The sequence below is a fragment of the Eggerthella timonensis genome (assembly GCF_900184265.1).
Classification (GTDB): Bacteria; Actinomycetota; Coriobacteriia; order Coriobacteriales; family Eggerthellaceae; genus Eggerthella; species Eggerthella timonensis.
This window is the reverse complement of sequence record NZ_FXXA01000002.1, coordinates 1-56,695: the sequence shown is the minus strand read 5'-3', so window position 1 is coordinate 56,695 and position 56,695 is coordinate 1. Positions and strand designations below refer to the sequence as shown.

Genomic DNA, 56,695 nt, shown 5'->3' with positions numbered 1-56,695 from the left:
CTCCTCGATGTCGCCGAACTCAAGCGCGCGCAGCGGGCACGCGTCCACGCAGATGGGGTTCTTGCCCTCGGCCACGCGCTCGGCGCAGCCGTCGCACTTCACGCCCTTGCCCAGCTCCTTGTCGACGACGGGCACGTTGTAGGGGCACGTTTCCACGCATACGCCCGCGCCCGTGCACTTCTCCTGGTTGATGGCCACGAGGCCCATCTCGGTGTCCTTCTCGATGGCGCCCTGGGGGCACTTGGCCATGCACGCCGGCATGGCGCAATGCTGGCAGCCCAGCGACACGTGGTAGGCGAACGCGTCGGACGTGTAGGCCCCGTCGCCCGCGTCGGTCCAGGCGCCGCCTTCGTAGTCGTACACCTTGCGGAACGCGATGGTGGCGGACAGGTCCTTGTAATCCTTGCACGCCATCTCGCAGGTGCGGCAACCCGTGCAGCGCGTGCTGTCGAAATAGAATCCGTACTGAGTCATGTCGTCTTTCCCCCTTTACGCCTTGGTCACTTGAGCGATGATGGAGTGCGCCGGGCCGTTGCCCTTGGCGTACGGCGTCGGCCGGTACGTGGTCAGCGTGTTGACGCACGCGCCCTCGTCCACGCGATCGCCGCTCATGTCGGCCTTGTGCCACGCACCCTGCGGAATGCCGATGGTGCCCGGAATGATGCGGGGCGTCACCTTGGCCTCGATGCGGATCTCGCCGGCCGGGCTCTTCACGGCCACCGTGTCGCCGTTGGCGATGCCGCGCGGTTCGGCGTCTGCGGGGTTGATCCACAGCTGCTGGCGCGCCACCTGCTCGAGCTCGGGGATGAAGCCGAATGAGGAGTGGGTGCGGCTCTTGTGGTGGAAGCCGGCGCAGTACAGGGGATACTCCTCGGTGACGGCGCCGTAGCCTTGGAACCCGGGGGTGAACACGGGGATGGGGTTGATCACGTCGCCCTCTTCAAGCTCCCAGGTCGAGGCGATCTCGGCAAGCTGCTCGGAGTAGATCTCGATCTTGCCGGACGGGGTGCCCAGCGGGTTCTTCGCGGGATCGGCGCGGAACGCTTCGAGGCCGATGCAAGGCTTGAGCGCACGCTTGTACACGCCCTGCTCCTTGATCTCGTCCCAGCTGGGCATGTTGCCGTCGGCTTCCGCGCCAGCTTCGTAGAGCTCCTTGATCCAGTCTTCCTGCGTCTTGCCCTCGGTGAAGGCGTCCTTCATGCCGAACTTGTCGGCTATGTCGGCGCACACGTCGTAGCTCGTGCGGCACTCGCCCGGCGCATCCTGTGCGGGCCCGCCCACAACGACGGCCGTGTAGTACTCGGAGTAGCCCTGGGTCTGCATGTTCAGCTGCTCGGAGCGCATGGCGTCGGGCAGCAGGATGTCGGCGTACTTGGCGGAGTCGGTCATCACCGTATCCCACACCAGGATGAACTCGCACTTGCTCTCGTCGGCCAGAACGTCGTGCGTGTAGTTGATGTCGCCGTGCTGGTTCGTCAGGCAGTTGCCGGCGTAGTTCCAGATGAACTTGATATCGCTCTTCAGCTTGTCGGCGCCGATGATGCCGGCGTTGGTGGCCGTCATGTCCTTGCCGTGGTCGACGGCGTTCACCCACTGGTACACGGGGATGGCCGTGGTCACGGGGTTCTTGAACGGCAGGCTGCCGACCAGGTAGGTGGGCGGCTCGGCCTCGCGCTGGCCGGTGTTCGTGCCGGGCAGGCCGATCTTGCCGATGAGGATGGGCAGCATGCAGATGGCGCGCGTGGCGTCCTCGCCGTTCGTGTGGCGCTGCGGGCCCCAGCCCTGCACGATGAAGGGCGCCTCGGCGGCGGCGATGTCGGCGGCCAGCTCGCGGATCTTGTCGGCCGAGATCTGCGTGATGGGAGCGGCCCACTCGGGAGTCTTCTCCACCATGTCGTAGCCGGTGCCCATGATGTAGTCCTTGTAGGACTTGTTCTGCCCCTTGGCGGACTCGGGCATGGTGTCCTCGTCGTAGCCGACGCAGTACGCGTCCAGGAACTCCTTGTCCACCAGGTCGTTCGCGATCCATTCATGCGCGATGGCGGAGCACAGCGCGGCGTCGGTTCCGGTGCGGATGGGCAGCCATTCGTCCGGATGGCCCGAGGCGCTCTCGTTCAGGCGGTAGTCGATGTTGACGATCTTGCCGCCGCGCCCGACGACTGCCTCGCGCACCTTCGCGAAGTCCCACACCGCGTTCGCGCCGCCCATGCGGGTTTCCGCCGGGCTGTTGCCGAACATCACGACGAGGTCGGACGCGCGCTCGGCCTCGGAGAACGAGGACGCGTTCACGGCGTCGTACGGGCTGAAGACGCTGCCCTTCTCCTTGTCGCTGCCGTACATGAACGGCATGATGGCCTGCAGCATGTGCGTGGAGTAGTCGTACGCCTGGTTGACGTAGCCACCGAGAAGGCTGAGCAGGCGCAGGCCCGGCTGCTTGCCCGTGCACGAGTACATGCCGGTGGCGTAGTTCACGTACACGGCCTCGTTGCCGTAGGTGTCGATGACGCGCTTGAGCTCGCTGGCGATGGTGTCGATGGCTTCGTCCCAGGAAATCTCCTCGAACGTGCCCTCGCCGCGCTTGCCGACGCGCTTCATGGGCTTCGTCAGGCGGTCGGGGCTGTTGATCCAGCGGCGCATGGAGCGGCCGCGCAGGCAAGCGCGTGCTTGCAGGTCGGCGTCTCCGGTGTTGTCGGTCTCCATGTAGACGATCTTGCCGTCTTGGGAGTGCCACTGGAAGATGCAGTTGCCGCCGCAGTTGACGTTGCACTGGCTCCATGCGATCTGGTCGGCCGGGGTTGCGGCGCCCTCGCCGCCGGCATCCTCTTCGGCCTTCGGCGCGCAGCCGTAGAGCGCGGTCGATCCGGCAGCGCCGGCAAACGCCAGGCCCGCCAGCGATCCCTTGACGAACGTGCGGCGCGATACGCTCGATTCGTTCATGGTCATGGTTCCCTCCTCTAAATCCGATTGTTCCTCTCGCCTTTTCAAACGTACCCGAAACAACCGATCCGCGAATCACACCCGTCATGTGATTTAAGAACAAAACCCCAGGTGGGGATAATCATATCATCACGAGGTGGCTCGGTTTCCTCCCGACGGCAGCTTCGCCTATGCTACCATGCTAAAGCATCATGAGACGGGGAGGGGGTTGCAGGGCCATGGCGCGAACGATGCCGCGCATGCACGTGTCCAGTTGGGGCTACGCATGCTTCCTCACGGTGAACGCCACGTCCATTTGGGGCGGCGTCTTCCCGTTTTTGCCGCTGGAGTTCCAGACCGCCGAGATCACCCTCACGTTCTTCCTGGCGCAGGCGCTCGCGTTCGGCGGGGCGTTCGTGGCGAGTACGTTCGGGTCGTACTACTTCCCGCGCGGGGCACGCGTGATGCTCGTGTCGCTGAGCGCTTTCCTCGTGTTCGCCGGCTCGGCCTGCCTCATCGCCGCTATGTACGTGGGGCCGGCGACGCTCGCGCTCGTGGCCGGCGGCGGCGTGCTGCTGGGCATCGGGTGCGCGGGCATGTTCATGCTGTGGCAGCGCTATTTCGCGTCGCTTTCGGCGACCGAGGGCAACCTGCGGCTCATCGTGGGCACGGCCATCGCGCCGCTCATCTACTTCGCGCTGTACCTCGTGCCCATCGCGCTGACGGCGTTTCTCATCCCGCTCGTGTTCGTGCCCTTGTGCGGCCTGTGCATCGCGCTGTCGGTGCGCGAGATGCAGGTGGACCAGCCCATGTTCGAGGACGTTCCGCGGCAGCACCCGCGCGTGTACCGGCAGGTGGTGGCCGATTACTGGCGCAGCGCGCTGTGCGTGGGATCGCTCGCGTTCGCCAGCGGCGTCATCCGCGGCATCGCGCTTCTGCACGAGGAGATCGGGGCGGTGGTGAACAGCGCGTCCATGCTGGGCTCGCTCGTATCGGCGGGCGTGCTGCTGGTGCTGTGGTACCGCATGAGCTTCCGCTTCGGGCTGACCTCGGTGTTCCGCGTGGTGTACCCGCTCATCATCACGGGGTTCTTGCTGCTGCCGTTTTTGGGCGCGACCTACCTCAACCTGTTCGCTGCGCTCACGTACATGGCGTTCTCGCTCGTGCAGATGCTGATGATGATGCAGTGCGCGCAGATTTCGCGCGACCGCGGCATCAACCCCGTGTTCATCTACGGGTTCTTCGGGGGCGTGGCCTACATCATGCAGAGCGCGGGGTTCCTGCTGGGGTGGGTGAGCGATTTCGTGTCGGTGGACGGCCGGGAGTGGCTGTTCGTCGTGGCCATGGTGTCGAGCTACGTGCTGGGCCTCACGCTGCTCGCAGCCACCGGCACGCTGTTCAAGCCGCTCGTGGCGAAGGGCACGGTGACGGCCGACCCCATCGAGTTTTTGGCGGCCGGCGTGTCGGAGGAGCCGCGGCAGCAGAAGGCGGCCAAGCCCGCAGCCAAACGCCGCCGCAACCGCCCCTCGGCTTCCGAGGACGCCGGCGTCATCCGGGACCGCACGTCGAAGCAGTGCCTCATGCTGCAGGAGGCACACGGGCTGTCGACGCGCGAGACCGAGGTCATGGAGCTCATCGCGCGCGGCAACAGCATGGCATCGATCGCCGAGCGCCTGGTCATCAGCGAGAACACCGTGCGCACGCACGCGAAGCACATCTACACGAAGCTCGACATCCACCGCCGCCAAGAGCTGCTGGACATGCTGGAAGGGTGAGACGTGTCGAGGGGATCCTTGGCTGTGCTCTGATCTGCGCCAGAGAGGCCCTGTCGCAATGTTAGCGGCGGTTCGGCATGGAGGGGTGTTTTCGGGGAGTTGTCGGAGGGCCGAAGGGCGACCTGTTCATTGGCATACGGTAATAAAATCGGAGAAAATTATCGATATTTTACCGTATCGGGCGATCAGGGCTCCGAAATCCTCTCCGAAGGCGAGAAAACCACCCGAAAACCGCCCGATGCAGTGCGAAAAGCCGGGTGGCGAGCGGTCGGATGCGGGTTTTGAGGACGAGATCCCAATGTTCGGTAATATATCGAGAAAAAACTGCGAATCCGTTACCGTAGCAATCCTGCAGTCGGGCATCCGTCGTCTGCCGTTCCTGCTTTGACCGGGTATATGTCAACGGCAACTTAACATAGGGCCGCGTTCGCCGTTCGATGGCTTGACGTGGCCCTGGTACTCCCGAGTGTTATACTGTCCCTCGATCGACTGAAAGGCGTAGAGCATGGCACAGGATCTCCCCAACGGGTTCACCGGTTTCTCGCAGCGCAGGCCTAACGGCTTCGTGTCGGCGAGCGCGGCAATGGGCACGCCGCGATACGTGGGCGCGCAGCCTCCCGCGAGCGGCGCGGCCGGCGGCAAGGGCGCCTACGAGGCTGCCCAGGCTGCGTTCAGCAGCGGCGCGGAGGGCGCGTTCCAGTACGCCCGCGACCATGCGCGGCCCGACGGCGAGCCGGCCCAGTTCGATCCCGACAAGCTGCGCCTCATCCCCGACGTCGACCGCCGCTGGGCGTGGACGGAGATCGACCTCAACGCCATCCGCCACAACACGAGCGCCGTCAAGCAGCGCATCGACAACGGCGTGCGGCTCATGGCCGTGGTGAAGGCCGACGGATACGGCCACGGCGCGGTGCGCTGCGCCAAGACCGCGCTCAACTCCGGCGCCGACTACCTGGGCGTGGCAACGGTGAACGAGGCCATCGAACTGCGCGAAGCGCTGGTGAACGCCCCTATCCTCATTCTGTCGCAGCCGCCCGAGTCGGCTATCCCGCTGCTGCTGGCCTACAAGGTTATGCCGAGCGTCTACACCTCCGAGTTCGCCATCCAGTACGCCGAGGCCGCCGACGCGTTCGGCGTGCGCGCGCCGTACCACCTGGCCGTGAACACGGGTATGAACCGCATCGGCGTGCGCCATGACGAGGTTGTGGAGTTCATGGGTCAGGTGAGCTTCCATCGCGCGCTCGACCTCGTGGGCACGTTCACGCACTTCGCCACCGCCGACTCGGCGGAAACGCTCGACTTTCAGATCCAGGTCAAGCGCTTCATCGAGGCCATCACGGCGCTGCGCACGGCGGGCGTCAACCCCGGCATCGTGCACGCGGCGAACTCGGCGGCGGCCATCCGCTACCCGGACGTGCAGTTCGACATGGTGCGCCTCGGCATCGGCATGTACGGGCTGCATCCCTCGGGCGTCACGCGCCCGATGATCGACCTACATCCTGCCATGAGCGTGCACGCGCGCATCACTGACGTGCGCACCGTGCCCATGAGCGAAGGCGTGAGCTACGGCATGAACTATCGCAGCCCCGGCAGCGTGAAGATCTGCACGGTTCCCGTAGGCTACGCCGACGGGTTGCGCCGCGGCTTGTCGGGTCGAACCGACGTCATCCTCAAAGGGCAGCGCTGCCACCAGGTGGGCAACATCTGCATGGACCAGTGCATGTTCGAGGTCGATCTGCGCGTGTACGGCAGCCGTCGCCGGCTCGATCCCCTGATCGGCGACGAGGTGCTGCTCGTGGGGCGCGAGGGCGATTCCGTGATCACCCTCGACGACATGGCGAACACGCTGGGCACCATCAACTACGAGTTGGCCGTCGGCTTCGCGCTGCGCATGCCGCGCGTGTACGTGTAACAAGGGAGGACCCGCATGACCAAGCCGCATATCCCGCTCGACGAACTTCGCTCGCAGGTGGAAGGGTGCCGCAAGTGCCCGCTTGCCGACGGGCGCACGCAAACCGTGTTCGGCGTGGGCAACCCCGAGGCGCGCGTCATGATCATCGGCGAGGCGCCCGGCAAGAACGAGGACCTGCAAGGCGAGCCCTTCGTCGGTGCGGCGGGGAAGTACCTCAACGAGCTCTTGGCGGTGGCGGGCCTCACGCGCGAGGACGTGTTCATCGCGAACGTGCTGAAGTGCCGGCCGCCGGGAAACCGCGATCCGCGCCCCGAGGAGATCGAGCTGTGCACGCCCTACCTGCGCGAGCAGACGCGCACCATCGACCCCGAGTTCCTCGTGACGCTGGGCAACTTCTCCACGAAGTTCATCCTGAAAACCGACATCGGCATCACGCGCCTGCACGGCTCGGTGCAGCGCGCCGGGAAGTTCAAGGTGTTTCCCATCTTCCACCCGGCGGCGGCGCTGTACGACGGCTCGAAGCGCGAGGCGCTCGAGAACGACTTCGCTACGCTGGGCGAGCTGCTGCGCGCGAGCGATGCGCAGCGCGCGCAGGAGGCGGCCGCGACCGCGGCAGCCGAAGCCGCCAAAGAGCCCGAGCAGCCCACGCTGCTGTAACGACGCTCTGCGCACGCGAGGCCCCGCTAACGAAAGGTTTCTTTCGTTAGCGGGGCCTTTTTGCGCCGTAACGAAAGAAATGAGCCTATTTCTTTCGATAGGATAGTATAATGAAAGAAATTGATATGATTCTTTATTATGAGCAAGGAGGTGCAGCATGGCTTTGTCGAGCAGGTCGGGCCACTACGAGATGCAAACGAGCGGGTATCGCGCGTTCGTTCCCAATCCTCTTCCCCCCGATCCTCCGATCGAGTTTTCATCCGAGCTGATGCGGCTTCTTTCCGACGCCGATCGAAAGCTTGGAAGGTTGGATGGCGTCACCCAGGTGCTTCCCGATCCTGATCTGTTCGTGTCGATGTACGTGAAAAAGGAGGCGCTCCTCAGCTCTCAAATCGAAGGAACGCAGGCGTCTTTGCAGGATGTGCTCGCAATTGAGGAGAGCAGGCTGAACGACGACACGCAAGAAGTGGCCAATTACGTCGACGCGATGAACTATGGTTTGAAGCGGTTGAACAATTTCCCCTTGAGCCTTCGCTTGATTCGGGAAATCCACGCCCATCTGCTCGCAACCGGTCGCGGCAGCGAACGGACGCCGGGCGAGTTTCGCCATTCGCAGAACTGGATCGGCGCGCAAGGGTGCTCGCTCGGGGATGCGGCGTACGTGCCGCCCGCTATCGAGGATATGCACAGGGCTTTGGGAGATTTGGAAACGTTCTTTTACGATTACGACGATATTCCTACGCTGGTCAAGATAGGACTTATTCACGCTCAGTTTGAAACTATTCATCCGTTCCTTGACGGAAACGGCCGCATGGGCCGCTTGCTCATCACGTTTTGGCTGTGCAACGAGGGCATTTTGTCGCAGCCGGTGCTGTACTTGAGCTATTACTTCAAACGCAATCGCCAAGAGTACTACGATCGTCTTACGGACGTGCGTTTCAAGGGGGCGTGGGAGGAATGGCTGGCCTTCTTCTTGCGCGGCATTGCACAAACGTCAGAGGAGGGTGTCGCTTCCGCGAAGCGGATCATAGCTTTGCAGAGCGACTGTCTCCAGCGAATCGGCAATGCGCGTTTGAACGCCAATCACACAATGCTGCTGGACAGGCTTTTCGAGTCGCCTTCGATCACCAAACGCAAAGCCTCGGAAGTGCTCGGCGTGTCGGAGCCTACGGCAAAAACGGTGATCGAAAACTTATGCGACATAGGGGTTTTGAGAGATGCTGCACCGCGGGTGCAACGGAACAAGCGATATGTGTTTCAACGATATCTCGATATTCTCGAGCCGGGTACGGATCCCCTTTAGCGCGTTGTGGGTCATGCTGTAGGCCCCGCTAACGAAAGGTTTCTTTCGTTAGCGGGGCCTTTTTGCGCCGTAACGAAAGAAATCGGCCAATTTCTTTCGTTAGAGCGCGTCTTACAGCCACTTCTTACGTTTGAACAGGATGATCTCGATGATGACGACCACGACGGACACCACGATGATGGTCTGGTAGCCCCAAGGCCAATCTATGCCGGGCATGTTCGCGAAGTTCATGCCGAACCAGCTGGTCAGCAGCGTGAGCGGCGCGAACAGCGTGGTGATCACCGTGAAGAACTGCATCGTGTTGTTCTGTTGCAGATCGATTTGCGTCTGGTACAGCTCGCGCAGCTGCAGACTGTACTCCTTGAGAGTGAGCGAGCGTTTCAGCAGGCGTTCGGCTTGGCGCTCCAACACGAGGAACAGGTGACTTTCCTCGTGGCTGAGCAGCTTGTTTTCGTTCTCGGCGATGCCGCTTGCCATGTCGACGAGCTGCTGGTAGTAGGTATCGATGCGAAGCAGCTTGCGGCGGAACGTCAGCATCGTGCGGCTGTTGGCGTCCATGCCCCGGTCGATGATGGCTTCCTCCACGTCTTCCATGCGGTCCTCGAGGTCGGCCAGGAAGGAGAGGTCGTTCTTCACGAGCAGCTTCATGAACTCGAACAGGCAGTGGGCCACCGTGGGCTGCTTCAGCACGCCTTGGGACGCCACTTCGTCGAGAAGGGCCGCGCAGGTGCCGTCGTCGTCGAGAAAGACGAGGTGGGTTACGTCGAGGTAGAATGCGAAGCAGCGCGGGTTGAACAGCACGTGGCTTTTGTCGGGCACGGCGAACGAGCCGATGAGGCAGTGGGGGAACACGTCGAGGTAGGTGTTCTCGACCGTGTATATCGAGCGCAGCGACTCCCGCGTGTCGGAGCTGAGGAAGCACGCCTCGCCGATTTCCAGGGAGTTGAGCACCTCGACTACCGGCTGGTCGGCGTCGATAGGCGTGTCGGCGGGTGCCGGTTCGAGGTGATTGTGCAGAAAGTAAAGGTGAGCCATCATGTACTCCCAAACGAAAACCCGGGTATCCTGGCCGCGCATCGGACGATTCCTCAGCTTACCACGCACCATTGCCCCATCCTGTTTCCGACCCAGCCCGTAAGAGGATTGTTGACGCGTACGACGGGGATGCGAGAACCCTTCCGGTGGGATTTCCTCCACTGGCCGGGTGGAAACACGCTTGAAACAAAGCGGGTGGGTTGCCTTTGCTATACTGGCGATCACATCTACGAGACGGCACCGCTTTCGGTGCTGCTTTTGTATCTGAGACGAGAAGGGCGAAGCCGTGTATCCCATCGAACAGGTAGAGGCGCTCAATCCCGAGGTGACGCGCATGGTGGTGCGTGCCCCCGAGATCGCGAAAAAGATCAAGCCCGGTCAGTTCATCATGCTGCGCATCGACGAGCAGGGCGAACGCATCCCGCTGACCATGAACGACTGCGACGCGCAGGCGGGCACCGTCACGATCATCTTCCAGGCGGTGGGCGCCACCACCATGCGTCTCGCTCAGATGAAAGCGGGCGACGCGTTGCTCGATTTCGCCGGCCCGCTGGGAAACCCCACCGAGCTCGAGGGCGCGAAGCGCGCGTGCGTCATCGGGGGCGGTCTGGGCACGGCCATCGCGTTTCCGCAGGCGAAGTGGCTGTACGACAACGGCTGCGAGGTGGACGTGATCACCGGCTTCCGCACGAAGGACCTCGTGCTGCTGGAAGACGAGATAGACCGGCATTCCACGCGCCAGATCATCATGACCGACGATGGTTCGAACGGAAACAAGGGCCTGGTGACGCAGGCGCTGCAGCAGCGCATCGACGAGGGCGCGGACTACGACCTCGTGCTGGCTGTGGGGCCCGTCATCATGATGAAGTTCGTGGCCGCCACCACGAAGCCCTACGGCATCAAAACGTATGTCAGCATGAACCCGCTCATGATCGACGGCACGGGCATGTGCGGCGGCTGCCGCGTGAAGGTGGGCGACGAGTACCTGCACGCATGCGTGGACGGGCCCGACTTCGACGGCCATCTGGTGGATTTCGACGACGCCATGCGCCGCGGCGTCATGTACCGCAGCTTCGAAAGCGCGGCGCGCGAAGGCCGCGATTGCAACGAGCGGAAGGGGGCCTAGCATGGCGCGGATGAACTACGAAGCCAACAAGCAGAAGACGCGCGTCCCCATGCCGGAGCTCGATCCCGTCGAGCGTGCGCAGACGTTCGAGGAGGTGGCGCTGGGCTACTCCGAAGAGGAGGCGATGGCCGAGGCGCGCCGCTGCATCCAGTGCCCGAACACGCCGTGCGTGAGCGGATGCCCCGTGGGAGTTCCCATCCCGCAGTTCATCGCGCAGGTGGCCGAGGGCAACTTCGCCCGCGCGTACGCCATCGTGAAAAGCGCGAACTCGCTGCCCGCCATCTGCGGCCGCGTGTGCCCGCAGGAGACGCAGTGCGAGGGCGTGTGCACGCGCGGCAGGAACGGCGAGCCTGTGGCCATCGGGCGCTTGGAGCGCTTCACGTCCGACTGGGCGTTCGAGCATCCCGAAGAGGCGGCTGCGGCCATGGACGAGCTTCGCGACGAATGCGCCGCGGGCGACGAGGTTGCCTGCAGCATTTGGCGCAGCGCGGAAGGCGCCGTGTCGAAGGACTTGGCCGGCAAGCGCGTCGCGGTCATCGGCTCGGGCCCGGCATCGCTGACCTGCGCGGGCGAGCTGGCGAAGCGCGGGTGCGACATCACCGTATTCGAGGCGCTGCACAAGGTGGGCGGCGTGCTGACCTACGGCATCCCCGAGTTCCGCCTGCCGAAGGACCTCGTGCAGCGCGAGGTGTCGAAGCTGGGCGACAAGGGCGTGTCGTTCGAGGTGAACGCGCTGGTGGGCAAGCTTTACGACATCGACGAGCTCATGGAGGACCGCGGCTTCGACGCCGTGTTCGTGGGCACAGGCGCGGGCCTGCCCAGCTACCTGGGCATCGAGGGCGAGGGCCTCAACGGGGTGTCGGTGGCAAGCGAGCTGCTGACCCGCGTGAACCTCATGAAGGCGTACCTGTTCCCCGAGTACGAGACGCCGGTGTACGCCGGCAAGAAGTGCGTGGTGGTGGGCGGCGGCAACGTGGCCATGGACGCCGCGCGCACGGCGAAGCGCCTGGGCGCCGACGTGACCGTGGTGTACCGCCGCGGACGCGACGAGATGCCGGCGCGCGCCGAGGAAGTGCACCATGCCGAGCAGGAGGGCATCCACTTTCAGCTGCTGACGAACCCGACGCGCATCCTGGGCGACGAGAATGGCTGGGCGTCGGGCGTCGAGTGTGTGCGCATGGAGCTGGGCGAGCCCGACGCGAGCGGGCGGCGCCGTCCGACGGCGGTCGAAGGCAGCGAGTTCGTCATCGACATCGACATGCTGGTGGTTGCGGCGGGGTCGAAGACCAACCCGCTGATCGCGAAGACCACCCCGGGCCTCGAGGTGACGCCGCGCAGCCTGATCGTGGCCGACGAGCGCACGGGAGCCACGTCGAAGCCGGGCGTGTTCGCCGGCGGCGACGCCGTCATCGGCGCGGCCACCGTCATCCTCGCCATGGGCGCCGGCAAGCGCGCGGCGGCGGGCATCGCGGAGTACTTGGCTTCGAAGGCCTGACGGCCTTCGGAACCCGCCGACGCGGCGCCGCGAAGCAAGTCCCCGAAGGGGGCGGGGCGCTGCGGCACTCGATCTCGCGGCGGGGCCGAGGGCTGGCGTACCGAAGTACCGAAGTACGCTTCGCCCTCGCCCTCCCCACGATCGCGGGCACCACAGCGGCCCTCGCTGACGCACTGCGCCAACCCGCGCGGTGTTCTCGCGCTGCGCGCGAGGCACGGGTCGCTTCGCTCCCCCGCGTTTCGCGCTTGCGCGCGAACGAATGTTTCACGTGAAACACTCGCCTCGATCCCCATCTCGTCAGGAGGTCCCTATGTCGTTCGATCCCGTCGCTTACATCAACGAGCCGCGCTGGTTGGAGTCGCGGCTGGGCCTCGATCGCACCGCCGAGCTGCTCGATCGGCTGGGGCGCCCGCAGGACCAGCTCAAGTTCGTGCACGTGGCGGGCACGAACGGGAAGGGCTCGACCTGCGCATATCTGGCCTCCATCTTGCAGGCGGCCGGCCTGCGCACGGGGCTGTTCACCAGCCCGTACCTCATCACGTTCGAAGAGCGCATCCGCGTGGACGGCGCCAACATCGCGTATGACGAGCTGGTCGAGGCGACGCTGCTCGTGAAGGAGCAGGCCGAGGCCATGGCCGATCACCCCACCGAGTTCGAGCTGATGACGGCGGTGGCGCTCGTGCACTTCGCGCGGCGCGGCTGCGATATCGTGGTGCTCGAGGTGGGCCTCGGCGGGCGGCTCGACTCGACGAACGTCATCGACGCGCCCGAAGCGGCCGTCATCGCGCGCATCGGCCTGGACCACACGAAGCTGCTCGGCACCACGCTGGCCGCCATCGCGGGCGAGAAGGCCGGCATCGTGAAGCCGGGGTCGGCCGTGGTGTCGTGGCCGCAGGAGCCCGAGGCGATGGCCGTGGTCGAGCGCGCGGCTGCGGACGTGGGCGATGCGCTCGCGGTGGTCGACCTCTCGCGCTTGAGCGCGGGTCCGGTGGGCTGGAGCGCGCCCGGCGCGCCTGCGCGCCCGTTCTCGTACGGGCGCTTCGCCGACTTGCGCACGCGACTGCTTGGCAGCTATCAGCCCGCGAACGCGGCGCTCGCCATCGAGACGGCCGACGCGCTGCGCGGTCGCGGATGGCCCGTCGACGACGACGCGGTGCGCCAGGGCATCGCCGAGGCCGTGTGGCCCGGGCGCTTCGAGATCGTGCGCGCAGGGGAGGGGGAGCCCACCGTCGTCGTGGACGGCGGTCACAATCCGCAGGGCGCTCGGGCGCTCGTCGATTCCCTGAACGACGTGTTCTCCGGCCGCAAGCCCGTGTTTGTCATCGGCGTGCTGGAAGACAAGGACTACCCGGCCATGCTGGAGACGGTGCTGCCGCTCGGCGCGGCGTTCGTCACCGTAACGCCCGACAACCCGCGCGCGCTTCCTGCCGACAAGCTGGCGCGCGCCATCCGCTGGACCGGGCAGGATCTGTTGGGTTGCTCCGCTTGCGTGAACCCCTATGTCGCGCGCGACATGGCCGATGCGCTGGCGAAGGCGCGCGAGCTGGCAGGCCCCGAAGGGCTTGTCTGCGCATTCGGCAGCCTGTACTCGGTGGGCGCTTTGAAAGAGCAGCTGGAGGGCTGATGCGTCGCCGCTGGCGTCCGGCTACGCCTCGCGGTTTTGCAGCAGGTCGATCAATTCCTGCTTCGAGTGCACGTCGAGCTTCGTGTAGACGTTCTTCGCGTGCGTGCGCACGGTGTTCTCCGATAGGCACAGCGCTTCGGCGATGTAGGACTTGCTGCGTCCTTGCGCGATGAGCAGCGCCACTTCCGTCTCGCGCTCCGACAGGTCGAACGTTGCTCGCAGCCAGCTGTCCCCTGCGGGCTGCCCAGTCGACGCGGGTTGCACGGGAGGTGCGGCTTGTGCCGCCGTCGGCGGGCGCCGCGCCGCGTTCGAGCCGTTGCCGCGTCCGACTGACGCGGCGTCCTCGGTGAACAGCGGCCGCAGCCGCAGAATGCCATCCGATAGCAGCAGCGCCATGCTGGCGGCCAGCGCGAACACCACGATGCCGATGACGGCGGTCACCGCGTACGACGAGGCGCCCACTGCTCCCAGCACCATGACCAGCACGCGACCCGCATCGCGCGACAGCACGCGCGCGGCCCAGGCGAATCCGTACACGGCGTACACGTCGGTGGTGGTGTGGCGCGCAACGTCTTGCAGCGTGATCCACAGCACGCCCAGCATGAGCGTATCGGCGATGTTGACGGTGGCGATGGCCAGCCCCGTGAAGTGCCCGGGGAACACCGACAGGATCAGCATGCCCGCCGCCACCAGCATGATCTCGATGCGCCAGAGGAACGAGAAGCTCAGCCGCTTGCGCTTCACGATGAACCACCAGATTATGAACAGGCTGATCACCACGACGCCCATCTGGTGGACGACGCGTTGCAGCGCATCCATGGGAACGGGCTCGCCGGCTGGAAAGCCGCGCGAGATGCCCAGCGCCAGCCCGAACACCGCCAGGCCGCCGAAGATGAACAGCATGGTGGTGCGCGGTTCCTTGTCGTAGATCGGCTCGGGCGCGGGCAACGGCCCTACGTCGGTCTTCATCGCGCGCTGGTAGCACAAAAGGGCGATGGCCGGCATGAACATGCTCACCGTGTAGCTGGGGGCCTCGGGCAGGAAGCTGAGCGCCAAGCCTCCGAGCGATCCGAGAGCCAGCGACAGGAACCCGTACAGCACCGACTGGCGCAACCCCAGCCGCACGTACGCCGCCGTCCACATGCCTCCGCCCAATGCGCCGCCGATGCCGGCGAACACGCTGGCCACCGCGAGGATCTCCACGGCGTTCGTCTCCTTGCCCGCCAGGATGAGCACGGTGGAAAACGTCATGACGGCGAAGCCGAGCCACGCCACCGCGGTGCGTCCTCCCTTCGAGAACGGCTTGCGCAGCGCGATGGCCGCGCCGACGAGCATCACCAGGCCGTACGCGAGGTTGTTGACCACCGTGAACAGCCCGTCGTCGCTTTGCGTGTACGAGGCGAACAGGTTCACCTGCAGCCAGACGCGCGTGGCAGCCAGTCCCAGAAACGACGGCAGGAAGGTCCCGCCCAGGAGGGCGCGTATCTGATTCGTTCGAGCGATTGCGCTCGCGTGCGGCATCGGTCCTCGATTCATGCAGGGGATGAAGTACGGCAACCAGTATATACGAGCACGCCCGCCTGCGCGGACGGGGCATGGCTCGCACCTCACACCTTCCGGGTGAAAGCGGAAGGCATGGGGCATGTTTCACCCGGAAGGTGGCTTCTGAAGTGCGCGCATCGTGCGTAGAGTGCAGGGCATGAAGCAACACCCCAGGGAGGAAAGGATCTATCATGAAGGAATTGAAAACGGGACGCGCCGCTGCGGGCGCGACGAGGGCGTCCATGCCGCTGACGCGTCGCCAGTTCGCCCAGGCGCTGACGGGCGGCCTGGCTACCATGGCGCTCGGCGGCCTGTTCGGCTGCGCGCCGCAGCAGGCTGCGGCGGCCGAGGCGCACGAGACGGTGGACTTCGACGTGGTGGTTCTGGGCGGCGGCGGTGCCGGCGTGACGGCGGCGGGTCAGGCCGCGGCGAACGGCGCGAAGACCGTGCTGCTGGAGAAGATGGCGTGGCTGGCCGGTTCGAGCTCGCTTGCCATCGGCACGTTCTACGGAGCGGGCACGCAGCTGCAGAAGGCTGCGGGCATCGAGGACGAGCCGTCCGGACTGCTCGACTACTTCTTGTCGCGCGGCGGCGACAAGCTGGACTACGACGTGCAGAAGTTCTGCGCCGAGCACTTCGGCGAAACCATCGACTGGCTGACGGGCGAGCTGGGCGTCCCCTTCAAGGAAACCGTGTCGAAGAAGGGCAAGGACCCGGTGCCGCGCGGCCACAACTGCGCCAACAACGCCATGGATGCGCTGCGCGCCGTCACGGCGTACGCTCAGGAACGCGGCGCCGAATTCCACTTCGGCACCACGGTGGAATCGCTTGTGGTCGATGACGCCGGCGCGGTGACAGGCGTGCTCGCGAAGCGCGGGAACGGCTCGACGGTGCTCTACAACGCCAAGAACGTGATCGTGGCCACGGGCGGGTTCTGCCGCAACGTCGAGATGATCGACGAGTACTGCCCCGACTACTCGGGCGTGTACACCGAAGTGGGCGTCGGCTGCACGGGCGGGGGCCTACAGATGGGCCTCGACATCGGCGCGGACTACGTGGGCCACGGCGGCACGAACGGCATCCTCGCCTGCCCGGTGGAGCCGGGCCAGTCGAAGCTCATCAGCAACAAGGCGCTGTGGATCAACTCCAAGGGCGAGCGCTTCGCCAACGAGGCCGGCCAGACGCACGACATCTACTACGACGTGGCGCACTTCGACGATCAGAAGTTCTTCGCGGTGTACGACCAGGCCATGGTGGACGCGCTTGACGAGGGCCTGCGCTCGAAGTTCGACTTCGGCCTTGAGCAGGGCATGTTCGCGCAGGGCCAGACCGTGGCCGAGGCGGCTGCAGCGCTCGGGATCGACGGCGTCGCGGCGCAGGCCGCGCTCGATGCGTACAACGAGCTGGCAGCGTCCGGCGAGGACACGCAGTTCAAGAAGAAGGCCGAGGCGCTCGTCCCGCTCACCGAGGCCCCCTACTACGTGCTGACGATGGGCGTGTGCACGCACGGCAGCTTCGGCGGCTATCGCGTGAACACCGAGTTCCAGGTGCTCGACACCGACGGGCAGCCCATCCCTCACCTGTACGCCGCCGGCGAAGTGTGCTGCGGCACGTTCATCTACGACGACTACCCGGCGGGCGGTTGCGGGCTGAACTGGTCCTACACGTCAGGTCGTTTCTCGGGCGCGAACGCGGCCAAGGCGGCCCTCGCATAAGGCTCGATACGGTGGCCGGGGCCGGAAGTTGCCGGCCCCGGCCGCGCTTGCTGCGCCAAGATCTCGAGCCCGCGCCGACGATGCGTTCGGGCTTGAACTCGCAACGCGTGCCAAGAGGTTGGGCGAGGGTGCCGAGCGTGCCCTTTTCGGAATACGGTAATGGAATCGAGAAAACTTACTGATAGTTTACCGTAAGGCGAAACGAGGGCCCTGAAATCCTCTCTGAAGGCGGAAATATCGTCCGATGCAGCCGGATGAGCCGGGTATTGTGCGGTCAAAGGCAAACTTCGGGTGCAGAAAACCGAGGTTCGGTACTATATCAACATAAAAATCAGAATCCATTACCGTAGTCGGGCATTCGCTGCGTTGTGCTCATGTGCGATGGGTGAAATCGCACAGCGCATCGCCCGAACTCAGATCACGAGGCGGCATGAGAAGACCCCGCACGGATAACCGTGCGGGGTCCCTTTGATTCGTGCGTATGCGAGCTTTACAGCGAGTCGATGTACTCCACGAGGCTGCCCACGGTATCGAGGCCTTCGGGCTCGCCGAAGTCCACGTCGCAGGCTTCTTCGAGGTCGCAGATCAGCTCGACCATGTCGAGCGAGTCGATGCCCAGCGAGTCGAACGTCGAGCTCTCCTCGACGGTGCTCGGATCGATGTCGAGGTTCGACTCGAGGATGGTCTTGATGGTGTCGATGGTTGCCATGCGCTTATTCCTCCGTCTGCTTCAGCAGGCCGTAGCCGCCGTCGTCGCGGCGGTACAGCACGTTCACGAGGCCGCTGTCGCGGTCGGTGTAGGCGAAGAAATCGTGGCCCAAAAGGTCGATCTTCACGAGCGCCTCTTCTTCGGTCAGCGGCTCGAACTCGATCGTCTTCACGCGCACCACCTCGTCATCGGCGAGTTCCTGCATGAGCCCGTCCACGTCCAGCTCGCCGGCGGCCGTCGGCTCGGCCATGCGGATGGTCTCGTCGGCGGCGCGCAGCTTGCGGTCGACGACCTTGGTCTTGTACTTGCGCAGCTGGCGAACCACTTTAGCGGCCGCCACGTCGATGGCCGCGTACATGTCCTCTTCGTGTTCTTCGACGCGAATGATGTGGCCCTTCGTGCGCAGCGTGACTTCGCAGACGGCAGGGCGAGGATTGGCAGGGTTCTTCTCAACGAACAGCACAACTTCGGCTACGAGCGGGTCGATGTCCATGACCTTCATGGAATTGCCGATCTTCTCCTCGGCATACTCGCGCAGTGCGTCGGTTACAGGCATTTTGCGTCCGGTGACGGTAATGCTCATAGCGATCACCTCTTACCTCGTGGCGAATAAAAAAACAGCTCGGTCGCCGTTGTCGCACCTGGTCATACGAGCGAACGGGTGATATGCCCTCCACGCGAATCCCAAGCCGACTCCTAACGCCTAAGCTGATGAGTACAGAATAGCGCAATTCATGATATTTTGGCCGGGCATTTTGCTTTGTTGTGAAATCGATCTAAAAACGGGTAACAATCGAGCGGACGCACCAGGTTATTGGGGGATAATACGGCAAACGACAAGGCCGAAAGGGCGACATGACCGAACAGAACCAAGACGGAACCCAGCGCATTTTCATCAACGAAGTGCAGCGCCACCAGGCGCGATACAAGAAGCTCATCCAATTCACCCACTCATCGACGAAGGCGGCGGGCGTCATGCTGCTGGCGGCCGTCGTGGCGCTCATCGTGGCGAACACGGGCGCGTACGAGGCGTTCTTGGAGTTTTGGCACACCGAAGCGGGCTTCTTCTTCGGCGACGCCTTCGCGGGCATGTCGCTGGCGCACGTGATCAACGACATCTTCATGGCCGTGTTCTTCCTGCTCGTTGGCTTGGAAGTGAAGTACGAGCTGACGGTGGGCGAACTGACGAACATCCGCCAGGCGCTACTGCCCATCATGGCGGCCATCGGCGGCGTCATCGCGCCCATCGGCATCTACCTCGTGTTCAACGCGACGAATCCTGAAACCGCTCAGGGTTGGGGCGTTCCCACCGCCACCGACATCGCGTTCGCGCTGGGCATCCTCGCCTTGCTGGGCAACCGCGTTCCGAGCGGCGTGCGCGTGTTCCTCAGCACGCTGGCCGTTGCCGACGACATCATCGCCATCCTGGTCATCGCCATCTTCTACGGCCACAGCCCATCGATGTTCTGGCTGGGCATGGCCGCCGTCGTGCTTGTCGTGCTCGTGCTGATGAACCGCAGCCACATCTATTCGCTCGTACCGTATCTGCTGGTGGGTGCCGTGCTGTGGTACTGCGTGTTCATGTCCGGCGTGCATTCGACCATTGCGGGCGTGCTGCTGGCGTTCGTCATCCCGTCCGGATCGCGCGTGAACCTGAAGAGCTTCATCACCTGGTCGGGCGACAAGGTGCGCCAAGCGCGCGACGCGTTCCAGCCTGAGACGCCCGTCATCGCGCAGGGCGACTACCTCGAAACCGTAACGTCTCTCAGCCGCGTGGCGCGCCAGGTGGTGCCGCCGGCAACCCGCCTCGAGCACAAGCTGTACCCGTGGGTGTACTTCGGCATCCTGCCCTTGTTCGCCCTGACGAACGCCGATGTGAGCTTCGTCGGCATGGACGTGGGAGCCATGCTCACCGACCCGGTTCTGTACGGCGTCATGCTGGGCCTCTTGCTGGGCAAGCCGCTAGGCATCATGCTCATGAGCTTCATCATCGTGAAGAGCAAGCTGGCCTCGCTGCCCGAGAATGTGAACTGGTTCCACATGCTCGGCGCCAGCATTTTGGGCGGTGTGGGCTTCACGATGGCCATCTTCGTGGCGAACCTCGCGTTCACCGACGAGATGCACATCGCCACGGCGAAGCTGGCCATTCTCGCCGCGTCGCTTCTGGCGGGCGTGCTGGGCTTCGTGTTCCTGCTGCTGCAAGCGAAAGCGGCGCAGAAGCGCGGCGTGGCGTACCTGTCGGCAAGCGGCGACGACGTGACGCGCCAGACGGCGGGCAGCGAAGCGGCGCGCGAGTCCGAGGAGCTGCTGCGCGGCATCGAGGACCCCGAGCTCAAGAGCGAGCTCGAAGAGGCGAAGAAGCGCGGCGGCGTGTTCGAGATCGTCGTCGACCTGGGGCCGACGGGCCTGCTGGGCGGCGGCTCCATCGGCGATGTGCGCGAAGCGGTGCGCAACGAGGTGGTGCGCGTGCTCAAGGAGGAAGGCAAGGACGAGCTGCTGGAGCAGATGCAGAAGGACTTCGACGACGAGGGCAAGCCGCCGCTGCTCAGCGTGGAGGAGGCCCTGCTGCGCGAAGGCGGCGAGGAAGCGCGCCAGCGCGCGCTGCGCCGCGAGGGCGAGGATGCGACGGGCATGTCGGGCGGAGCGGGCGACGCGGGCGTCCCCGGCGATTCCGACCCCGCAGGCAAACGGTGATCGCGCCGTTGCGCTATACTTTTTAGTTGACGATGGGAACTGCGTTGCGAAGGAGCGATATGGAAGCTGCCGCTATCGTGTTGGCCGCGGGTGCGGGCACCCGGATGAAGTCCAAGAAGCCGAAGGTGGCTCACGAAGTGCTGGGCAAGCCGCTCGTTCGCTGGGTGGTGGACGCCGCGCGCGACGCGGGCGTCGAGCGCGTGGTGTCCGTGGTCGGGCACGCGCGCGAGCAGGTGGAGCCGCTCGTCGCCGACACGCAGACGGTGGTGCAGGCGGAGCAGAACGGCACGGCGGGCGCCGTGGCCGTGTGCAAGGACGCGCTGGCCGACTTCGACGGCTCGCTCGTGGTGCTCTCGGGCGACTGCCCCCTCATCGCATCCGAGACTATCGCGCGCCTCGTCGCCGTGCGCGAGGAGGCGGACGCGGCCGTGGTGGTGCTCACGATGGAGCTGGACGACCCGTTCGGCTACGGGCGCATCGTGCGCGGCGCCGACGGCGGCGTGGAGCGCATCGTGGAGCAGAAGGACGCCGCGCCCGAGGAAGCCGCCATCTGCGAGTGCAACTCCGGGTTCTACTGTTTCGATGCCCGCGCGCTGTTCGCGGCGCTCGAGCAGGTGAGCAACGACAACGCCCAGGGCGAGTTCTACCTGACCGACGTGCTTGAGATCTGCCGTAACGCCGGCCGTCCCGTGCTGGCGCTCGTCTGCGAGGACCCCGCCGAGTGCCTCGGAGTGAACTCGCGCATCCAGCTGGCCGAGGCCACGAAGTTCGCGCAGCGTCGCATCAACCGCGCGCATATGGCCGCCGGCGTGACCATGGTGGACCCCGAGCTCGTGTGGATCGGGCCCGACGTGACCATCGCGCAGGACGTGGAGCTGCTGCCGAACGTCACGCTCATGGGCGAAACGAGCATCGGCGAGGACAGCGTCATCGGCCCCGATTCGCGCCTGACCGACACCGCGGTGGGACGAGGCTGCGTCGTGGACGAGACGGTGGCCGTGGAGGCGCAGGTGGACGACGGCGCCACGTGCGGCCCGCGCGCGTACCTGCGTCCGGCGGCGCACCTGTGCGAGGGCGCGAAGGCCGGCACCCACGTGGAGATCAAGAAGTCCACGGTGGGGAAGGGCTCGAAGGTGCCGCATCTGTCCTACATCGGCGACACCACCATCGGCGAGGATGTGAACATCGGCGCCGGCTCCATCACCTGCAACTACGATGGCAAGAAGAAGCATGCCACCGCCATCGGCGACGGCGCGTTCGTCGGCAGCGACACCATGATGGTGGCCCCGGTGAGCATCGGCGCGGGTGCCATCATCGGCGCGGGCTCGTGCATTACGAAAGACGTCGCGCCCGACGCCCTGGCCCTCACGCGCCCCGAGCAGCGCGAGATCCCCGGCTGGGCCGCCAAGAAGCGCAGTCAGCAAGAATAGCATTGTCCCAATGGGGACAGTCCCCATTGGGACATCTACGCCGTATCGGCTTGCAGCAGCGTGAGCGCGTCGCCGGGCGTGAGCGCGGCCACGGGGGCGTGCTTGATGAGCAGCTCGTCGCTGGTGACCAGGTACGTCGCATTCGACCGTTGTGCGGCGGCGACGATCAGGTTGTCCTCGAGGTCGTTGTGGAGGTTGCGGAGGCCGCATGCCGTCCACAAGTCCGACTCGTCTGATCCTACGGCGGTGGCCTGTTCCCGCATGTTGCCCACGCATCCCCAAGCGATTTCGGTCGCTGCCGCCGCATCGCGTTCGGTGAGCCTGCCGTTCTCGTTGCACATGTCTCGCTTGAAGGCGTTCGCGGTCAGGTAGAACACGTCCTTGACGATGGCGGTGGGGTACAGCAGCGGATAGCCGTGCTCATGCGCGAATAGCATGAAGGACATCGCTGCGGCATGCGCTGGACGGTTGGCAAGAAAGTAGTCGAGCCAGATGTTCGTGTCGACCAGGAGGGAAGTTTGCTGGCTAGGCATCGAGGCCCCGTTCCCGAAGGCGCTCGAGCAGGGCGTAGTCGCGCATCTCTTCGTACGATGCGTTCATCGTCCAGTCGGAAGGCTTGATTCCGTGCCGCTCGTACGCATCGGCGACGATGTTCGCACCCCTGATCGTGATTTCCCGCCTCCGCGCGCGCTCCTCTTCAGCTTCGCGTTTCTCCGCCTCGTCTTCTGCGTCGAACAGGTTTTGTATGGCGCGCGGGTTGTGCGCGTTGTTCGCGGCGTAGTCCCACAGCTTGCGAACCGCCTGCGACGGCGTGTAACCGGCGCGCTCCAGCGCCGCATCGCCGCGCTCCTTGAGCGAGCGGCTGATGCGCGTGTTCATCTGCACCATATCCGTCGTCATCGCGTACCTCCTCATTCGTTGCTATACGTATAGTATAGCATGGGTGCTCGTTTGGGCGCTCGTCTGCGGTTGGGGCTTTGGCGAAGAGCACCGGAGGGGCGATTCCGATTCCCGGGTTCCTCGGATGCGGTTCGATGTGTTGCAAAATCGGGCTTTTGGCAATTCGGAGACGATCGGAGGCGCTGCTCCGCAGTCGTGAAAATTGGCGACCTGGGGTTTTGTCCGAAAGAACCTCAAAAGGGAGTGCGGAGACTGCCAAAAACCCTATTATGCCACCTATAACACCGCTGTTTCGAACACTTCGAACTGATAGGGAGTTTCGAGCGCATCGACGAACCGAGCCGCTGAAAGCATCCGTGCGACAATCCTCTCGGCGCTGGATTGGTGCGGAACCTGTGAGCGACTCGTCGCGGGGATTGATGCGGAGCCTGTGAGCGAGACTGCGATATCCCCAGTTCAGCGCCATCGATCATCCATTATTGGTGGCGTTTTCGCACCCTCGTTCACCCATAAATATCCGGACTCATCGCGTTTTTTCACGAACAACGGACGTTTCCCCTTCGCTCGCCCGGCCGTAAGGTGAAGCTGCTCGAAGTCAGACGAGACGAGCAGAAACGGGGGAACCATGAGCAACGACACGCAGGCCGCGGCCACATCCGCATCTACAGCCGCGTCGGCCGCCGACGAGGCCGCCGCAACCGTCGACGCCATCGTCAAGCGACTCAACGCCAATCGCGCCAACACGCTGGCGCTGTGCGCCGTGCTGTCCGTGTGCGAGCAGCGCATGCCCTATCGCGATGCCGAGGCGCTCATCGACGAGCGGCCCGAACTGAGCCTCAGCACGCAGAACGCCCACGCGCTGCTGCGCATCATGGTGGACTGCGGCGGCGTGGATGCCGTCGAGGTTCCCGAGCCCGCGTACGCGCCGGGCGAGGAGAAGCAGGATCGGCCCATCGACTACACCGTGCAAACGACCGCAGCCGGCCTCGCCGCGCTCGCGCAATTCGAGCCCACGAAACGGTTCGGCGACGTGCTGCGCGACGAACCTGCGGCCTACGCGCAAACGTACGCCGCCGTGCTCGCCCTCTGCGAGGGCGGCGCGACGAAGGCCGCCATCGAGCGAGCGCTCGAAGGCGACTCCGCGCTCAGCGACCCCAAGCAGGTGTATCCCAGCTATTTCATCTCCAAATTGGAGACCGTAGGCGGTCTTGCATGGGACGGCTCGTGGAAGACGACGGATGCCGGCCGGCAGATGCTGGCCATGGTCGGGTAAAGCGCTGCCCGACCGCCCCGGCTCCGCCCGCGCGCGAGCGTCCCATTTGAGATAACCCCAAGCACCATCAGCAAAGACGAGATACAAGGAGGAGGGAACATGACACAGCCTACCATCACGCGACGCAGTTTCGTGAAGTCGGCGGCGGCGCTCGGCGCCGCATGCGGCCTGGGCGTCGCCGTAAGCGACGACCTCGTGCACGTCGACCCGGCGCATGCCGATACGGGCGGCGACGTGAAGATCGTGAAGACGGCCTGTCGCGCCTGCATCGCAAGCTGCGCCGTGCTGGCGCATGTGAAGAACGGTCGCGTCATCAAGATCGAGGGCAATCCTGAAAGCCCCATGAGCCAAGGCGGCCTGTGCGCGAAGGGCATGGCCGGCATCCAGGCGCTGTACCATCCCAACCGCAACAAGTACCCCATGCGGCGCGTGGGCGAGCGCGGTCAGAACCAGTGGGAGCGCATCACCTGGGACGAGGCCATCACCGAGATCGCCGAGAAGCTCATTGAGATCGACGAGAAGTACGGCTCGGAATGCGTGGCCGTGTCCACCGGCGGTGGCGGCAACCCGCACTTCAGCAACGTGAAGCGCTTCGGCGAGGCCATCAACACGCCCAACGTGTGGGAGCCCGGTTGCGCGCAGTGCTACCTGCCGCGCATGGGCGCCTCGCAGCTGTCGAACGGCATGGGCAAGCCGAACAACCTGTCCTTCAGCGACTCCAACGGCTGGGACTACTACTTCACCGACTCGCCGGTCGACTCCCTCGTGCTGTGGGGCACCGACCCGTCGAACAGCTCGGTTGCCACGGGCGGCCGCGCGTTGGCCGAGCTTCGCGCCCGCGAGCAGGGCTTGAAGACCGTGGTCATCGACCCGCGCATGACGATGGACGCCGCCAAAGCCGAAGTGTGGCTGCCCATCCGCCCCGGCACCGATGCCGCGCTGCTCATGGCGTGGACGAAGTGGATCATCGACAACGAGAAGTACGACGAGGACTTCTGCACGAACTGGACCAATATGCCCTACCTCGTGAACCCTGAGACGCGCCTGACCCTCAAGCCCACCGAATGCGGCCTCGAGGGCACCGACAAGGACTACGTCATCTGGGATCCGGCCGAGGGCAAGCCTGTCGTGTTGGAGTACCCCATGAACGAAGGCGTCACCCCGCCGCTGTTCGGAACGTACGAGATCGACGGCAAGCAGTATCCCACGGGCGGCCAGCTGCTCAAGGAGAGCGTGGACGAGTTCACGCTGGCGAAAGCCGCCGAGATCTGCTGGCTCGACGAGGGTCAGATCGAGAAGGCGCTGGAAATCTACACGACGGGCCAGTCCGGCATCATGCAGGGCGTGCCCATCGACCAGTACGAGCAGTCGCAGCAGTGCGCGCTCGGCGCCCTCAACCTCGAGTACCTCATGGGCAACGTGCAGAAGCCCGGGGCCATGCTGCAAAGCTTCAAGCCCTGCCCGGCCCGCGACCAGATTCCCAACACGCCGCGCTTCCTCAAGAAGGAGAAGATGCTCAAGCGGCTGGGCGTGCAGGAGCACAAGGGCCTGCTCGACTGGGACATGGCGTTCATCCCCGCGGTGTTCAAGGCCATGAAGGACGGCGATCCCTACCAGATCCACGCGTGGTTCGAGCGCTCCGGCAACAAGCACGTGGTGCTGGGCAATGCAACGTGCCTCGACGAGATCGTGCCGAACCTCGACTTCGTCTGCCACATCTTCATGTACCCGACGGCGTTTTCCGTGCTGTGCGCCGACATGCTGCTCCCCTCCGCGGAATGGCTGGAAACCAACCTGGTCATCCCGCAGCTCAACGCCATCGTCATCCGCCAGGCGGTCACCCACCTGTTCGAGACGGTGGAGGAAGGCCTCATCTGGACGCAGATCGTGCAGAAGATGGCCGAGATGGGCAACGTACATGCGCAGGAGGCCTTCACGGCCGAGGGCACGAACGGCATCCCGATGTACAAGAACGAGTACGAGAAGCAGAAGCTGCACCTCAACAACCTGAAGATGAGCTGGGAGGAAGCGGCCGAGAAGGGCGTGTTCGAGTGGTGCACCGAAGAGGAGTACCGCACGTACTTCGGCTATAAGGCGGTTGACGAGGCCACGGGCAAGGCCAAGGGCTTCGGCACGCCTTCCAAGAAGTGCGAGGTGTACTGCGAGTCCAACACCATCCTGGGCCGCACGGGCTTCCCCTGGTCGCAGTGCTTCGAGGAGAAGAACCTCGTGCTGGAGCCGGCGTCGAAGGACTACGAGCCGCTGTGCTACTACAAGGAGCCGGCCGAAAGTCCCCTCACGGACACGGAATACCCCCTTGTGCTGACCGAGGGCCGTCTGCCGATGTACCACCACGGCACGCTGCGCAACATCCCGTACCTGCGCGAGATCTACCCCGTCCCCGAGATGTGGATCCACCCCGACGACGCGGCAACCTACGGCGTGGAAGACGGCCAGTGGTGCACCATCGCCAGCCGCCGCGGCGAGACGCACGGCAAGGCGCGCGTGACCACGGCCATCGCCAAGGGCGTCATCTACCAAGAGCGGTTCTGGGCGCCCGAGCTGCTGGACTCCGATCCCGAGCGCGCGTACAAGGTGATGAACATCAACGTGCTGACCAAGAACGACGAGCCGTACAACCCCGAGTACGGCACCTATACCCTGCGCGGCTTCCAGGTGAAGGTCACGCCTGACGCGGCCGCGCCCGAAGGCGTGTGGACCGAGCCCGAGCAGTTCGAGCCCTGGATGCCGCAGCCGAGCGATCCCACCGAGGAGGTGTTCGAGTATGGCGCATAACTGCATCGTCGTGAACCTCGACCGCTGCACGGGCTGCTATTCCTGCGAGATCACGTGCAAGATGGAAAACGACATCGCCTTGGGCGAGCATTGGAACAAGATGCTGCAGCGCGGCCCCTTCGGAGACTATCCGAACATGACGCGCTACCCGCTGCCCACGATGTGCCAGCAGTGCGCCGACGCCCCGTGCGTGCACGTGTGCCCCACCGGCGCCAGCTACCGCGACGGCAACAATGTGGTGCTCATCGACCGCGAGAAGTGCATCGGCTGCAAGTACTGCATGATGGCCTGCCCCTACGGCGTGCGCGACTGGAACAAGGCGTCGCAGACCGTTGAGAAGTGCACGCTGTGCGGGCACCTGACCGCGAACGGCGAGCTGCCCGCGTGCGTGAAGAGCTGCAGCGCCGGCGCCCGCTTCTACGGCGACCTCGACGACCCGAATTCCGACGTGTCGAAGGAGCTGGCGAAGTACGACGCGGCCGACATCCACGAGCTGCCGAACGTGGGCAACAACCCCTGCACGAAGTACATCATGACCAGCATGCACGGCGAGTGGATGGAAGGGGCTGAGTAGCATGGAAATCCAATGGTCCCTCGTTCTGTTCACGGCCATCGCCAGTTGCGGCGCGTGGGTGTCGGTGGGCGTCGCCGTCGACGAGGTGCGCGGGCTCACGAAGAGCACGAACTTCCTCGCATCGGTGATCGCCGTCGTGTTGGCCGTCGTGGGCGGCCTGGCCTCGGTGACGCACCTGTCGCACCCTGACCGCATCATGGCCGTGCTCGGGCATCCCACCCCGGGCATCTTCCTGGAAGCGCTGCTCATCGGCCTGTTCATCGTGGCAGTGGCCGTGTACCTCGTCCTGTTGAAGCGCGGGGCGTCGACCGGGGCCCGCAAGGCGGTGGCCATCGTTGCCGCGATCATCGGCATCGTGTTCAGCTTCGCGAGCGGGTACTCCTACATGATGGAGGCGCGCGCCACGTGGAACACCATCGCGCTGCCGCTCGGGTACCTGGGATTCGGCGCGGCGAGCGGCCTGGCGCTGTACCTGCTGCTGGCCGCCCTCAAGAAGGAGGATGACGAGGCCGTGAAGCTGGCGGGCGTCGAGACGGTCGTCGGCGGCGCGCTGGCGCTTGCGAGCGGCCTGGCGTTCGGCTTCATCTCGGGCGCTGCCACGGGCGATGCGGCGGCCATCTTCTGGGTGGCCCTCGTGTGCGGCGGCCTCGCACCCCTCGTGTGCGGATGGCTCGCACGCAGCAAGCCCGCCTCGGGCGTGGCGCTGGCGGGAGCGGCCTTCGCCGGCGGCATCATCGGCTCGGTCGCGTTCCGTGCGGCCATGTGGATGGTGGGCACGGCGGTGGCCAACTACTTCGGCATCGCGTTGTAGGCCTTACGCGGCGGCACCGCTCGGCGGTGCCGCCGGTCGGCGCGGGAGAGGGGGCTGCTTGCTGCTGCGGCGGCAGCCCGCTCCCGCTTCGTTCGGAGCCGTTCGATCAAGCCATACGCTGCACCCCCCTCCCTACAGCGCGTATGGCTCGATCGGTCGACAACGGATTCGCAAACAACAGGGGACGCAAGGAGCGCAACATGGAACAGCAAAGCATCGAGGAGCTGGCCGTCGTGAACGCGGCGCGCAAGGGGTTCTACGAGTTTCTGGCCAGCATGTACAAGCTGGAGCTCACTGATGAGCAGATCGAGGCGTTGGCGAAGCGGCAGCTCCCCGTCGACGACGAGCACGTGGGCGCGGGCTACGCGACGATCAAAGAGTACCTGCGTCATCGCGATGCGGGCACGCGCCAGGAGCTGGCGGTGGACTACGCGCACGTGTTTCTGTGCGCGGGCATGTACGAGCAGATGACGGCGCCGCCGTACGAGTCGGTGTACACGAGCGAGGAGCACCTGCTCATGCAGGATGCGCGCGATTCCGTTTTGGCGTGCTACCTCGACGAGGAGCTGGGGCTGCCGGCCGACAACACCACGCCGGAGGATCACCTGTCCTTCGAGCTCCAGTTCATGGCGAAGCTGGTGGAGCGCGAGCAGGCGGCGCTCGAGGCGGGCGACGAGGCGCGCTGCGCCGAGCTGCAGGCGAAGCAGCGCGCGTTCTTCGACGAGCACCTGGCGAATTGGGTCCCGCGCCTGTGCGCCGACGTGCGGGCGCATGCGCAGACGGCGTTCTACCGCGGCATCGCCGACGTCACCGAGGGCTTCCTCGAACTGGAAGACCAGATGATCGGCCAGATCGACCGGGCGGCGTGAGCCATGGGCGCGTACACGCGCCGCGCGTTCGTGGGCTTCGGCGCGTCGGCGGCGGCGTTCCTGGGATTCGGTGGGGCCGTGAAAGCGGCCGACGGCGCGGCTGAAACGGCGCTCGTGCGACCGCCGGGGGCGCAGGACGAGCTGCGCTTGCTGGCGTCGTGCGTGAAGTGCGACCGGTGCCGCAGCGTCTGCCATACCGGCGCCATCGGCGTGGCCGAGGCGGGCGACGGGTTCTTGCGCGCCCGCACGCCCAAGCTCAACTTCCATCGCGGGAGCTGCGACTTCTGCGGCGATTGCCAGCGCGTCTGCCCGACGGGGGCTATCGAGGCCTTCGACCCCGAAACCGACAAGATGGGCATGGCGATCGTGCAGAAGGACCGTTGCATCGCATACTACCAGGGGTGCGTCGAGTGCGAGAAGGCGTGCCCGTTCGAGGCCATCGCGCTGGACGACGCGGGGCACCCGGTGGTGGACGCGGGGCGCTGCAATGGGTGCGGGGTGTGCGAGGAGGTGTGCCCCGCGCTCGTGTACCGCTCGTTTTCGGGCGGCACGCGGCGCGGCATCGTGGTGGCGAGCCCGAGCGTCTACGAGCGGCTGGGGAAGACGGCGGTGGAGGACGAGAGCGAGATGAGCGCGTGATGAAACGGAATTCGAAGCTGCTGCGCACGCTGTCCGCGCTGGCGGTGATCGCGCTCGTGTGCGCGGGCCTGGCGCTGCACACCGGCACGGGCACCCCGTCGGCCTGGGGCGTCTACGACGTGGCGGCTCTGTGCCCGCTGGGCGCCGTGGAGGCGGCCATCGCCAGCAAAACCGTGGTGCCGCCGATGCTGATCGCGCTTGGCATCGGCGTCGTGCTCGTGGTGCTGTTCGGGCGCGCGTTCTGCGCCTGGGGCTGCCCGATTCCGCTGCTGCGGCGCGTCTTCGGGTTGAAGGAGCCGAACCGGAAACGCGGGAAGGACGCGTCGGGCGCTGTCGCGAAGCCCGACGAGCCCGCCGCGCTCGGAGAGCCGGCCGTTGCGGGCAAACGCGGCGAAGCCGGCGCATCCGGCGCGCTCGACATCCCCGATTCCCAGCGCGGCGGCGTCGCCGATTCGCGCAACTGGGTGCTGGGCGGTGCGCTGCTCTCCACGGCTGTGTTCGGGTTCCCGGTGTTCTGCCTCATCTGCCCGGTGGGCCTCACGTTCGCCACGCTCATCGCGGTGTGGCGGCTGTTCCAGTTCAACGAGGTGGCGCTGTCGTTGCTCGTGTTCCCGGCCATCCTCGTGCTCGAGGTGGTGGTGCTGCGGAAGTGGTGCGGCCGCTTCTGCCCGCTGGGTGCGCTGTTGTCGCTGGCATCGCGTTTGAACCGCACGTTCCGGCCGGTCAGCAGCTCGTCGACGTGCCTGCGCACGTCGAAGGGCGAAGCGTGCCACCAGTGCGCCGAGGTGTGTCCGGAAGGCATCGACCTGCACGATGCGTCCGTGTCGGCGCCGCTCAACGAGTGCACGAAGTGCCGTGCATGCGCCGATGCCTGCCCGATGCACGCCATCACGTTCCCGTTCCTGCCGGCGCGCGGCGATCGCGACAAGGTCGCAAGCGGGACGGCCGAAGCGGGAGAAGATGAGCGGGTGCTAGAATAGACCGAGACCATACGGGGAGCGCGGCGCAGGCGATGGGCCGCGCGATGGGGAGGTTCATGATGCGTACGGAGGAAGCGACCAAGGAGCGGGGCGAACGCGCGCGGTTTTCGGCATCGAGGCTGCTGGAAGACTTGGACGAGCAATGGCCCAGCATGAAGTTCCTGGGCTTCGGTGCCTACTACGCGTGGATATTCCTCTGCTACAACAGCGATGTGCTGTACGGATGGGCTGGCCCGTCCGTTGACAACGGCGCCATGCTGACCATGTATCTGGCGTCGACCACGGCGCTCGGGCTCGTGCTCATCGCAGCCGGCGTGTTCCATCGCGCCGCTGCGCGCATCGTGCGGTCGCGCGCGATGGTGACGGCCATGGCCGGCCTCGCCACGCTGGCCACGCTCGCGGCCGCATGGTCGTCGCCCGCGGGCGCGGACAGTGCGATTTTCGCGGCCGTCTGCGCGCTTACCGGCGTGGGCACGGCGTTCGTCGCTCTGCGCCTGGGGTCGGTGTACAGCACGGTGGGCGCGCGCCAGGCGTTCATGTACACGGCGGGCTCGTTCATCTTCGCGGGCATGCTGTTCTTCGTCTGCATCGGCTTGCCGCATCCTGTCGGGCTGCTCATGACGGCCGGCTTGCCGCTGTTGGCGGTGGTGTTCACCATGGCGGTCGCGCGCCCCGCAGCCGAGCAGGCTCACGACGCCGTCCCTATCCGCGAGCTTCCGCGCGGCTACTTCATCCGCCTCGTGGTGGCGGTGACGGTGTTCTCAGTGATAGCGGGCGTGATCAAGGGGTTCATGGCGTTGCAGCAGCCTCTTTCGGCTATGACGGATCAAGGCGTCATCATCGTGTTCGCCACGGGATGCGTGGCGTTGCTGGAGTTCGTGCTGATCGGGTTGCTGGTGCGCGAGGTGGACGTCAGCCAGCTGTACTATCCCATCATCATCCTCACCTGCCTGGGCAATCTCGTGGTGCCGCTGTTCGGCGGCTTGGGCGTCATCCAGGGCGAGCTGGTGAGCATCGCGTACAACCTGTTCATCCTCATGGTGTGGTGCCTGCTGACCAACGTGGCCAACCGCACCGACCTGTCGTACGTGCGCGTGTTCGGCTGGGGTCGCGGCGCATCGGCGGCGGGCACCACCGTCGGCTGGTTCGCCGGTTCGTCGCTGGCGCCCATGCTGGTGGAGAATCCCAGCAACATGGTGGCGCTTGCCATGGGCATGGTGTTCGTGCTGCTCGTGGTGTCGATGGTCATTCTCAACGAGCGCACGATCGGCATGGCGCTCAAGAAGACGCGCAACGCCCAGACCAACCAGGCTGCGGGCGATTTCTTCCCCGGCGGGAGGGAGCTTGAAGGCGGATCGGGCGGCGCGGCGCCGGGTGCCGTCGAGGACTTCCCGCGGGAAGGCGCTTGGACGAAGAGCTGCAACGCGCTGGCCGAGCAGGCGAACCTGTCGCTGCGCGAGCGCGATGTGCTGTTCTTGCTGGGGAAGGGCTATACCATCGAGCGCATCGCGGGCGATCTGGGCGTCTCGTTCAACACGGCGAAAAGCCACATCCGCAACGTCTACGCCAAGGCCGGCGTGCATTCCAAGCAAGAGCTGCAAAGCCTCATCGAGGAAGGCAAGAACCTGCGCTGAGCCCCTTTGCGCGGCGGAGGCGTCGGGGTGCGGCTCGTTCCGCATCCGCCCCTTCCTTGCGGTCAATCTGCGAAGATGGCCAAGTTGCCCCTGTGCGGGCACGACGGGTGCGGATACAATAGGGGCCATGAGACAGGGGGCGACGGCTGCGGGGCGCGGCGGCCCCAGGGTGAAACAAAGGAGCGCGCACATGACGGAAGTGCAGAAGAGCATGGCCTTGTTCTCGGGGTCGGTCAACCCCGAGCTTGCCGACGAGATCGCGAAGGACTTGAACGCATCGCTCGGCAACGTCAAGCTTGAGAAGTTCGCGAACGGCGAGATTTACGCGCGCTACCAGGAGAGCGTTCGCGGTGCCGACGTGTTCCTCATCCAGTCGGTGTGCGGTGCCGAGGGCTACGATGTGAACGACGCGCTCATGGAGCTGCTCATCATGACGGACGCCGCGAAGCGCGCGTCGGCTCGCTCCGTGTCGGCCGTCGTCGCCCACTACGGCTATGCGCGCCAGGACCGCAAAGCCGCTCCGCGCGAGCCCATCACCGCCAAGCTGGTGGCCGACCTGCTGGCCGCCGCCGGCGTGGACAACGTCATCACCATCGACCTGCATCAGGACGCCATCCAGGGCTTCTTCGATCTGCCGGTGAACCACATGACCGCCATGCCCATCTTCGTCGACTACTTCAGCAGTATGGGCCTCGACAAGGAGAAGCTGTGCGTCGTGTCGCCCGACGTGGGCCGCGCGAAGGCCGCCAAGAAGTTCTCCACGATGATGGATTGCGACATCGCCATCATGCACAAGGACCGCCCGAAGCACAACCAGGCCGAGATCACGGCGCTCATCGGCGACGTGCAGGGCAAGGTGTGCATCCTCAACGACGACATGATCGACACGGCCGGCTCGTTGGTTGCTGCCGCCACCACGCTCAAGGCGAAGGGTGCCGAGAAAGTGTACGCGTGCGCCACGCACGGCCTGTTCAGCGGCCCGGCGTACGATCGCATCGAGAACTCCATCATCGAGGAGGTCGTGGTGACGAACGCGGTGCCCGTGCCGCTCGAGCGTCAGACCGGCAAGGTGAAGGTGCTGTCCGTGGGCCCGCTGTTCGCGAAGACCATCAGCAACGTCTACAACAACGGCTCCGTCGCGTCGCTGTTCGAGTAGGGGGTTCCGCTGTTCTACGAACAGCGGAACGGGCCGACGCTGCGAAAGGCCGTGGCGCCCAATCTTCGCGCGATGGCGAAAGCTCGCGTACCGAAGTATCCCCTGCGGGGACTTCCTTCGGGGCGCGCTTCGCCTCCGCCATCCCACGAATCTCGGGCGCCACGGCCTTTCTCGCTGAATGTACGAACGACTTGCGAGTGGAAAGCTGGTTCTCATGTTTTTAATCGTGGGCCTGGGGAACCCGGGCGCGGAATACGAGCATACGCGGCACAACGCCGGATTCGACACGGTGGATCTCATCGCCGACGAGGTGGGCGCGCGCTATTGGAAGACCGAGTGCGGTTCGCTCACGTCGAAGGGCGTGTACCGCGACCACGACCTCGTGCTGGCCAAGCCGCAGAGCTTCATGAACACGTCGGGCGGGCCGGTGAAGCAGCTCATGAACGCATACGGAGTAGGGCCCGATCATCTCATCGTCGTGCATGACGAATTGGACATCGATCCCGGCACCGTGCGGGCCAAATTCGGCGGCGGGCATGCGGGCCACAACGGCTTGCGCTCCATCTGCGACAAGCTGGGCACGCGCGATTGGTACCGCGTGCGCGTGGGCATCGGTCGCCCGCCGGGACGCATGCCCGTGGTGGACTGGGTGCTGTCGCAGCCCAAGAAGGACGCCGCAGACGACTTCGCGCAGGCCACCGACCGCGGCGCGCAAGCAGCGTTGTCGCTGGTGCAGGTAGGTTTGGAGAAGACCCAGCAAGCATTCAACTAGCGCGCACCCGCCTGACGGCGGGTGCGTCATTTCACCAGCAGCACCAATTCCATGATGACGAAGCCGGCGAGGAACAGCAGCAGGCCGCCGATGGCGCGCGCTTGCTGCTTGTCAGCGCCCGTACGTTTCTCGAGGTCGCTCGTGCCAGGGTGGAAGTTCACGAGCGAGAGGCCCTTTCCGGTGATGAGCATGTAGAGGCCCGGTGCCAGCAAGGAGAGGAATGCGGCCCCGCACACGAGTCCGGATATGAGGGCATCCACATTGGTGGGGAGCATGAAACCTTTCGGCTGAAAGGCGGCGAACAGGCAGACGATCAGGATGCAATCCGCAACGACGATAAGCCCTGCAAGAACGGGAAACGGTGCGCCGTGCAGGGATCTGTCGGCCACGATCCAATCCTGGCGTCCGGTTTCGCGCTGGCGCTCCGTCACGTAGTACGCTCCTGCCAGAACAAACGCGATAGCGGACACGATGCCCGCGGCGACGAACAGCTTGCCCTTCGGCCCCCATTCGTCCGGGCCGTTCATGCCGTAGTGCAGCGGGACGGTGTCGGGAAGGAACGGTTGGGCCAGCGCGGTGAGGACGACCGGCAGCGCGGCCAGCACGAGCAGCACCGTAACGCGCGCCCAGCTCAAGCGGTACGCCGGCGCATCTGCCTCGTTTTCGGTCACAATCCCTCCTCTCTACAGGATTCCAGTATACCGGAAGCACGTGTTCCGCGAACTCGACCGTTCGTGGCAGAAACGCGGAGAAATTCGTCGTCGAAGCGCTTCCCGATAGTCTGCGTTCTCTTCGGGGTTTTTGCCGACCTGGGACGATGCGACGAACGGTATCCGTTTTTGGAAGATCGGGCAGGCTCAAGAAACTTCATGCGACGAATTTCTCCGGGTTTCTGCCACGAAATGGGTAATCGGATTTTTCGGCGCTTGGGATATACTGGAATGCGCTGGTCGGAAACGAAGGGCAGGCGACGTGCGAGCATGAAACGAGTGAAGAGCGAGCGAATGAGCGTGTACGCGCTGTTCGCCATCGTCGTGCTGGCGTCGGCGTCGGGCAACCTTTCGCAGACGGCGGTCAACGCCATGCTGAACGACATCATGCTGCAGTTCGGTCTGACCGTTGACCTGGGACAATGGCTAACCACCATCTACATGCTGGTGCTGGGAATCACCGTGCCGGTGGCAACGTTTCTCTCGCGGCGCTTCTCGGTGCGGCAGCACGTGTTCATCGCGCTCGCGTTCTTCCTCGTGGGTGCGGTGGCCGACCTGCTGGCGCCCAACTTCGCCGTGCTGCTGGTCGGGCGCGTGTGCCAGGCCGTTTCCACGGGCATGCTCATGCCCCTCATGCAGACCATCGCCATGACGCGCTTCCCGCGCGGCCGGCAGGCGACGGCGATGGGCATCGCAGGCATCGCCATGGGCTTCGCGCCCAACATCGGGCCCACCATCGGCGGCGCGATGAGCTTCGCGCTGGGATGGCGCAGCTTCTTCGTGCTGCTCGTAGCCATCATGCTGGTGCTGGGCGCGGCAGCTGCGATCGCCATCAGGCCCTCGGCGGCTCCCGACAAGGGCGCGCGGCTCGACGTGGTGTCGCTCGCGCAATCCACGCTGGGGTTCGGCGGCCTGCTGCTGGCGTTCTCGAACGCGAGCAGCTTCTCGTTCGACAGCCCCTTCATCTGGGCGCCGCTCGCGCTGGGCGCGCTGTTCCTCGTGCTGTTCGTGCGGCGCCAGAATCGCGTGGATGACCCGCTGATCAGCATGGACATTTTCGCGTCGCGCCAATACCGCGCAGGGTTCATCGCGCAGAACCTGTTGAACGCCTCGTTCATGGGCGTCACGCTGATCGTGCCGCTGTACGTGGAGGGGCTGTGCGGCGGGACCGCGCTCGAGGCCGGGGTGGTGCTGCTGCCCGGCACCGTGGCGGCGCTCGTGCTGAACCCGCTGGCGGGCGTGCTCACCGACAAGGTGGGCGTGCGCCCGGTCGCGCTCGTGTCGGGCGTGTTCTTGGCGGCGGGCGCCGTGCTCATGTCGTTCCTCGACGCGGACACGCCGCTGTACGTGACCACGTTGTGCCAGGCCGTGCGCGCGGTGGGCGTGTCGGGGCTCGTGGGCCCGCTTACGTCGTGGAGCCTCGCGCAGCTGCCGCGGCCCATCGTGGCGGACGGCTCGTCGTTCTGCATCTCGGCGCGCCAGGCGTGCGCGTCGCTCGGCACGTCGGTCATGGTGTTCCTCATCGCGGTGGTGGGGGCGTCCGCGGCAGGGGCGGCGAATCCAGCGCTGGCCTACCAGCTAGCCTTCGGCTTCTCCGGCGTGATGGCGCTGGCCACGCTCGGCTTCATCGTGGCGAAGGTGCGCTAGGAACTTCTCGTTGCGATTGGTCGTCTTCCCGCAACGCAGGGTGTTCGTTCGCGTAGGAGCGTATGGCGTCGTATATCGTTTGCTCCAGCCTTCAAACTTCCTCTTCTGTTTTCGCGAAGGCGAAGATTGCTTTCGAAGCGGCGCGTATCTCTTCAAGCGCATCCAGGTAGTCGTTCACCTGTCTCGCCCGACCCCATAATGTTGTTGATTTGCTACACCTCAGTTTACCTGTTTTCCGTAGCGTATCGGGCATGGATATTCGAACGGCATTGGGATTGCGGATCAAGGAGCTGCGCGATGAGCGCGGTTTAACTCAACGTCGCTTCGCCGAAACGGCAGGCATCGATCGAAGCTATTTGGCTGCGATCGAAAACGGCACCGTGAATGTCGGCATCAAGACCATCGAGCGCATTGCTCGTGGATTCGGGCTCCAAGTTGGCGAGCTCATGCGTGGTCTGTAACGCTCCCAGAACGCCAGGGTTTGCGTTCCGCAAATGCATTGTCGCCCGAAACGTACGGTTTTTCGCGCGAATCCGTACGTTTCGGGCGACAATGCGCCCGTGAGGGGGATCCGAGGCGGCCCAAGCGCGCAGCGGGCCAGACGGCGCGCGTGCGAGACGCCCGCAGCTCAGTACGCTAGCGGGTTGTCTTCCAAGCCGTAGCGGGAGAGGCGGTCGGCGTCGAACACGCGGATGCGCGTGCGCGTGCGTTCGATGACGCCCTCGTTTTCCAGCGCTGCTACGAGTTTCGTGCACGTGGTGATGTGGATGGACAGCAGCTCGGACAGCTGCTGCAGCGTCAGCTTGCACTCGATGTCGTACACGCCGTTCTCGTCGGGGGACTGCGTGGCGCACAGCTTTTGCAGCCACATGATCATGCGCTTGGTGGACGACTGGTAGCCCGTGTTGCTGATGCGATGCCCCATCTGGGCGAACGACATATGGCACACGTTGATGAACTCGTAGAACAGCTCGGGATCGTCTTGGCTCAGCTCGTAGAGCTGACGCTGCGTGAAAGCGAACAGCACGGTGTTCTGAGCGGCGATGAAGCGCGCCTTGTAGCGGCCGATGGAGGCGTAGTCGTTGTACTCCGCCGAGAAAGCGTTGCCGGCATTGCGCCAGTACAGCGGCGCCACCTCGCCCGATTCCTGCTCGAACGTGGCGATGATCTGGCCCTCGTCGATGTAGTAGTAATACAGGTCGTCGATGGTCTTGGCGCTCGTCCGGATGTACTCGCCCTTGAAGAGCTTTTTCTTCTTCCCCTGCGAGATGTACTCGGCGATCTTCAATCGGCGGAACGGCTGGTTCGGTATGAGGATGGATCGGTATTCCTGCTCGGTTGCCATGGTCCCCTCTTCCTGTGGCTCGGCGAAAAACCCCAGGACAATACTAGCACTTGTGAGGGCAAGCCGCCAACGCTGCCATTCAACGCGGCATGAAACCTGGCGTGCGCCAGGAAACGACCATGCCGCCGCCAGCATCGCAGTGGGGCGAAATACGGGAATCGGTTGTTGCAGGCGCGTCTGGAAGAGGCCCTTCGTCCCGCGTAGAGTTCGCATCAGGAGAAGCGCAAGCCGGAGCGGCTGCGCACCAGGGAGAAAGGACGAGGGGATGACCAGGTACGGAATGGCGATCGACCTGCGGCGATGCGCGGGGTGCGGCGCGTGCGTCGTGGCGTGTCAAATGCAGAACAACCAGCGGCCGGGCGTGTCGTGGAACAGCCTCGACGTGTGCGAATGGGGCACGAAGGCGGGTGAGAGCGGCCGAGCGTACGTGCCGAACGCGTGCGTACAGTGCGAGCACCCGAAATGCGTGGACGCGTGCCCCACGGGAGCGAGCGTGCGGCGCGACGACGGCATCACCGTCATCGATTACGACCAGTGCATCGCGTGCGGGTTGTGCTTGGCGGCGTGCCCGTACGGCGCGCGCAAGCTCAACCGCAAAAGCGAGAACATGTTCGGCGCCGACGTGCCCGCGCCCTACGAGTCGTACGGCGTGCAGCGCGAGCTGGTAGCCGAGAAGTGCATCTTCTGCGAGGCTCGGCTGGCCGAGGGCAAGCAGCCGGCCTGCGTGGTGAACTGTCCGGGTCGGGCGCGTTACTTCGGCGACCTGGACGACCCCGAGAGCCCGGTGTCGAAGTTCATCGCCGGCGATGAGGCGGTGCTGCGCGTGGACGAGGGGTCGTTCTACTACCGCCCGGTCGACGGCATGCCGCTCGAGGTGCTGCCGTCCGACGCGCTGGCGAATTCTAAGCAAGGGAAGGAAGGGGCCTAACATGAGCGAGTTCACCAACGTTTCCCGCCGTACGTTCCTCAAGGGCTCGGCGGCGGTCGCGGGCGCGGCGCTGGCCGGAGGCGCCTACGAGATCGTGCATCCCGAAGGAGCCATCGCCGAGGAGGCGCCCGTCGAGGTGAAGTACACGTACTGCGACATGTGCAACCACGTGCCGAAGTGCGGCATCGCCGCCTCGGTGAAGGACGGCAAGGTGGTGCGCGTGGAGGCACGCGACCAGTATCCCGCGTCTCCCATCTGCGCGAAGGGCGTTTCCAGCTTGCAAGAGCTGTACGACCCGCATCGCATCACGTATCCCATGGTGCGCACGAACGCGAAGGGAACGGGCGCGCCGGAGTGGGAGCCCATCTCGTGGGACGACGCGTACGCCCGCATCGCAAGCGAGTTCAACCGCATCAAAGACGAAAGCGGCCCCGAGGCGGTGCTGTTCTACTGCGGCGACCCGAAGGAGCCGCGCGGCGCCATGCAGCGCCTGGCCACGCTGTTCGGTTCGCCGACGTACGGATCCGAAAGCTCCACCTGCGCGGCGGCCACGTGGATGTGCTCGCAGCTGGTGACGGGCCAGCTGACCATGGGCTCCGACCCGACCGACGCCACGGCCAGCTGCCTGGTGTGGTCGCTCAACCCGGCATGGTCGCAGCCGTACCGCTTCGGCGACATGATGAAGCAGAAGGAGCGCGGCTGTAAGTTCGTCGTCGTCGACCCGCGCATCACGCCCACGGTGACCGGCATGGCCGACATCCATCTGCAGCTGCGTCCCGGCACCGACGGCGCGCTGGCGCTCGGGTTCATCAACGTCATGCTGCGCGACGGTCTCTACGACAAGGAGTTCGTGGAGAAGTGGACGCACGGCTTCGATGAGCTGTCCGCCTACGTGCAGGAGTTCACGCCCGAGCGCGTGGAGGAGATCACCTGGGTTCCCGCCGCCAAGCTTGAGGAAGCGGTGCATCTGATCTGCGAGAACGCGCCCGCGACGCTGGTATCCAGCTCGGCCGGCGCGTGCCATGCCACCAACGTGGGCAACTTCCAGCGCGCGGTGTACTCCATCATCGCGCTGACGGGCAACCTGGATGTGGCGGGCGGCCTGGCCATGGGCCCGGGGCTGCCGTTCGACTACTCGGCGTCCACCGCGGCGTTCCGCCTGGAGAAGATGTACGACGAGAAAGGCCTGCAGGACAAGCGCCTGGACAAGGACGATTTCCCCGTGTGGGCGCACTACTTCAAGATGATCCAGACCGCGCACCTGCCCGAGCTGGTGGCCGACGGCAAGATCCGCGCCGGCGTGCTGCTGGGCGTGAACTCCATGATGTGGCCGCAGACGCCGGAGTACCAGAAGGCCATCAAGGACATGGAGTTCACCGTGGCCATCGACTACTACATGCGTCCCTGGACGCACGACCTGGTGGACATGCTGCTGCCGGCCGCCATGTGCTACGAGCGCATGGCCCCGCCCGCCATCTTCGGACGGAAGGTATTCCATCGCGACCCGGTCGTGGAGCCGGCGGGCCAGTGCCGCGAGGACTGGCAGATCATCCTGGAGATCGGCTGCGCGCTGGGCTTCGAGGAGGAGTGCTACGGCGGCAGCGTGGAGGCGGCGCTCGACGACATGTACCAGGGCGCGGGCATCGACATCTCGCTGGAGCTGCTGCGCGAGCATCCCGAGGGCTACGAGGTTCCGGGCGGCACGAAGGACGTGAAGAAGTACGAAACGGGCGGCCTGCGCAAGGACGGGCAGCCCGGGTTCAACACGCCCACGGGCAAGATCGAGCTGGTGTCCGAGGTGCTGAAGCAGTACGGCTTCGAGGGGCTTCCGGTGTATGAAGAGCCGGTGCACAGCCCGGTGAGCACGCCCGACGAGGCGAAGGACTACTCGCTGGTTCTGAACAGCGGCTCGCGCGTGCCGTACTACACGCATTCGAAGCTGCGCGACCTGCCGTGGCTCAACCAGTTCATGCCCGATCCGGTGGTGCGCCTGCATCCGGACGACGCCGAGGCGCGCGGCATCGCCGACGGCTGCCAGGTGCGTGTGTTCAACCAGTTCGGCGAGGTGACGATGAAGGCCGAGGTCACGAACCTCGTGCTGCCCGGCGTCGTGGACGTCTTCCACGGCTGGCACCAGGCCGACATCAACCTGCTGACCACGCGCGACTTCGACCCCATCACCGGATTCCCTCCCTTCCGATCCGGTCTGTGCGAGGTCGAGCGCACGGGGAAGGGCAAGATCACCGTGTAATGCGGCGATCTTCCCGCTGAAGGGAAGGGCCTCGTCCGTTTGCGCGGACGAGGCCCTTCCTCCGTGCGGGCGCCCCGTTTTGGACCCTTGCCGCGCTGCACGGCCCCCGCGTCGACGACGGCCCGGAGTTTCGCGCGAGACGCTCTCGGGCGATGGCAGCACTACTGCCGGCATCCCGACCGCGGCCACGCAGCCAGAGCAGGAAAATCGAGCTCCTCTGCAACTTTTTCGACTTTGTGGCAAGCTGAGGAAACCGCTGAATGCGCCGACCAGGGGTTTTCTCGGGACTTATCGTCCGGTCACAGGCGATCGGTCGTCCAGAAGGCCGTTTTCGGTCCGAAAACCTGCCACAAAGTCGAAAAAGTTGCAGAGGAGTCCGAAAAATCGGTTCGACCCTCGCCGCGCGGGACGATGCGGGTTGTGCTTGCGGGTGCGGAGGGGTGCGTGCCGCTCCGATGTCCGATGAGCAAAGCACGAGCTCGTTCTCTGTTTCTCCCGTCTCCTTGGCGCGCGGCACCCGCGCCAAGCGCGGTCGGATACTATCCGGCCGAGTCATCCCGCGTGATGCGGAGCAAGGGCTTACCAGGTTCCAGTTCGCTTTCTTGGGGGTGACGGGTCGGCGGGCATGGCAGGAGCGGGCCTACACTGGGTGCAGTAGCCCGCGTTCCCGCCGAAAGGGCCTCCCATGATCGCATCAGCCCGTTCCCGTCTGAGCAAGCCGCCCGCGTACCGGTGGTGGATTCTCGTTGCCAACATGCTGGCGTACGGCCAGTTCTTCCTCACCGTGCAGGTGGTGAACGCGTTCTCGTCTACCGTGCAGGACCAGTGGCACCTGGCCACGGCCGATCTGGCGCTGCTGACCACGGTGACGCTGGCGGGCTACGCGCTGGCCAGCGCGGCGGGCGGCAAGCTGCAGGCGCTGTTCGGCGCGCGGCGAACCGTGGTGGGCGGCATCGTGGTGAACGTGCTGCTGGCGGCGCTGTTCCCCACGGTGGTGGGCGCCAGCTACGAGGGTATGATGGCGCTGCGCTTCCTCCAGGGCGTCGCCGGCGGCTGCATCGCCAGCTCGGTGGTGTCGTCAACCACGCTGTGGTTCCCCGTGCGGCAGCGCGGGCTGGCGGAAGGCCTGCTCATGGGCGTGCTGGGCTTCGGCTTCGCGCTGGCGTCGTTTTTCGCGCCGCCGTTGTTGAGCACGGGGATGTCGTGGCAGTTCGCAGCTGCCGTGCTGGTGGTCGCGCCGGGCGCGATCATCGCCATCGTATATGCGACGACGGTGCGCGACCTGGGCGCGGTGTACCCCGGCGCCGATGCGGTGGCCGACCTGTTGCCGCCGGACGAGGCGACCGCACCTGAGGAAAGGCCCGCCGCTCGCCCCGACACCATGGCGCAGGTGCGCAAGCAGCCGCGGTTCTGGGCCGCCATCGTCGTGGGGTTCGTGAACGGGTGGCTGACCTACGGGTTCGCCACGCTGCTGCCCCCGCTGCTCACCGGCAACCTGGGGTTCTCGGGCGACGCCGTGGCAAGCATCACGTCGGCCACGTTCGTCATCACGCTCATCGCGTCGCCTCTGGGCGGCATCCTGTCCGATCGCGTGTTCGGCGGGCGGCGCTGGCCCGTGCTGCTCGTGGGCAACGCCGTGTCGGTGGTGGCGCTCGTGGCGGTGCCGTTCGTGCCGCATGGCCTGGTCACCGCCGTGCTGGTGGTGGCTTACGCGTCGGTGTCGCTGTGCTGCGGCACGTTCTGGACGCTGCCCAGCGAGCTGGTGCGCCCGTCGATCGCCGCGCAATCGACGGGCTTCATCACGGCGGTCGCCAACATCGGCAGCCTGCTGACGGGTTTCGCGTTGGGCGCGCTCATCGACGCGTCGGCCTCGGCGCTGCCCGCCCTCTACCTGTGCGCGGCGCTGGCAGCCGTCAGCGCCATCTCCTGCCCGGTGATCAAGCAGTAGGGGCGTCCGCTAGTTTGCCGTGCGGGCGAGGTCGGCTTTCGTCACGTCGTCGGGCAGGCCCGCTTGCGGCATGTCGAGCGTGCCGGCTTTCTCGCGGCGGCGCAGGTCCCACAGCATGAAGCCGGCCGCCACGATGAAGGCGCTGCCGCCGAGGATGCCCACGGGCATGGGGCCCACGAACGGGTTGCCGCCTGTGACCGAGAACATGATGCCCGCGCTGACGAACGCGTTGACGGCGCCGTGCCCCACGGCCGCGGCGAGGCAGCTGCCCGTGCGCACGGTGACGTAGGTGAGGAAGATGCCCAACACGATGCAGAACACGCACATGGCGGCTATGCCGGCGAACGGCCAACCCGGGTACCCCACGCCGTAGTTGTGTCCGATGATGGTGAGCGGCGCGTGCCACAGGCCCCAGATCACGCCGGTGACCAGCAGCGTCGGCACGATGCTCAGGCGCGTGGACACTTTCGGCACGAGGTAGCCGCGCCAGCCCCATTCCTCGCCGAACGTCGTGAAGATGTTGAGCGCGGGGCCTAGGAACACGGCGAAGGGCAGCTGGGCGAGCAGCATCATCACGACGGCGTCGCTCGGCAGCTCGGCTCCGCTGGCTGCGTTGGCTTGCTGCACGGTGGCCGCCATGGTGGACATGGCCGGGTCGAAATCCTGCGGGAACACGAGGAAGTACAGCGCGGCGCCGATTGAGGCCAGCGCTGCAGGCCCGAACCATGCTACGGCGAACCAGGGCGCGGACTTCCCGAACCGCTTCGGCTTGATCAGGCTGTTCTTGAAGCCCTCGCGCGTGACGAGGCGCGTGACGAGCACGCCGATGGCGGGGAAGAACATGGCCGCCCCGGTTACGAACTGCGCAGCGACCGGCGGTATGCCCGTCAGGGCTCCGGCTGAGACGGGATAGACGACCCCGAACTCGTACGCCCACGTCAATCCGAACGTGATGGCCAGGAATATCACGATGCGCTTCATAGCGTCCTCCTCGTTTTCTAAGCGAACAAATGTTTCACGTGAAACATTTCGATGTGGGTAGGCGCGCTTTCCGGAACGCCTCTTGCATCTTTGTTCCATCTGTTATAGCATAAATATAACAAACAACCGCGGACGGGTCAACAAGTACCGAAGGTTCAACATCCGCGAACGGCTCGAAGACAGCGAAAGGATCTGCTATGAACGTGCAAGGGAAGAAGGCCGCTCCGGTGCTCTCGGTCAACCACGTGGTCAAGGCGTTCGGCGCAAAGCGCGCCGTCGACAACGTGACGCTCGATGTCATGCCGGGTGATATCTTCGGATTCATCGGCCACAACGGCGCCGGCAAAACCACGCTCATCCGCGCCATCGTAGGCGTGACGGGCTTCGACGAGGGCGACATCCGCATCGCGGGCCAGTCGGTGAAGAGCGACGCGCTCGCGTGCAAGCGCGTGACGGCCTACGTGCCCGACAACCCCGACATCTACGAGTTCCTCACGGGCATCCAGTACCTCACCTACATCTCGGACATCTTCGAGGTGCCCGTCGACGTGCGCGAGCGCCGCATCCGCGAGCATGCGGACCGGCTGAACCTCACCGCTGCGCTGGGCGATCTGGTGTCCTCGTACTCCCACGGCATGCGTCAGAAGCTCGTGCTCATCGGCGCGCTCGTGCACGAGCCGACGCTGCTCGTGCTGGACGAGCCGTTCGTCGGCCTCGATCCCGAGGCGTCCTTCCACGTGAAGGAGATGCTGCGAGAGCTGGCCGATCGCGGGTCGGCCGTGTTCTTCTCAAGCCATGTGCTGGAAGTGGTGGAGAAGCTGTGCAACAAAGTAGCCATCATCAAGCAGGGCACGTTGCGCGCGTGCGGCCCGACAGCCGAGGTCGTTGGCGACGAGAGCTTGGAAGACGTGTTCCTGGACATGATCGATCAGAACGCGTAAAGGAAGGGACTCGGAATGAAATCCTTCGTGCTTCTGCTGAAAATCCAATTGCTGGGATTGTTCGGCATCAACAAGACGCTGCACGCCGATCCGGCGAAGGCGAAGCGCACGCTGGCCGTCGCGGCGCTGGTCGTGATCGCCGTGGTGCTGTTCGCCGCCATGTACTCGTCGGGCGTGGCGCAGGCGCTCGTTCAGATGGGACTGCCCGAGGCCATCCCGCTCGTCGCGGTGCTCGTCGGCGCCGTCGCCGGCGCGGTGGCGGCGTTCCTCAAAACGAACGGCGTGCTGTTCGGCTTCAAGGACTACGACCTCGTGATGTCGCTGCCGGTGCCCATCTCGTCGGTGGTGCTTTCGCGCATCGCGTCGCTGTACGCCATGAGTCTCCTGTTCGGCCTGTTGGCGATGGTGCCGGCGTTCGCCGTGTACGCAGCGAACGCGGGCGTGACCGCGGTGGGCGTCGTTTGCATGGCGCTGTCCGTGGTGTTGGCCCCGCTGCTGCCGCTTGCGGCGGCCATCGTCCTGGCCGTGCTCATCGCGGCGGTGTCGGCGCGCTTCAAGCATGCGAACATCGTGGTGATCGTGCTCACCCTGGCGGCCACGCTGGCGGCCGTGTTCGGCTCGCTGGCGCTCTCGTCGCAGGCCGACGACATGGAGGCCATGACCGCATTGGGCACTCAGCTGACGACTCAGCTGGCATCGGCGTTCCCGCCCGCCATGTGGGCTGCTGCGGGCATCGTCGAGGGCGATCTCGTGCCGTTCCTCGCCTTTGCCGTCGTGAACCTCGTGGCGGCAGGCGTGGTGCTTGCGCTCGTCGTGCGTCTGTTCGTGCCGGTGAATACGCTGCTCATGTCGTCGCGCCCCCGTGGAACCTTCTCGTTCGACGATAAGGGCGCCAGCGCGAAATCGAGCACGCCGCTGCGTGCCCTCATAATCAAGGAGGCCCGGCTGTTGGTGGCCACGCCCATCTACCTGATGAACGCCTGCATCGGCTACGTGCTCGTGTTCGTGGCGGCCGTCGCCGTCGCGGTGGGCACGGCGACGGGCATGATGTCGCTCGACCTGCTGCCTCCCGAGCTTGCGCCTCTTTTGGGCGCGATTGCTCCCTGGGGGCTCGCATTCTTCTGCAGCATCTCGTCCACGACGGCCGCATCGGTGTCGCTCGAAGGCTCGGCACGTTGGCTCATGCTGACCGCGCCGGTTCCCGCTTCTACGGTGCTCGGCGCGAAGGCGGCTGTCAACCTGCTTGTCGGCGTGCCGTTTCTCGTGCTGTCCGCCCTGCTCATCGCCGTGTCGTTGCCGCTCGACGCGCTGTCGATCGTGGCGTTGTTCGCGGTGCCGCTGGCGGCATGCCTGCTGGCGACGTTTCTGGGGCTCGCGCTGGACGCACGTCGTCCGCGCTATGACTGGACCACCGTGTACGAGCCGGTCAAGCGCGGCATGCCCGTGTTCGTCGTGGTGTTCGCTGGCATGGGGTTCGCCTTTGCCGGCATGGCGGCTGCGCCGTTGTTGGGCGCGCCAGCGTCGTTGCTGGTGGCTCTCGCCGCAGGCGCGGGCTCGCTTGCGCTGTATCGCGCCACGGTGAAGCGCGGGCTTTCGGCGTAAGGATCGTCGGCTTGACGAGGGAAAGGATGTATCATGGGAGACTACAGTGAGAAAACGACGCGGCGCGCCGGCAAGGTGCTGGAGGGTCGTGCGGGGCTGGTGGTGGCCGTGGTGCTTGGCCTGGCGACGCTGGTGCTGGCGGCGTTGCAGTGGCTCTTGCTGCCTGATCAGGTGGTGACGCATTTCGGCGTCACAGGCGAGGTCAACGGCTGGTCGCCGAAATGGTTTCCGGTGCTGCTGTCGACGGGGCTCGGGCTGGTCGGCTCGGTGTGGCTGGGCGGCTCGCGCGAGAAGACGGGGCTGCTGCTGGCCGTCATCGGCGTGGCGGTGGGCGTCATCGACCTCGTCGTGAACGTGCTCGTGTTCTAAACGAAGGAGGTCTGCATGGTCATCCGCATAGATCAGAAGTCGGAAGAGCCGCTGTACCTGCAATTGCGCGGTCAGATCATCGCGGCCATCGCGCGCGGCGAGCTGGAGCCCGGCGCGGCGCTGCCCTCCGTGCGCGCCCTGGCCAGCGACCTGGGGATCAACCTGCACACGGTGAACAAGGCGTACGCCGTGCTGCGCGACGAGGGGTACGTGCTCATGCGCGGTCGCTCGGGAGCGTACATCGCCGACCCGTGCGAGGACGACCGGGCCGATCGTGCGCAGATCGAGCTGGCGAAGATGGAGGACGGCCTGTTCGAGCTTGCGCTGGCGCATCGCGCGCGGGGCGGCAGCTGGGGCGAGTTTTTGGAGTGCGCGCAACGCCAGGCTGCGCGCGCCTACGGGGCGGGCGCGCGCTCGGATGCGACGGACGCCGGCGCGTCCGACGATGCACGCGCGTCCGGCGCCGACCGCACGGTGTCGTGCGAGCCGGTGCTCGGGGGAGGTGCGTGGTAGTGGAGGGATTCGATCTGACGGCCATCATGCTGGTCACGTCGTTGCTCGTGCCGATTATCGGCGCGTTCATGGCCGCGACCCCCTATCTCATGCGGCGCGGCGAGGTGTTCGCGGTCACCGTTCCCACGTCCGAGCGGAACGACCCGTACGTCAAAGCGCTCAAGCGCCGCTACGCGGTCATCGTCGGCGCGGCTACGGCTGCGTTCACCCTGGCGGGGTTCGCCTGCGCGGCTGCGGGCAACGTGGACGGCGTGATGGGCGTGCTGATCGTCGGGTCGCTCGCGCTGACCGCAGGCGGTTACGGGCTCATGCTGGCGTACCGGGCGAAGATGACCGCGTACAAGAACGAGCACGGCTGGGAGGCCGATGCGCAGGAGTCCGTCGCGGTGGTGGGCGAGCAGCCCGTGCCGCACGCTGTCTCGGTGAAGTGGAACCTGCTGTACCTGCCCGTCATGCTAATCACATTCGCGGTGGGCGCGATCGGCTACGCGCACATGCCCGACCAGATTCCCATGCACATGGACTTCGACGGCACGGTGAACCGCTACGCCGAGAAGACCCCGATCATCCTGTGGATGCCCGTGCTCATCCAAGGCTTCATGGGCCTATGCTTCGCATTCTCCCACTGGACCATCGCCCATTCGAAGAAGTGGGCCGAGCCTGGCGCGCCAGCCACATCGGCGCTCGCATACGGCCTGTTCGCCCGCGCGCAGAGCATCTATCTCGTGGTGGGCGGTCTCGTGATAGCGGTGGCGATGATCGCCATGCCGCTGTCGTTCATGAACCTGATCAACTTGGGGCAGGCGGGCGTGCTCGTGATGATCGCCGCGCTCGTGCTGTGCATCGGCGGCATGGCGGTGAGCGTCGTGTACGGCCAGGCCGGTTCGCGCGTGTTCAAGCGCATGCAGACGTCCGACCGACTGCTCGTGGACGACGATCGGTACTGGAAGTTCGGCGTGTTCTACTTCAACCCCGACGACGCCAGCCTGTTCCTGCCCGAGCGGTTCGGCGTGGGCTGGACGCTCAACTTCGCGCGTCCGGCCGTGTGGGCCATCGTCATCGGCGGCATCGTGCTGACCGCAGCGTTCGTCGTGGCGGTGATGGTGCTGTTCTAGGGAGCGTCTTCCTCGCTACACGTTGTCTTCGAGGTCGATCTGCATGAGCGCCACGTTCTCGCGCAGCCGCTTGTACGAGGCGCGGGGCAGCGTTCCGTCCTCGTAGCTCGACTGGATGGCTTCCAGCTCCAACCGCAGGCCTTGGAGCTGGAGCTCCACGGCCTTGTCCGCCGTGGTGGTGAGCGCGGTGATGGAAGGATTTGCTGCGTGCGTGGTCTGCACGAGGCGTTGGTATTCCAGCAGCAGCGCGCTTACGTGCTCGGTCGGTTCGTCCGATGTGGACGAGGCCAGCTCGGCCTGCAGTTTCTCGATGACATGCTCGTTGCTGCGGAGACGGAGGTCGCGCTCGGCCTGCGCGCGCTCGGCGAGATCGTCGCCGGGCAGCGCTTCGACGAGACGGTGCCATCCCGCATGCGCCAGCGTGCGCACGCGCAGGTAGGCTATCTGCAGCGACACGCGGTCGGCGTGGTGCTTGAGCAGGTTCTCGGTGCGCGAGAGACGCTTTACGTAACGATACCCCACCAGCTGGTCGATCTCCTCGCGTTCCAGCAGGTCGAGCACGAAGCCGCGCTCCCAACGGTTCGCGCGGAGGCGCAGCGGCGTGATCGAGTCGCCCGACAGGTCGGTCTTGTCCTTCAGGCGGGCGATGCGCTCGTTGTAAGCGTGGATGACCGTTTGCGTGGCTGCGCGATTTTCGTCGGTTTGACGGGCGGCCAGCTCCTCGATGACCGACCGGAGGATCTCGATGGTGGCCTGCTCCTCGTCGAAGCGATCTTCGTCGACGGATTCCTTCTTCGGAGCGATAAGCGGCACCGCGAACGTTGCCAGCAGCATGGTGACCACGATGACGCCGCACGCCAGGAACAGCAGCAGCTCGCGTTGGGGAATGGCGAAGGGGATAGTGAACGCGACGGCCAGCGTGATGGTTCCTTTCGGCCCGGCGAGCGTCATGATAGCGGTGGAGCGAAGCTCGTCCATCGTCATGCGTCCGGTGCGCTGCCGGTGGATGCGTTCCATGGCCAGCACCCATGCGAACCTGACGGCCAGCATCAGCAGCGTGATTCCCAATATGTAGCCGATGAGGACGTCGTTGTCGATGGTAACGTTCGCCCACGTGCGTTGCATGGCTCGCGGCAGCTGCGTGCCGAGGAGCACGAACACGATGCCGTTGAGCGCGAACGACAGCACGCGCCACACGCTGGTCGAAACGATGTTCATGCGCGAGACGGCGGGCCCGACGGTCCGCGGCGACACGACGTTGAGAAGGCCGGCGGCCACGACGGCGATGATGCCGCTCGTGCCCAGACCGTTGGCTACGAGGTAGACGATGAACGGAACGAACACCTCGAACAGCACGTGGAACGTGGAGTTCTCAAGCCCCCATGAGCGCACGCGGCGCACGATGAAATTGCCCAGGTAGCCCAGTCCTACACCCACGAGCATGCCGCCCACGAAGGCGAAGAAGAAGTTCGCGGTGGCGCCGACGAGCGAGAACGTGCTGGTGACCGCAGCGGCGATGGCGAATTGGAACGACACGATGCCCGAGGCGTCGTTGATGATGGACTCGCTTTCGAGGATGTTGCGGGAGCGCGCGGGGATCTTCACCTGCTTGGACAGCGAGGCCACCGACACGGCATCGGTGGGTCCGAGCGCGGCGCCCAATGCGAACGCGGCGGCCAGCGAGACGGACGGGATCAGCCAGTTCACGGCGAAGCCGACGATGAGCGCCGAGGCGATGACCAGGCCGACGGCCAGCGACAGCACCGGTCGCTTGTTCTCCCAAAGCGCTTTCTTGTCGATGTGCTTGGCCTCGTCGTACAAGAGCGGTGCTATAAACAGCACCAAGAACAGGTTCGGGTCGAAGTCGATGTTGATCTGGGTGCCCATCACCAAGGCAATGACCAGGCCCAAGCCAATCTGTATGAGCGGTGACGACACTTTGGGAACCAGCTGGTCGATCACGGATGACAGCAGCACGGCGGCAAGCATCAGCAAAGAGAGCTCAAGAAGTTCCACGAAGGTGCCTCCTTCGAAAGCAGGTCGGGGGCGTGCCTCTATTGTAACGTAACGGCGGCTCGACGATTCGTGTATAGTGGAGGTCGGTGGTAGAGGGGAGGAATACCATTGGACACTGCATACCTGCACGAATACGTGACGTTCTCGCACTCGCTCAACTACGCGCAAGCCGCTTCCGAGCTGTTCGTGTCGCAGCCGGCGCTGCGCGCTCACATCCATGCGCTCGAAGAAGAGGTAGGCGCCCCGCTCACGGTGAAGCGCCAGGGCGCTCTCGAGCTCTCGCCTACGGGCAAGCTGTTCCTGAAGAAGGCGCGCGCCATCGTGAAGCTCACGGAGGAGAGCGTCGAGGAGTGCCGGGCGTTCTCGGCCGCCTCGTCGTCGCTCGTCGTGGGCACCCTCGATTACCCGCCGTTCGAAGAGGTGCTGTTGCGCGCGCTCGCCGTGTTTCGGCGAGAGTCCCCCGAGCGGCACGTCGAGATACTGTTCGCTTCGGGAACGTATGCGAACGTGGAATCGGTGGTCGGCGGCAAGGTCGACGTTTCGATATTCGCGCACGTCAGACCGCGCTGCGACGCTGCTCCCGGGCCGATCGACGTTGACGAGCGCATCGCCTCGTTTTTCCTGGCCACCGGCGAATGCTGCTTTTGGATGAACCGCTCGTGCCCCCTGTTCGACAAAGAGCGCATCGTCGCCAGCGATTTGGAGGGGTACACGCTGCTGCTGGGCAACTCCAGCAATCTGCTGTCCGCTGGCAGAACGGTTGCCGACTACTTCTCCGCCGCGGGGGTGCGCATAGAGCCGGACAACCAGCCTTGCGGCAACTACCTCGATCTGTACCTTTCAGGCGTGGGCGAAACGTTCGGCATCGCGCTGGCAGGGTCGCGCTCGGGCTTGCGGACGAGTCCTGACATCAGGATATTCTCGGTCGAGGACTTCGCCATCCCATGCGACTTGCATGTGTTGTACGACGAGCGACGCCTCGACTCGTGCGGCCGCGAATTTTTGGGCGAGCTGCGCGCGCTTGCCGCGGAAGGCGTCGGCTGACGCATCCTGCGCGAAGATCCGCGCCGCCGGAGGAGGGGTCGGCGGCGCGGCTTTCGAGCGGGGCGCGGGCGTTAGGCCTGGGCTTCGATGATGGCGCCGGCAGCCATGTAGCCGCCGACGAACGAGAGGCCCACGTCGCCGTACAGGCCGTTGAACGGCTTGCCGGCGATGTTGTTCTCGCCGTTCGATCCGCCGGCGGTGTGCCATCCGGCGTACAGCCCTTCGATGACGGCACCTTCCGTGTCGATGACCTGCATCTTCGGGTTGATGCGCAGGCCGCACTTCGTGGCGAACAGGTTGCCGCCGATCTTCGCGCCGTAGAACGGCGGGTCGCCGATGGGGATGAGCCACTCGGGATCGTACTTGTACGTGGGAACGCTGTCTTCGCCGGCCGCGCACGCCTTGTTCCAGTCTTCGACGGCTTTCACGAGCACGCCCTCGCGCAACCCGAGCTCCTGCTCCAGCTCTTCGATGGTGTCGCATTCCTTGACGGCGCCCGCGTCCACCATGATCTGGAACGCATTGCGCCAGTCGCGCTGCCATTCGGGAACGCGGTCGATGAGCGGGTCGTCGTCGGGGATGACCTTGCCTACGCGGCACACGGACTGCTTGAAGAAGTTGTCGCCGACGAGCTGCTCGAACTTCGAGTCGAAGCACACGTACGTGCGCCCGCCCGGCTGGCTCATCTCCACGGCGCCTTGGTCGGTGAGCGCGGTTACCAGGGTGTTGGGATCGGTGTTGAGGAACGGGTAGGACGAGCCGGCCGTGCTGAGGAACGGCACGCGCTGCCCCGTGCGGTTGATGAGCAGCCACGGTTGGCGCACCGCCTGGTTGCCGTCCTTGTTGACGTGTGCGTTCATGGTCGTGGCGAACTCGTCGTAGGGCTCCCACTCCACGCTGCCGTCGAAGCAGGCCACCGAGTCGTAACCCGACAGGTCGGCGCCCGCGCCGAGGCCCATGCGGATGCACGCGCCATCGTTGTAGGGAGGCGTGGCCACGTTGACGATGCCGCGTAGGCAGGTGGGCGTGTACTTGGCCAGCATCGCGCGGTTCATCTCGAAGCCGCCGGCGGTGAGCAGCACGGCTTTTTTGCCGTGGAAGAACTTCTCTCCGTCGGGCGTCTTGGCCTTGATGCCCACCACGGTGCCGTCGTCCATCACGAGCGCGAGGGCTTCGGTGCTCGTACGGATGTCCACGCCGTGGGCTTTAGCCGTTTCGGTCATGATCTCGAAGGGGTAGTGGTTGATCTCGATGGAGTTCTTCGCGGTGATCTGGCCGTCCCAGTACAGGCTCTTCATGCCAGACGGGCCTTTGCTCGACGGGGCCCAGGGCACGTCCATCGCGTCGGCCATCCAGTCGATGCACTGCGGCCCTTCCACGGCCATGGCGTACAGCAGCTCGGGATCGACGGTCATCTGCTGCAGGTCGTTGATGTAGGTGACCACGGCGTTCGGGTCGTACGGGTAGGTGGGATAGGCCCACTCGACCTCGTTCGCCATGCGGTGGCCGCCGAGGTTCACGAACATGCCGCCGTACGACGTGGTGCCGCCCGTCTTCTCGTTCTTCTCCAGCATGATGACGCTCATGCCCGCGTCGGCGAGGCGCACCGAGCCGGTCATGCCGCCGCCGCCCGACCCCACGACGATGACGTCGGCTTCGACATCCCACGACGCAGGCGCCTCGACGGGTTCGATGGGAGCCGCGGCCGCCTCGAACGCGGCTTTCGCTTTGTCGCTCGCATTGCTTTCCGCGGCGGGCGCCGTCGGCGAGCACGCTGCGAGCGCCCCGCCCGCCGCCGTGGCGACGGTTGCCGTGGCGGCCGCCTTGAAGAAGCCGCGTCTGCTGAGGTGGTGCTGGTGTCGGTCGTTTTGGGTGGATGCGTGCGCTTTGTCCATGGTTCCTCCTTGATCGAGCGGTGCCCCCTCCCTGGGGATGGTTTCATCATATAAGTGCGTTCAACAGGTAAAATGCAGAGAACTCCTCCCTTGCGGCCGAACTTGCGCGCCCGATGATCGAAAAACGGCGTCCTCCGCGGTTTTTCCTCCTTCGCGTCGGGGCTTCGGCCTTTCCCCGCCGTTTGGTATCATGGAGCGAACGGGGCGGAGGTCGTGTTGCAGGGGAGGGCCTATGGAGACGCCGGGATGGGAACTGGGGGAGACGTGCGGGCGATGGGCGCGGGCGCTCGTCGGCTTATACGTCGGCGCGGCGTGCTGCGTCGGGCTGATGACGGGATGCTCGAGCTCGGGGCCGTTCGTCGCCGACGAGGATCAGGTGGCGGACTGGGCGCCCGATCCTTCGAACTACGACTTCCACGTGCAGCTCGACACCTCGTGGGAGCGCGGCGATTCTCTGGCGTACGCAAGCGGCGAGCCCATTGCGGTGCCGAACGACGAATCCGGCATCATGTTCGCGGGCATCGAGGACGGCATCGCTCGCTTCCGCGCGAACCTCACGTGCGAAGGCGGCGACCAGTGGGAGCTGTATTTCGCGTGGGGAGACGTTCCCGACGTGGGATTTTCGGATCCGGGCGTGCCGTTCGACGGTGCGTCGTCAGCTGAGCAGACGACGTTCGGCCAGCCGTATTTCCCTGCGAGCACCATGACGGTGTTCCGGCGCCTCGTGTCCGACGACCTCGGGCCAGGGCCGGTGCTGCTCGATCTGCTGGCGCGAGTGCCCGACGAGGCGCTCGAGGGGGACGTGGCGCAGCAGGCCGCGGCGGCTGCGCAGCGCTTCGAACAGACGGCGCTCACGGTGGACGGGACGTTCAAGGGCGGCGGCATGACCTCGACTTCGTATCGCCTCGTGCCCGCCGAGGGCTTTGAAGATGAGCTGCGCGCGCAGGTTGCCGGCGAGGCGACGGGTGCGCCGCTGTTCATGATGCAGCGCTTGGCGTACGACGACATTCCCGACGTCGCGTGGCCGAACTGCTGGAACGCGCTCATGCAAGAGCTCGTGCACGAGCAGGCCGAAGCGCGCTACGCGGAGCCTTCGGCGTAGGTTCCGCGCGCCGGGCGCGGCCTTCTCGTGGAGCGGAGGCCCGCTTCGGCACCATGCGCTATAATCGGCCTCCTGAGACTATACGAAGAAGGATGGCTTCATGGCGTTTCTGCTTGGGTGCGAGAAGGTGCGGGTCGAATTTCCCACGAAAGAGGTGTTCTCCGAGGTGTCGCTGGGCGTGGACGAGGGCGACCGCGTGGGCATCGTCGGGCGCAACGGCGACGGCAAGTCGACGTTGCTGAACCTGTTGGCGGGCACGCTCGAACCCGACGAAGGCCGCGTGCTGAGGAACGGCGCCGTGCGCGTGGGCGTGCTGGGGCAGGTCGACACGCTCGACCCCGAGGCGACCGTGGAGCGGGCCGTGGTGGGCGACCTTCCCGAGTACGTGTGGGCCAGCGACGCGCGCATCCGCGACATCATCGCCGGGCTGGCCGGCGACATACCCTGGGATGCGCAGGTGGGGACGCTGTCGGGCGGTCAGCGCCGCCGGGTCGACCTCGTGCGGCTGCTCATCGGCGACTGGGACGTGCTGGCGCTCGACGAGCCGACGAACCACCTGGACGTGCGCGCCATCACCTGGTTGGCGAACCATCTGAAAACCCGCTGGAAGAAGGGCGCGGGCGCGCTGCTCGTGGTTACGCACGATCGCTGGTTCCTCGACGAGGTATGCCTGCGCATGTGGGAGGTGCACGACCAGCGCGTGGAGCCGTTCGAAGGCGGCTTCTCGGCCTACATCATGCAACGCGTGGAGCGCGACCGCCTTATGGCGTTGGCCGAGCAGAAGCGCCAGAACGAGCTGCGCCGCGAGCTGGCCTGGCTTTCGCGCGGTGCGCGGGCGCGCGCGACGAAGCCGAAGTTCCACGTGGCCGCCGCCCAGGAGCTCATCGCCGACGTGCCTCCCTTGCGCGACGAGCTGGAGCTCAAGCGCATGGCCATAGCGCGCCTCGGCAAGCAGGTGGTGGATCTCGAGCACGTGACCGTGCGCTTCGGCGAGAAGACCGTCCTCGACGACGTGGACTGGATCATCGGCCCGGGCGATCGCTACGGCATCGTCGGTGAGAACGGCACCGGCAAGACCACGTTGCTGCGCGTGATCCAGGGCTTGCAGCAGTTGAATGCGGGCGAGGTGAAAATCGGCAAGACCGTGCGCTTCGCCGTGTTGTCGCAGCATTTGGACGACCTGTCCGAGCTGGGCGACGACCGCGTGCGCCAGGTCATCGGCCGCTACAGCCGCCGCACGATGCTCGATGGCAAGGAGATGACGCCTGCGCAGCTCCTGGAGAAGCTGGGATTCAAGCGCGCCGACCTCAACGAGCCGGTGAAAGATCTGTCGGGCGGGCAGAAGCGCCGCCTGGCCCTCATGCTCATCCTGCTGGACGAGCCGAACGTGCTCATCCTCGACGAGCCCGGCAACGATCTGGATACCGACATGCTGGCCGTGGTTGAGGACCTGCTGGACGCCTGGCCGGGAACGTTGCTGCTGGTCACCCACGACCGCTACCTCATGGAGCGCGTCACCGACCATCAGTTCGCGCTCATCGGGGGAAAGCTGCGCCACCTGCCCGGCGGCGTGGAGGAGTATTTGGCGATTTCCGCCGCATCCGCAGTGTCGTCGCAGCCTCCAAGCCAGCGTTCTGCGCGCGCCGCTGACGCGCGTTTGTCTGGGACTGAAGCGTCGCCCGAAAGCTCCCGCCTCTCCGGCGGCGAGCAGCGAACCCTCCGCAAGCTCATGCAATCCAACGAGCGCAAGGTGGAAACCCTCAACGGCAAGGTCGAGGACGTCCGCGCGCAGATGGCCGCCGCCGATCCCACCGATTTCGCCGCCCTCGGCGACTTCCAAGCCCAAATCGGCGACCTCCAGCAGCAGATCGACGCCCTCGAAGAAGAATGGATGGAAGCCGCCGAAAAACTGGGGGAGTAGCTTTCGCTGTCGTGGGCGCAAAACGGCACC

At 65.5% G+C, this 56,695-nt stretch carries 46 protein-coding genes (1 of these 46 cut by a window edge); 33 read left to right on the top strand and 13 right to left on the bottom strand.

Annotated elements, in window-relative coordinates:
• On the bottom strand, positions 1-474 hold the 5' portion of the coding sequence (locus C1A15_RS00240; protein WP_101720716.1) for a 4Fe-4S dicluster domain-containing protein. It extends 162 nt beyond the left edge of the window; the window shows 474 of its 636 coding nt (coding positions 1-474); the start codon lies at positions 472-474; its stop codon lies off the left edge, out of view.
• Between the two features lie 15 nt (positions 475-489).
• On the bottom strand, positions 490-2,943 hold the full coding sequence (locus C1A15_RS00235; RefSeq protein ID WP_101720715.1) for a DMSO/selenate family reductase complex A subunit: 2,454 nt from the start codon (positions 2,941-2,943) through the stop codon (positions 490-492).
• Positions 2,944-3,155: 212 nt separating this feature from the next.
• Here C1A15_RS00235 and C1A15_RS00230 point away from each other — a divergent pair, with 212 nt between their 5' ends.
• The 4 genes from C1A15_RS00230 to C1A15_RS00215 all read left to right on the top strand — a co-directional run bounded on the left by C1A15_RS00230 (position 3,156) and on the right by C1A15_RS00215 (position 8,563).
• Entirely contained in the window at positions 3,156-4,691 is a 1,536-nt protein-coding gene (locus tag C1A15_RS00230) for a helix-turn-helix domain-containing protein (protein WP_101720714.1), read from the top strand.
• Positions 4,692-5,196: 505 nt separating this feature from the next.
• Positions 5,197-6,603, top strand: a complete 1,407-nt coding sequence (alr, locus tag C1A15_RS00225; protein ID WP_101720713.1) for an alanine racemase — start codon at positions 5,197-5,199, stop codon at positions 6,601-6,603.
• Between the two features lie 15 nt (positions 6,604-6,618).
• A complete protein-coding gene (locus C1A15_RS00220; protein ID WP_101720712.1) occupies positions 6,619-7,260 on the top strand; it encodes a uracil-DNA glycosylase in 642 nt (213 codons plus the stop codon).
• A 157-nt stretch (positions 7,261-7,417) separates the two neighbouring features.
• Positions 7,418-8,563 carry a Fic family protein gene (locus tag C1A15_RS00215; protein ID WP_101720711.1) on the top strand — a complete coding sequence of 382 codons (1,146 nt, stop codon included), beginning with the start codon at positions 7,418-7,420 and terminating at the stop codon, positions 8,561-8,563.
• A 111-nt stretch (positions 8,564-8,674) separates the two neighbouring features.
• On the opposite strand, the gene C1A15_RS00210 is transcribed toward C1A15_RS00215, so the two are convergent.
• Positions 8,675-9,601: a magnesium transporter CorA family protein gene (locus C1A15_RS00210; protein WP_245864841.1), complete on the bottom strand. Its 927-nt coding sequence runs from the start codon at positions 9,599-9,601 to the stop codon at positions 8,675-8,677.
• 283 nt (positions 9,602-9,884) lie between these two features.
• On the opposite strand from C1A15_RS00210, the gene C1A15_RS00205 reads away from it, so the two are divergent.
• The 3 genes from C1A15_RS00205 (at position 9,885) to C1A15_RS00195 (ending at position 13,843) form a co-directional block, all read left to right on the top strand.
• Positions 9,885-10,724 carry a sulfide/dihydroorotate dehydrogenase-like FAD/NAD-binding protein gene (locus C1A15_RS00205; protein ID WP_101720710.1) on the top strand — a complete coding sequence of 280 codons (840 nt, stop codon included), beginning with the start codon at positions 9,885-9,887 and terminating at the stop codon, positions 10,722-10,724.
• A 1-nt stretch (position 10,725) separates the two neighbouring features.
• The gene (gene gltA / locus C1A15_RS00200) at positions 10,726-12,219 is read left to right on the top strand and encodes an NADPH-dependent glutamate synthase (RefSeq protein ID WP_101720709.1); all 1,494 of its coding nucleotides are present in this window, start codon (positions 10,726-10,728) and stop codon (positions 12,217-12,219) included.
• A gap of 310 nt (positions 12,220-12,529) precedes the next feature.
• On the top strand, positions 12,530-13,843 hold the full coding sequence (locus C1A15_RS00195) for a bifunctional folylpolyglutamate synthase/dihydrofolate synthase (RefSeq protein WP_101720708.1): 1,314 nt from the start codon (positions 12,530-12,532) through the stop codon (positions 13,841-13,843).
• Between the two features lie 21 nt (positions 13,844-13,864).
• On the opposite strand, the gene C1A15_RS00190 is transcribed toward C1A15_RS00195, so the two are convergent.
• Positions 13,865-15,364 (bottom strand): helix-turn-helix transcriptional regulator, encoded by a 1,500-nt coding sequence (locus C1A15_RS00190; RefSeq protein ID WP_101720707.1) that lies wholly within the window; start codon positions 15,362-15,364, stop codon positions 13,865-13,867.
• 212 nt (positions 15,365-15,576) lie between these two features.
• Between C1A15_RS00190 and C1A15_RS00185 the strand changes: the two genes are divergently transcribed.
• Positions 15,577-17,100: an FAD-dependent oxidoreductase gene (locus tag C1A15_RS00185; RefSeq protein WP_101720706.1), complete on the top strand. Its 1,524-nt coding sequence runs from the start codon at positions 15,577-15,579 to the stop codon at positions 17,098-17,100.
• A gap of 490 nt (positions 17,101-17,590) precedes the next feature.
• Here the strand turns inward: C1A15_RS00185 and C1A15_RS00180 are convergent, their stop codons facing one another.
• Together C1A15_RS00180 and hpf are read right to left on the bottom strand one after the other, a co-directional pair.
• Complete coding sequence (locus tag C1A15_RS00180) at positions 17,591-17,809, bottom strand: acyl carrier protein (RefSeq protein WP_101720705.1); 219 nt, start codon at positions 17,807-17,809, stop codon at positions 17,591-17,593.
• 4 nt (positions 17,810-17,813) lie between these two features.
• On the bottom strand, positions 17,814-18,392 hold the full coding sequence (gene hpf, locus C1A15_RS00175) for a ribosome hibernation-promoting factor, HPF/YfiA family (RefSeq protein ID WP_101720704.1): 579 nt from the start codon (positions 18,390-18,392) through the stop codon (positions 17,814-17,816).
• A gap of 272 nt (positions 18,393-18,664) precedes the next feature.
• Here hpf and nhaA point away from each other — a divergent pair, with 272 nt between their 5' ends.
• Both nhaA and glmU read left to right on the top strand, forming a co-directional pair.
• Positions 18,665-20,503, top strand: a complete 1,839-nt coding sequence (nhaA, locus tag C1A15_RS00170) for a Na+/H+ antiporter NhaA (protein WP_101720703.1) — start codon at positions 18,665-18,667, stop codon at positions 20,501-20,503.
• 59 nt (positions 20,504-20,562) lie between these two features.
• Positions 20,563-21,933, top strand: a complete 1,371-nt coding sequence (gene glmU / locus C1A15_RS00165) for a bifunctional UDP-N-acetylglucosamine diphosphorylase/glucosamine-1-phosphate N-acetyltransferase GlmU (RefSeq protein WP_101720702.1) — start codon at positions 20,563-20,565, stop codon at positions 21,931-21,933.
• A gap of 35 nt (positions 21,934-21,968) precedes the next feature.
• On the opposite strand, the gene C1A15_RS00160 is transcribed toward glmU, so the two are convergent.
• Complete coding sequence (locus C1A15_RS00160) at positions 21,969-22,466, bottom strand: type II toxin-antitoxin system VapC family toxin (RefSeq protein WP_101720701.1); 498 nt, start codon at positions 22,464-22,466, stop codon at positions 21,969-21,971.
• Positions 22,459-22,833 (bottom strand): type II toxin-antitoxin system RelB/DinJ family antitoxin, encoded by a 375-nt coding sequence (locus C1A15_RS00155; RefSeq protein WP_101720700.1) that lies wholly within the window; start codon positions 22,831-22,833, stop codon positions 22,459-22,461. Before C1A15_RS00155 ends, C1A15_RS00160 begins: the two co-directional genes overlap by 8 nt.
• 625 nt (positions 22,834-23,458) lie before the next feature.
• On the opposite strand from C1A15_RS00155, the gene C1A15_RS00150 reads away from it, so the two are divergent.
• From C1A15_RS00150 to pth, 10 genes are all read left to right on the top strand, one after another.
• Entirely contained in the window at positions 23,459-24,106 is a 648-nt protein-coding gene (locus C1A15_RS00150; RefSeq protein ID WP_101720699.1) for a hypothetical protein, read from the top strand.
• Between the two features lie 99 nt (positions 24,107-24,205).
• The gene (locus tag C1A15_RS00145; RefSeq protein WP_101720698.1) at positions 24,206-26,902 is read left to right on the top strand and encodes a molybdopterin-containing oxidoreductase family protein; all 2,697 of its coding nucleotides are present in this window, start codon (positions 24,206-24,208) and stop codon (positions 26,900-26,902) included.
• A complete protein-coding gene (locus tag C1A15_RS00140; protein ID WP_101720697.1) occupies positions 26,892-27,476 on the top strand; it encodes a 4Fe-4S dicluster domain-containing protein in 585 nt (194 codons plus the stop codon). Before C1A15_RS00145 ends, C1A15_RS00140 begins: the two co-directional genes overlap by 11 nt.
• 1 nt (position 27,477) lies before the next feature.
• Positions 27,478-28,287: a dimethyl sulfoxide reductase anchor subunit family protein gene (locus C1A15_RS00135; RefSeq protein ID WP_101720696.1), complete on the top strand. Its 810-nt coding sequence runs from the start codon at positions 27,478-27,480 to the stop codon at positions 28,285-28,287.
• 200 nt (positions 28,288-28,487) lie between these two features.
• The gene (locus C1A15_RS00130) at positions 28,488-29,156 is read left to right on the top strand and encodes a TorD/DmsD family molecular chaperone (protein WP_101720695.1); all 669 of its coding nucleotides are present in this window, start codon (positions 28,488-28,490) and stop codon (positions 29,154-29,156) included.
• Between the two features lie 3 nt (positions 29,157-29,159).
• Entirely contained in the window at positions 29,160-29,795 is a 636-nt protein-coding gene (locus C1A15_RS00125) for a 4Fe-4S dicluster domain-containing protein (RefSeq protein ID WP_101720694.1), read from the top strand.
• Entirely contained in the window at positions 29,795-30,775 is a 981-nt protein-coding gene (locus C1A15_RS00120) for a 4Fe-4S binding protein (protein WP_101720693.1), read from the top strand. The genes C1A15_RS00125 and C1A15_RS00120 overlap by 1 nt, the downstream gene beginning before the upstream one ends.
• 56 nt (positions 30,776-30,831) lie before the next feature.
• The gene (locus C1A15_RS00115; protein WP_245864839.1) at positions 30,832-32,409 is read left to right on the top strand and encodes a helix-turn-helix transcriptional regulator; all 1,578 of its coding nucleotides are present in this window, start codon (positions 30,832-30,834) and stop codon (positions 32,407-32,409) included.
• Positions 32,410-32,599: 190 nt separating this feature from the next.
• Entirely contained in the window at positions 32,600-33,565 is a 966-nt protein-coding gene (locus C1A15_RS00110; protein ID WP_101720692.1) for a ribose-phosphate diphosphokinase, read from the top strand.
• Between the two features lie 214 nt (positions 33,566-33,779).
• Complete coding sequence (pth, locus tag C1A15_RS00105; RefSeq protein WP_101720691.1) at positions 33,780-34,337, top strand: aminoacyl-tRNA hydrolase; 558 nt, start codon at positions 33,780-33,782, stop codon at positions 34,335-34,337.
• Between the two features lie 26 nt (positions 34,338-34,363).
• Here pth and C1A15_RS00100 read toward each other — a convergent pair whose 3' ends face one another.
• Entirely contained in the window at positions 34,364-35,008 is a 645-nt protein-coding gene (locus C1A15_RS00100; RefSeq protein ID WP_245864837.1) for a DUF1648 domain-containing protein, read from the bottom strand.
• A gap of 333 nt (positions 35,009-35,341) precedes the next feature.
• Between C1A15_RS00100 and C1A15_RS00095 the strand changes: the two genes are divergently transcribed.
• Both C1A15_RS00095 and C1A15_RS00090 read left to right on the top strand, forming a co-directional pair.
• On the top strand, positions 35,342-36,694 hold the full coding sequence (locus C1A15_RS00095) for a DHA2 family efflux MFS transporter permease subunit (RefSeq protein ID WP_245864835.1): 1,353 nt from the start codon (positions 35,342-35,344) through the stop codon (positions 36,692-36,694).
• A 251-nt stretch (positions 36,695-36,945) separates the two neighbouring features.
• Positions 36,946-37,155, top strand: coding sequence for a helix-turn-helix domain-containing protein (locus C1A15_RS00090; RefSeq protein WP_101720688.1), 210 nt, complete (start codon positions 36,946-36,948; stop codon positions 37,153-37,155).
• Between the two features lie 167 nt (positions 37,156-37,322).
• Here C1A15_RS00090 and C1A15_RS00085 read toward each other — a convergent pair whose 3' ends face one another.
• Complete coding sequence (locus tag C1A15_RS00085; RefSeq protein ID WP_101720687.1) at positions 37,323-38,039, bottom strand: Crp/Fnr family transcriptional regulator; 717 nt, start codon at positions 38,037-38,039, stop codon at positions 37,323-37,325.
• 265 nt (positions 38,040-38,304) lie between these two features.
• Here C1A15_RS00085 and C1A15_RS00080 point away from each other — a divergent pair, with 265 nt between their 5' ends.
• The 3 genes from C1A15_RS00080 to C1A15_RS00070 all read left to right on the top strand — a co-directional run bounded on the left by C1A15_RS00080 (position 38,305) and on the right by C1A15_RS00070 (position 43,166).
• The gene (locus C1A15_RS00080) at positions 38,305-38,967 is read left to right on the top strand and encodes a 4Fe-4S dicluster domain-containing protein (RefSeq protein ID WP_101720686.1); all 663 of its coding nucleotides are present in this window, start codon (positions 38,305-38,307) and stop codon (positions 38,965-38,967) included.
• Between the two features lies 1 nt (position 38,968).
• Complete coding sequence (locus tag C1A15_RS00075) at positions 38,969-41,218, top strand: molybdopterin-containing oxidoreductase family protein (RefSeq protein WP_101720685.1); 2,250 nt, start codon at positions 38,969-38,971, stop codon at positions 41,216-41,218.
• Between the two features lie 685 nt (positions 41,219-41,903).
• Positions 41,904-43,166: an MFS transporter gene (locus C1A15_RS00070; protein WP_101720684.1), complete on the top strand. Its 1,263-nt coding sequence runs from the start codon at positions 41,904-41,906 to the stop codon at positions 43,164-43,166.
• 9 nt (positions 43,167-43,175) lie between these two features.
• Here the strand turns inward: C1A15_RS00070 and C1A15_RS00065 are convergent, their stop codons facing one another.
• Positions 43,176-44,147, bottom strand: a complete 972-nt coding sequence (locus C1A15_RS00065) for a CPBP family intramembrane glutamic endopeptidase (RefSeq protein ID WP_101720683.1) — start codon at positions 44,145-44,147, stop codon at positions 43,176-43,178.
• A 197-nt stretch (positions 44,148-44,344) separates the two neighbouring features.
• On the opposite strand from C1A15_RS00065, the gene C1A15_RS00060 reads away from it, so the two are divergent.
• The 5 genes from C1A15_RS00060 to C1A15_RS00040 are packed head-to-tail and all read left to right on the top strand — an operon-like array spanning position 44,345 to position 48,687.
• Positions 44,345-45,088 carry an ABC transporter ATP-binding protein gene (locus C1A15_RS00060; protein WP_101720682.1) on the top strand — a complete coding sequence of 248 codons (744 nt, stop codon included), beginning with the start codon at positions 44,345-44,347 and terminating at the stop codon, positions 45,086-45,088.
• A gap of 15 nt (positions 45,089-45,103) precedes the next feature.
• On the top strand, positions 45,104-46,690 hold the full coding sequence (locus C1A15_RS00055) for a hypothetical protein (RefSeq protein ID WP_101720681.1): 1,587 nt from the start codon (positions 45,104-45,106) through the stop codon (positions 46,688-46,690).
• 33 nt (positions 46,691-46,723) lie between these two features.
• On the top strand, positions 46,724-47,059 hold the full coding sequence (locus tag C1A15_RS00050; RefSeq protein WP_101720680.1) for a DUF1648 domain-containing protein: 336 nt from the start codon (positions 46,724-46,726) through the stop codon (positions 47,057-47,059).
• Positions 47,060-47,074: 15 nt separating this feature from the next.
• Positions 47,075-47,572, top strand: coding sequence for a GntR family transcriptional regulator (locus C1A15_RS00045; protein WP_101720679.1), 498 nt, complete (start codon positions 47,075-47,077; stop codon positions 47,570-47,572).
• Positions 47,572-48,687 (top strand): DUF1648 domain-containing protein, encoded by a 1,116-nt coding sequence (locus C1A15_RS00040; protein ID WP_101720678.1) that lies wholly within the window; start codon positions 47,572-47,574, stop codon positions 48,685-48,687. Before C1A15_RS00045 ends, C1A15_RS00040 begins: the two co-directional genes overlap by 1 nt.
• 15 nt (positions 48,688-48,702) lie before the next feature.
• Here C1A15_RS00040 and C1A15_RS00035 read toward each other — a convergent pair whose 3' ends face one another.
• Positions 48,703-50,703, bottom strand: a complete 2,001-nt coding sequence (locus tag C1A15_RS00035; protein WP_101720677.1) for a cation:proton antiporter — start codon at positions 50,701-50,703, stop codon at positions 48,703-48,705.
• A gap of 108 nt (positions 50,704-50,811) precedes the next feature.
• Between C1A15_RS00035 and C1A15_RS00030 the strand changes: the two genes are divergently transcribed.
• Positions 50,812-51,747, top strand: coding sequence for a LysR family transcriptional regulator (locus C1A15_RS00030; RefSeq protein ID WP_101720676.1), 936 nt, complete (start codon positions 50,812-50,814; stop codon positions 51,745-51,747).
• Between the two features lie 71 nt (positions 51,748-51,818).
• Here the strand turns inward: C1A15_RS00030 and C1A15_RS00025 are convergent, their stop codons facing one another.
• On the bottom strand, positions 51,819-53,642 hold the full coding sequence (locus C1A15_RS00025; RefSeq protein WP_101720675.1) for an FAD-dependent oxidoreductase: 1,824 nt from the start codon (positions 53,640-53,642) through the stop codon (positions 51,819-51,821).
• A gap of 232 nt (positions 53,643-53,874) precedes the next feature.
• Between C1A15_RS00025 and C1A15_RS00020 the strand changes: the two genes are divergently transcribed.
• Positions 53,875-54,744 (top strand): hypothetical protein, encoded by an 870-nt coding sequence (locus tag C1A15_RS00020; protein ID WP_101720674.1) that lies wholly within the window; start codon positions 53,875-53,877, stop codon positions 54,742-54,744.
• A gap of 100 nt (positions 54,745-54,844) precedes the next feature.
• Positions 54,845-56,665 carry an ABC-F family ATP-binding cassette domain-containing protein gene (locus C1A15_RS00015; RefSeq protein ID WP_101720673.1) on the top strand — a complete coding sequence of 607 codons (1,821 nt, stop codon included), beginning with the start codon at positions 54,845-54,847 and terminating at the stop codon, positions 56,663-56,665.
• Positions 56,666-56,695 lie beyond the last annotated feature (30 nt).

Excerpts from the sequence above, each read along its gene's own strand:
- C1A15_RS00120 (WP_101720693.1), top strand. The coding sequence starts at position 29,795 with ATGAAACGGAATTCGAAGCTGCTGCGCACGCTGTCCGCGCTGGCGGTG.
- C1A15_RS00025 (WP_101720675.1), bottom strand. The coding sequence starts at position 53,642 with ATGGACAAAGCGCACGCATCCACCCAAAACGACCGACACCAGCACCAC.
- hpf (WP_101720704.1), bottom strand. The coding sequence starts at position 18,392 with ATGAGCATTACCGTCACCGGACGCAAAATGCCTGTAACCGACGCACTG.
- C1A15_RS00060 (WP_101720682.1), top strand. The coding sequence starts at position 44,345 with ATGAACGTGCAAGGGAAGAAGGCCGCTCCGGTGCTCTCGGTCAACCAC.
- pth (WP_101720691.1), top strand. The coding sequence starts at position 33,780 with ATGTTTTTAATCGTGGGCCTGGGGAACCCGGGCGCGGAATACGAGCAT.
- C1A15_RS00180 (WP_101720705.1), bottom strand. The coding sequence starts at position 17,809 with ATGGCAACCATCGACACCATCAAGACCATCCTCGAGTCGAACCTCGAC.
- C1A15_RS00070 (WP_101720684.1), top strand. The coding sequence starts at position 41,904 with ATGATCGCATCAGCCCGTTCCCGTCTGAGCAAGCCGCCCGCGTACCGG.
- C1A15_RS00055 (WP_101720681.1), top strand. The coding sequence starts at position 45,104 with ATGAAATCCTTCGTGCTTCTGCTGAAAATCCAATTGCTGGGATTGTTC.
- C1A15_RS00150 (WP_101720699.1), top strand. The coding sequence starts at position 23,459 with ATGAGCAACGACACGCAGGCCGCGGCCACATCCGCATCTACAGCCGCG.
- C1A15_RS00130 (WP_101720695.1), top strand. The coding sequence starts at position 28,488 with ATGGAACAGCAAAGCATCGAGGAGCTGGCCGTCGTGAACGCGGCGCGC.
- C1A15_RS00065 (WP_101720683.1), bottom strand. The coding sequence starts at position 44,147 with ATGAAGCGCATCGTGATATTCCTGGCCATCACGTTCGGATTGACGTGG.
- C1A15_RS00230 (WP_101720714.1), top strand. The coding sequence starts at position 3,156 with ATGGCGCGAACGATGCCGCGCATGCACGTGTCCAGTTGGGGCTACGCA.
- nhaA (WP_101720703.1), top strand. The coding sequence starts at position 18,665 with ATGACCGAACAGAACCAAGACGGAACCCAGCGCATTTTCATCAACGAA.
- C1A15_RS00045 (WP_101720679.1), top strand. The coding sequence starts at position 47,075 with ATGGTCATCCGCATAGATCAGAAGTCGGAAGAGCCGCTGTACCTGCAA.
- C1A15_RS00145 (WP_101720698.1), top strand. The coding sequence starts at position 24,206 with ATGACACAGCCTACCATCACGCGACGCAGTTTCGTGAAGTCGGCGGCG.
- C1A15_RS00190 (WP_101720707.1), bottom strand. The coding sequence starts at position 15,364 with ATGCCGCACGCGAGCGCAATCGCTCGAACGAATCAGATACGCGCCCTC.
- C1A15_RS00215 (WP_101720711.1), top strand. The coding sequence starts at position 7,418 with ATGGCTTTGTCGAGCAGGTCGGGCCACTACGAGATGCAAACGAGCGGG.
- C1A15_RS00115 (WP_245864839.1), top strand. The coding sequence starts at position 30,832 with ATGATGCGTACGGAGGAAGCGACCAAGGAGCGGGGCGAACGCGCGCGG.
- C1A15_RS00075 (WP_101720685.1), top strand. The coding sequence starts at position 38,969 with ATGAGCGAGTTCACCAACGTTTCCCGCCGTACGTTCCTCAAGGGCTCG.
- C1A15_RS00125 (WP_101720694.1), top strand. The coding sequence starts at position 29,160 with ATGGGCGCGTACACGCGCCGCGCGTTCGTGGGCTTCGGCGCGTCGGCG.
- C1A15_RS00110 (WP_101720692.1), top strand. The coding sequence starts at position 32,600 with ATGACGGAAGTGCAGAAGAGCATGGCCTTGTTCTCGGGGTCGGTCAAC.
- glmU (WP_101720702.1), top strand. The coding sequence starts at position 20,563 with ATGGAAGCTGCCGCTATCGTGTTGGCCGCGGGTGCGGGCACCCGGATG.
- alr (WP_101720713.1), top strand. The coding sequence starts at position 5,197 with ATGGCACAGGATCTCCCCAACGGGTTCACCGGTTTCTCGCAGCGCAGG.
- C1A15_RS00210 (WP_245864841.1), bottom strand. The coding sequence starts at position 9,601 with ATGATGGCTCACCTTTACTTTCTGCACAATCACCTCGAACCGGCACCC.
- C1A15_RS00050 (WP_101720680.1), top strand. The coding sequence starts at position 46,724 with ATGGGAGACTACAGTGAGAAAACGACGCGGCGCGCCGGCAAGGTGCTG.
- C1A15_RS00185 (WP_101720706.1), top strand. The coding sequence starts at position 15,577 with ATGAAGGAATTGAAAACGGGACGCGCCGCTGCGGGCGCGACGAGGGCG.
- C1A15_RS00015 (WP_101720673.1), top strand. The coding sequence starts at position 54,845 with ATGGCGTTTCTGCTTGGGTGCGAGAAGGTGCGGGTCGAATTTCCCACG.
- C1A15_RS00080 (WP_101720686.1), top strand. The coding sequence starts at position 38,305 with ATGACCAGGTACGGAATGGCGATCGACCTGCGGCGATGCGCGGGGTGC.
- C1A15_RS00090 (WP_101720688.1), top strand. The coding sequence starts at position 36,946 with ATGGATATTCGAACGGCATTGGGATTGCGGATCAAGGAGCTGCGCGAT.
- C1A15_RS00020 (WP_101720674.1), top strand. The coding sequence starts at position 53,875 with ATGGAGACGCCGGGATGGGAACTGGGGGAGACGTGCGGGCGATGGGCG.
- C1A15_RS00095 (WP_245864835.1), top strand. The coding sequence starts at position 35,342 with ATGAGCGTGTACGCGCTGTTCGCCATCGTCGTGCTGGCGTCGGCGTCG.
- C1A15_RS00085 (WP_101720687.1), bottom strand. The coding sequence starts at position 38,039 with ATGGCAACCGAGCAGGAATACCGATCCATCCTCATACCGAACCAGCCG.
- gltA (WP_101720709.1), top strand. The coding sequence starts at position 10,726 with ATGGCGCGGATGAACTACGAAGCCAACAAGCAGAAGACGCGCGTCCCC.
- C1A15_RS00155 (WP_101720700.1), bottom strand. The coding sequence starts at position 22,833 with ATGACGACGGATATGGTGCAGATGAACACGCGCATCAGCCGCTCGCTC.
- C1A15_RS00235 (WP_101720715.1), bottom strand. The coding sequence starts at position 2,943 with ATGACCATGAACGAATCGAGCGTATCGCGCCGCACGTTCGTCAAGGGA.
- C1A15_RS00160 (WP_101720701.1), bottom strand. The coding sequence starts at position 22,466 with ATGCCTAGCCAGCAAACTTCCCTCCTGGTCGACACGAACATCTGGCTC.
- C1A15_RS00140 (WP_101720697.1), top strand. The coding sequence starts at position 26,892 with ATGGCGCATAACTGCATCGTCGTGAACCTCGACCGCTGCACGGGCTGC.
- C1A15_RS00220 (WP_101720712.1), top strand. The coding sequence starts at position 6,619 with ATGACCAAGCCGCATATCCCGCTCGACGAACTTCGCTCGCAGGTGGAA.
- C1A15_RS00195 (WP_101720708.1), top strand. The coding sequence starts at position 12,530 with ATGTCGTTCGATCCCGTCGCTTACATCAACGAGCCGCGCTGGTTGGAG.
- C1A15_RS00135 (WP_101720696.1), top strand. The coding sequence starts at position 27,478 with ATGGAAATCCAATGGTCCCTCGTTCTGTTCACGGCCATCGCCAGTTGC.